Raw genomic sequence first — 56256 nt, 5'->3', positions numbered from 1 at the left:
TTCAGAAGCGCATCATAGTCCTCGTTCTGTGCCTCGTTCTGGATGAGCGCGATATATGCGATCTGGCTTTGCAGATCGTCGCTTTCCATCTTGCGGGCGATCGGCAGGGCCTGGTCGAACTGCCCCAGTGCCATATGCGCGAAGGTGGCGTTCTCAAGGATCACCGGGTTCGAGGGATCGCCGGCCAGCGCCTTGGTGAAATACTCGGCTGCGGCGGCGAAATCGTTCTCGTAGCGCGCCTGACGGGCGGACAGATAGGCACCGATCGCCTCGTCGGCCGATACCGGCGGCGCTGTCAGGGGCAACATCGCGGCGGTGATCAAGGCGCAAAGGGTTTTTGAAGTCACGTCAGCCTGCCTCGGATCTTTATGGAATATGGGATGAACCTAGTATGACGCGCCCGCCAAGGCAATGCGGGGCGACCACCGGCCGCCCCGCTCGCGCGATTTTGCGCACCCCGTCACATATTGGGATAGTTCGGTCCGTCGCCGCCCTGTGGAGTGACCCAGTTGATGTTCTGGGTCGGGTCCTTGATATCGCAGGTCTTGCAGTGGACGCAGTTCTGGAAGTTGATCACGAAGCGGGGCTCCTGCCCTTCTTCGCGGACCACCTCGTAAACCCCCGCCGGGCAATAGCGCTGCGCCGGTTCGTCATATTTCGGCAGGTTCACATCGATCGGCACGCTGGGATCCTTCAGCGTCAGGTGGCAGGGCTGGTTTTCCTCGTGATTGGTCATCGAGAAGCTGACATTGGTCAGACGATCGAAGCTCAGCTTGCCGTCGGGCCTTGGATAGGCGATCTCCTTGTGCTTGTCGGCAGGCTCGGTCGCTGCGGCGTCGGTCTTGCCGTGGCCAAGCGTGCCAAGCAGAGAGAAGCCAAGCGTGTTGGTCCACATGTCGAACCCGCCGATCGCCAGCGATGCCCCCAAGCCGAACTTCGACCAGAGCGGCTTGACGTTGCGCACCTTCTTGAGGTCCTTGCCGATGGCGCCGCTGCGCACTTCGGTTTCGTAATCGCTGAGTTCGTCGCTGGCGCGGCCCGCCTCGATGGCGGCATGGGCGGCCTCGGCGGCGGCCTTGCCCGACAGCATGGCGTTATGGTTGCCCTTGATGCGCGGCACGTTGACCATCCCCACCGAACAGCCCAGCAACGCCACGCCGGGCGCGACCATCTTCGGCATCGACTGATAGCCGCCCTCGGAAATGGCGCGCGCACCGTAAGCCACGCGCTTGCCGCCTTTCAGAAGCTCGGCCACCATCGGGTGATGCTTGAAGCGCTGGAACTCCATGTAGGGGTAAAGATGCGGGTTCTTGTAGTTCAGGTGAACCACGAAGCCGACATAGACCTGATTGTTTTCGAGGTGATAGATGAACGACCCGCCGCCCGCGTTCTTGCCAAGCGGCCAGCCCATCGTGTGCGTGACTTCGCCCTCGTTGTGCTTGTCAGGATCGATTTCCCAGATTTCCTTCATCCCGAGGCCGAATTTCTGCGGCTCTTTCCCGGCACTGAGATCGTATTTGGCGATCACTTCCTTGGCGAGGCTGCCGCGCACGCCTTCGGAGAGGAAGACATATTTGCCATGCAGTTCCATGCCCGGTTCATAGGAGGGGCCGGGCGTGCCGTCGGGGTTCTTGCCGAACTCGCCGGCCACGACGCCCTTGACCTCGCCATTCTCGCCATAGATCACTTCGGAACAGGCCATGCCGGGGAACACTTCGACCCCCAGTTCCTCGGCCTGCTCGGCCATCCAGCGGCAGACATTGCCCATCGAGACGATGTAATTGCCGTGGTTGTTCATCAGCGGCGGCATAGGGAAGTTCGGCACGCGGATCTTGCCGCCCTCACCCAGCATGTAGAAATTGTCCTGCCTGACCGGGGTGTTCAGCGGTGCGCCCTTGTCCTTCCAGTCGGGGATCAGCGCATCGAGGCCGCAGGGGTCCAGCACCGCGCCCGACAGGATATGCGCCCCGACTTCCGAACCCTTCTCCAGCACGACAACCTCGCGCGAGGGGTCAAGCTGCTTCAGGCGGATCGCGGCGCTCAGGCCTGCTGGCCCGGCCCCAACGATCACGACATCGTATTCCATGGCTTCGCGTGTCACTTCGGACATGAGGTGCATCCTTTCCCAAGGCGTAGCTGGCAGGTAACAAAGTTGCGCATGTGGTTAGCGCGCCGCTGCGCCGAAGGTCAATTGAAACACGACGTAATCACGTGGTGAAAGCGGCAAAAGACCCATTTAGGCGATCCGATCGTCACTGGCGGGGCATCGCCTATTGCAATGTCCCGCCGGGTCGGGGCAATCTGCCCCGAACTCGAAAAAATACCTGACGGGGCCATATGTTCGGCTTCGCAACGACCGTGGACTGTTGAAATGGAAAAGATCCCGATGACCCGCAGGGGCCACTCCGCCCTTGAGGCCGAGCTCAAGCATCTCAAATCCGAGGAACGCCCGGCCATTATCCGCGCGATTTCCGAGGCGCGCGAGCATGGCGATCTGTCCGAGAATGCCGAGTACCATTCCGCCAAGGAAAAGCAGTCCTTCATCGAGGGGCGGATCAAGGAACTCGAAGGCGTGATCAGCCTCGCGGAGGTGATCGACCCCACCAAGCTGAAAGGCCCGATCAAGTTCGGCGCGACCGTCACGCTGGTGGATGAAGACACCGACGAGGAAAAGACCTGGCAAATCGTCGGCGAATACGAGGCCGATATCGAACAGGGCCTTCTGAACATGAAATCGCCCATCGCACGCGCCCTGATCGGCAAGGAAGAGGGCGACAGCGTTGAAGTGCGCACACCCGGTGGCGAGCGATCTTACGAAGTGCTAAAGATCGCGTATATCTGACAGGCACCTAACATCATGGCCGAGCGCAAGGATTCGCCCGCAACCCCGCTGGGGGTCTATGACCGAACCATCAAGGAGCGAATCACCGGGATCGAGGTGATCGCCCTCGCGTTGTCGCTCGTCTGGCTGTTGGGCGCCGCGGTCTTTTTCATCGTTCTCGATACCGGCCCGGATGCCGCCTCGCCCGGCGGAATCCTGCGGTTCATCATGATCATGCTGGCGATCTTCATGCCGGTGGCGATGATCTGGGTGGCGGCCACGGCGGCACGGGCGTCCCGCGTGATGCGCGAGGAAAGCCAGCGCCTGCAGGCCGCGATCGACGCGATCCGCCAAGCCTATGTGGCGCAGAACCAGGGGCGCAATACGGTCAGCGAACCCTCGGTCACGCGCAAGCTGGACGAGATCGCCGCCGCGCAGCGCAAGGCCGAGACCGCGCTGGCGATGTTCACCTCGACGCGGCAGGGCGAGGCAGCGCCGGCGCCGACGCCTGCGCCGGTTCCGACGGAGGCGGGCGAGGACGATCAGGTGTCGCTGCCGCTGGGCACGACCGCCGAGGACATGCAGCCTCCGCTGGGGCGCGCGGATTTCATCCGGGCGCTGAACTTTCCCGAAACGCCCGACGATCGAGACGGATTTGCCGCCCTGCGCAAGGCCCTGAAGGACCGCCAGACCGCGCAATTGATCCAGGCGGCGCAGGACGTTCTGACATTGCTGTCGCATGACGGGATCTACATGGACGACCTCAGCCCCGACATGGCCCGCCCAGAGCTGTGGCGCCGTTTTGGCGCGGGCGAGAGGGGGCGTGCGGTTGCGGCGCTGGGCGGGGTGCGGGACCGCTCGTCGCTGGCGCTGACGGCGGCGCGGATGAAGCAGGATTCGATCTTCCGCGACGCCGCGCATCATTTCCTGCGCCTGTTCGACCGGATGTTCACCCAGTTCGCCGAAACCGCCACGGATGCGGAAATCTCGGAGCTCTCGGATACGCGCACCGCCCGGGCCTTCATGCTTCTGGGCCGAGTCGCGGGGACGTTCCACTGAATTTGTTGTTGTTTGCCAGTCGCTTACATCCGCTCTATTGCCCCGCGCGTAAATCGCGCTCATGATGCCGCCCAAGGAGAAATGACACATGCGCAAGTTTCTGGTTGTTCTGGACGATAGCCGTGAGTGCCTCAACGCGATGCGGTTCGCGGCGATGCGGGCGGCGAATACGAAAGCCGGGGTCGAGGTGCTGGCGGTGATCCCGCCCGAGGAATTCAACCACTGGATCGGGGTCGGCGACATCATGCGCGAGGAGGCGCGTGAGAGGATCCACGCCCATTTCGAGGTCTTCGCCAAATGGATGCGCGACAAGCAAGGCATTGATCCTGAACTGGTAATTCGCGAAGGCGAGCCGGTCAGCGAGATCATCGCGCAGGTCCAGGACGACCCGGAAATCGGTGTGCTGGTGCTGGGTGCGGGGACGGGAAAAGGAGGACCGGGGCCGCTGGTGACGCAGCTCACGAAGAACTCGGGCACCCTGCCGATCCCGGTCACGATCGTGCCCGGCGACCTGAGCAAGGAGCGTCTGGAGACGATCACCTGAGCCGCCGCGCAGCGTACAAAACGTCCGGTTTGTACGGCGGTTTCGTACGCAATCCGACCCCTGTGGCGCAGCTTTCGTACAGAACTCCGCCGCGCCCCCGGCGTGACGCTGCATTCACCCGCCCTTAACCCTTTTGCGCGACGCTGCCCGGTATCCCCCGTCCCCGGCGGGGTGTTCGGGCCAGAGCGGCCATCCGCATTCCGTGCTGACCCATTTCGAGTATCTTCAATTCGGCGCGACGACGGCGCCACAGGAGCCATGTAGTGTTGTTTGAAAATCGGTGCTCACTTACAGGAACGGCTCATGGCGTTCAGAAGGCCGTTCCAGATGAAACAGCAGATTGCATTTACCAGATTGCCGGACATCGATCCGGCCGAGATCATTGCGCATATGTCCGACCCCCGGGTTGCGGAGCATATGCCGCTTCTGACATCCGGATGGGATGAAACGACCGTGGCCGATTTCGTCGCTGCCAAAGAGGCGTGCTGGAGCCGCGATGGGCTTGGCCATTGGGCCATTCTGTCAGACAACACATACGTCGGTTGGGGTGGCTTTCAAAGAGAGGGAGACGAGTGGGATTTCGGTCTTGTTCTGAAACCGGAGTCTTTTGGATTGGGTGCTCGCATCTTGAGAAAAGCGATCGATTTCGCGATCGAGAACGAGCGTATCCCGTTCATCACCTTTCTGCTGCCGCCGTCACGGAGAAACCTGGGGGCGCTGAAACGGCTTGGGGCCGAGTTCATCGGTGAGATTGACTACGATGGAGCGACGTTTCTCAAGTACCGGTTGAATACCGCATGATCGCTTCGGTTCGGATACCGGCCATCAGCACCATTTGCAGCGAATGGGTGCAATGAGCCCTTTGTGGCGCGGCGGCCTGCGGCCTTGATTCCGCGCAGGCGGCCTGCAACCAACGACGGCAAAGTCCCGCATTGCGGTCCTCGGCGCCGCTTGCAGCGAATGACCGGAACGAGCCCAAATTGACATACTTCAGAAATGCTGCTCCTCTGGAATGGAAGCAATTCTTGTTCAAATGGACTGCAGAGATGCGCAACGGTTCTGCGTGCAAAGTAAATCCTGATAGCGCATCAATTCCCGACATCCTGACACTCGTTCAACAGGCGTTTGCTTCTATGGAGGCGCGTATCGACCCACCTTCGTCGATGCATCGGCTTACGGTCAGCAGTATCAGAGACGCATGCGCGGCAGGCGAGGTCTGGACGATTGGCGACAAACCTGATGCCTGCATATTCACAAAGAGAAAGGGGGATTACTTATATATCGGCAAGCTGTCTGTGCGGGAGGACATGAGAGGGCGAGGATTGGCGCGCGCATTGGTCGAGCTGGCTGAAACGCGAGCGAAGATGATGGGACTGTCTGGCCTGGAGCTGGAGACAAGGATAGAGCTGACCGAAAACCATGAAACGTTCCGGCGGCTGGGGTTCGTCAAATCCGGAGAAGGGGCGCATAAGGGCTTTGAACGTTCGACCTATATAATCATGCGAAAGAACATAGCTGCGGATTGAAGGCCGCTTTGTCCGCACCGAAGGCTTCAATGCACATCCGCAGCGAACGCCCGCAACCCGCCCGCGTCTGCGCCCCACCCAGGCGGGAAACGTTTTCCATCTCTATACAAACCCCGCGTTAAGCGATATTGCGCGAGACTTCCGCCCAGGGCGAAGCGCCGGGCGGGTCATGTTCCCCAGGAAAAGAACCAGACCCTTGAAAAAAACGATTGCAGATGCGCTGGCCCGCAAGGGTTATGATGTCTTGACCCCTGTTCAGATGGCGGTCAGCCGGGCGGAGCTGGCCGGGCGGGACCTTCTGGTCTCGGCGCAGACCGGGTCGGGCAAGACCATCGGCTTCGGGCTGGCGATTGCGCCGACCCTGCTGGGCGAGGGTGATGCGTTCGGCCCGGCGGGCGCGCCGCTGGCCTTGATCATCGCGCCGACCCGCGAACTGGCGATGCAGGTCAAGCGCGAGCTTGGCTGGCTTTACGCCGATGCGGGTGCGGTTCTGGCCTCTTGTGTCGGGGGCATGGACATGCGCGACGAGCGCCGTGCGCTGGCGCGGGGCGCGCATATCGTTGTCGCGACGCCGGGGCGGCTGCGGGATCATATCATGCGCGGGTCCATCGACCTTGGGTCTGTGCGCGCGGTGGTACTGGACGAGGCGGACGAGATGCTCGACCTCGGGTTTCGCGAGGACCTGGAGTTCATCCTCGACGAGACGCCGAAGGAGCGCCAGACGCTGCTGTTTTCGGCCACGGTGCCCAATGCCATCGCCAAGCTGGCGCAAAGCTATCAGCGCGATGCGGAGCGGATCTCGACCGTGGGCGAGCAGAAGCAGCATGCGGATATCGAATACCGCGCCATGATGGTGGCGGCGCGCGACAGTGAAAACGCCGTGATCAACGTGCTGCGCTATTACGAGGCGCCCAATGCGATCGTGTTCTGCAATACGCGCGCGATGGTGGCACGCCTGACGACGCGCCTGTCGAACCGGGGGTTTTCGGTTGTCGCCCTGTCCGGGGAACTGACGCAGAGCGAGCGCTCGAACGCGTTGCAGTCGATGCGGGACGGGCGCGCGCGGGTCTGTGTGGCGACGGATGTGGCGGCGCGGGGCATCGACCTGCCCAACCTCGATCTGGTGGTTCACGCCGAGTTGCCCGGCAGTCATGAGACGCTGTTGCACCGATCCGGGCGAACGGGACGCGCGGGGCGCAAGGGGGTCAGTGCGCTGGTCGTGGTGCCTGCGTCGCGCAAGAAGGCGGAGCGAATCCTGAAATTCGCCAAGCTGACGGCCGCGTGGGGCGAGGCGCCCTCGGCGGCGGATGTCGATGCGCGCGACCGGGTGCGGATGCTGGAAGGCGACGATTGGCAGGCGGGGGTGAGCGAGAGCGAGCGCGAGTCGGTCGATCAGCTGGTCGCGATGTTCACGCCCGAGCAGATCGCCGTCGCCTATCTGCGCCAGTATCAGCTGCGCCATGCCGCCCCGGAGGAGCTGAGCGCGGTCAATGCCGCCGCGCCCAAGCCGCGTGCGGCCTTCGGGCCGAGCGTGTGGTTCTCGCTGTCGGAGGGGCGAAACCAGGCCGCGTCACCGCGTCATGTATTGCCGATGATCTGCAAGGCGGGGGACCTGACCAAGGACGATATCGGGGCGATCCGGATTGCCGACGATCTGTCCTATATCGAGATCCGCGAGGCCAGCGTGCCCGGTTTCCTGGCTGCGATCGGACCTGACATGAAGATCGAGGGCGACAAGCGGATCGTGCGTCTGGAAGGCGCGCCGGATGTACCCGCCTTCCGGCCTGGGCGGCCGGAACGGGCGCCGGGGGCGGATGCGGGGCCGCGCAAAGGCGGCGCAAAGCCGATTGACTGGAACGATGCGCCCGAGCCGCGCCGGCGCAAACCCAAGCCCGAACATCGCGGTGACGCGAAGCCGCCGAAGCGAAAGCCGAAGGCAGAGGCCCCCGATCCCGCGGTCCATGCGCCGCTTGGCGTCAAGAAACGCGGGGCGCCGGGGGGCGCCGGACCCGCGTCCAAGGACCATGCACGCCCTGCGCCCAGGAAGGCTGCGGGCGATGCGCCGCGCAAGGACGAGGGCAAGCCGCGCCGCGATGGCCCCAAAGGCCCGCCGCCCCCGAAAGGGAAGCCCAACAGCAAGAAGAACCGCGCCCGCGCGGCGGCGAACAAGGCCGCCGCCAAGGCCGCGGGCAAGGGCGGGCATTCGGCTCCGAAGCGGCGGTAAGGTCGGGGGCGCGGGCGCAACAGCCCGGCCACACACCCGCCAGTCGGCGCATCACGCGGTCAGGGGGCCTGAGACCGGCTTGATCGCCTTAGGCTGTTCGCGGTTGGCGAGGAAGGCGGGGCGCGGCGCGGGGGCCGCGAAGGGCGTTCCGACGGCGTTCGACATGGCATTGTATACGAAGAACGCGTTGGCGCGGGGGTCGGGGGTGATGTTGCCGTTCGAGCCGTGCAGCGTGTTGCACTCGAAGAAGATCACCGTGCCGGTCCCGCCTTCGGCGGATGCGATCCCGGCCCTGTCTGCCAGCCGGGCGATGGTTTCGGGTTGCGGCACGCCCACCTTCTGCTGTTTGAGCGAGGTTTCGTGGTTTGCCTCGGGGGTTTCGCCGACACAGCTGATGAACAGGTTCTGAGAGCCCGGCACCAGCAGGAGCGGTCCGTTATGCGGCCCGTTCGGGGTGAGCAGCACCGACGCCGACACCGCCCGCATCCGGGGCATCCCGTCTTCGGCGTGCCAGGTCTCGAAATCCGAGTGCCAGTAGAATTCCTTGCCGGCAAAGCCCGGTTTGTAGTTGAGCCGCGACTGGTGAAGATAGACCTGATCGCCCAGAAGGAACTCGGCCACGCCGGCCAGGCGGGAATCGCAGGCCAGCCGGCGGAATGCCCTGGAATGGCGATCGAGACGGAACACGGTGCGCACCGCGTCACTGTCGGGTTCGCGGATCACGTCCTCGTCGGGAAAGTCGGTGCCGCCGTTGCGCAGGGCATCGGCGGTTTCTGTCAGCATCCGCAGTTCATCCGGCGAAAAGAGATCGCGGCGGATGAGATAGCCGTTCTCGGCGTAGAAGTCGGCTTCGGCCTTCGAGATCGGTGCATCCACGGACCAGTCGGACCATAGCACCGGGTCCTTGCGGTCTGAAAGCCGCTCTTGCCCCGGAACCCGCGTGGGGTAGGCGTCTTGGGCGGCTTTCAGATTGGGTCGTGACTGCATGTTCATGGCGTGCCTCCTTTCTGTCTTGCCTATGGGCAACAACCGGCCGGTTGCGGTCCGGTTCCAGAAAGTTTCCGCCCGAAGCGGTGCGGGTCAGCGCGGTTTGACGGGCTTTTCGCCGATCGGGCCGCCGGCCTGTTTCCAGCCGCTGAAACCGTCCGAGACATGCGAGACATTGGCGAGGCCCATCTCATGAGCGGTGCGCGCCGAGAGGGCCGAGCGCCAGCCAGAGGCACAGTAAAAGACGAAGCGGTCGCCGCTTTGAAACTGCGGCTTGGCATAGGGGCTTTCGGGGTCGATCCAGAATTCCAGCATGCCGCGCGGGCAATGGAAGGCGCCGGGGATCATGCCTTCGCGTTCGAGTTCGCGCGGGTCGCGCAGATCGACGAAGGTCACGCCCTCCTGTCCGTGCAGGGCGAGCATCTCGCTGGCGGGGGCGTGGTCGATCACGGCATTGGCTTCTGCCACCATGTCGCTGGCTTTCTTCATGGGTCCTGGTCCTCCTGTTCGCTGGGCGGACCCTAGAACTTTGCGGGGCGCATGAAAAGGTGGGCCGGATGCTTGACTTCGCGCAAGCGCTGGCGCAGGGCAAAGGCAAGGAAAAGGACCCTGGAAATGAACGACAAGCCCATGAAACCCCGCAGCCGCCAACAGGTCTATACGCTGCTGGTCGAGATCGGCCGCAAGGAGGGCGACGGGCTGCCCGCCAAGGCGACCGGCGCGGCGCTGATGGTCTATGCCTCGGGCGTGTCCGAGGAAGAGGCGGTGCGCGAGACGGTTGCGGTGCTGAAGCAGGCCGATACCGCGCCGCTTGACGTGTCGGGCTATGGCACCCTGGAAGAGCGCGAGGCCGAGGGGCATGATATCAGCGACGAGGAGCGCGCGTTGATGCAGCGCGCGCTGGACGAGAACGCGGTGATCGTTGCGCAGGTCACGCCGTTCTACGACTAGGCGGCGCGTTCCATCGCGAGGGTGATTGCCTCGAAGGGTTTGAGCACCGGCCAGACGGGTCTGGGATGTTCGGGCAGGCGGGACCGGTCGGCCCCCGCCAGCACCGATTGCACCAGATGTTCGGATTTGCGCCGCAGCCGCCCGATATAAAGGCTTTCGATGGCGCATCCGGCGGCGAGGATCGCCTCGTGCCCCGGCAATAGCAGGTGGTGATAGGTCACAAGCTCCGGCCCCGACGCATAGAGCGCCGAGACCCCGTTGACGAGGTGGCGCGCGGGCACCAGCACCGCTTCGCGCCCGAACATGTATTCCACCTGGCTGCCGCCGATCACCAGGCGCTGCTGGGGGGCCACCACGATATCGCGTTGCAGCCCGAAATAGGGCGCCCGCAGGCGCACCGGGCGGAACGAGCCGCGCGCGGGCACGGTGCGCGACACCTTGCGCAGGATGGGCACGCAATCGCCGGTATCGGTCATCACCAGGTCGCCGCGGTGCAGGCGGGCGGTCTCGACCTGTCCGTTAGGCGTGGCGAGGGGCACGCGGCTGGTCAGTGCGGGCATCGGGCCGACGGGCTCGATCCGGGTCGAGATGGCGAGGAAGTCCACGTCATGCCCGATCCGGCGCAGGTCGGGCCGGGTGGCGAGCGACTGGGCATCCGACAGCAGCAGGGGATGCGGCGGTGCGATGGCGACGGAATGGATGATGTCGCTTTCGGGGCGCTCCAGCGTCAGGCGGCCCCAGCGGGCGGGCGCATCCCAGCTGTAGGTCAGGCGCACGATATCGGTGCGTCCGTCCGGGTCGTGGGGCAGGGTGGCGTGACGGATGTCGTCGCCCTGGGTTTCGACCAGGATGATGCCGCCGCCCGGCAATGCCCGCAACGTCAGGCTGGCGGGCCAGGGATGGTCGCGGTGAAAGGCCAGAAGCGTTTGCGGCCGCCCATCGGGCGAAAGCCGCGTTTCCAGAAGCAGCGTGCCGCGCGGCAGGATCTGATCGGCGCCGCCGTGCGGCGGACCGGCATCTTGACTGTCGGGATTTCCAAGGCCTTGCGGGCAGAAGCGCCCGCCATGTTGATCGGAGATCGCGATCCAGCTCATCAGCGTCAGGCCGCCCTCTGGTTGAACAACAGCTGCGCCTCGTAACGGCGCAGGATACGCCGCGCCGCGGGGCTGTAGCCGGTGCCGCTGGCGGGGTCGATCTCGGGGAAGATGGCCATGATCTCGGCGATGATCTCGGCCTCGAAGCAATGTTCGATCTGCGGGCCGGGCAGGAAGCTTTCGGTTTCCAGCCCCTGCGAATAGACCACCTGATGACGGTCGAACATGAGGTGGAAATATTCGACCATGCCGCCTTCGACGCGCAGGATGCTGTGATCGTTGACGAGGTCGCGCGCGGCGACCAGCACCTCGGGTTCGCCGAACAGGATCTCGGCGAGGCTGTCGCGGATCAACACCCGGTGCAGCGGCGACACCAGAAGGTCGCGATGCGCGCCCAATGTGTTGGCGCGGATATGGATGGGGGCGAAATCGCCCGTCGCGGCGACTTCGCGCCGTCCGATCCAGCGCAATGGCTGCGGGCCGTCATCCTTGGTCAGGACCATGTCGCCGGGCGTCAGGCATTCGACCGGCACTTCGCCCCGTGGGGTGGACAAGAGGGTGCCCGCAGTGAAGCAGGGCACGGAATCGACATTGACGAAGCCGGTATCGGTCTGACCCGTGGAACTGGCGACCTCGTAGGTGAATGACATGGTTTCGATATCACCATCGCCCACCAGCGTGACCGTGCCATTGGCATTGACCTGCACCTGCTGGCCGGTGGCCAGGGTGACGGTATCGCCCGCGCTGACCGCCTGCCCGTTGATATGGGTGATCGAGAGCGTGCCGCCGGTATTGTTCTCGTCATTGCCCAGCAGGTCCAGCGTCTTGGAGCCGTCCGGGTAGAGCGTGACGTTGTCGTCCATCGCCACCAGCGTCGTCTGGACACTGTCGGCGGCGATCAGGAGGCTGGAATCATAGGAACTGTCGACCACGTCGGCGATGCCGATCCGGATCGAGTTCAGCTCGCCGGAATTGACCGGGATCGTCAGCGTCATGGTGACGGTGAAGCCGTCCATCTCGGTGTTGAACTGGCTTGAGCTGTTGTCGTTGTAGAGGTTGGCGTTGTTGGTGGCGTTGAGGTTGTTGGGGTCGGTATCGCCATCGCCCACTGAAAGCGGAATCTGCTGACCGTTGACCCAGACGCCGACGAAATCCTGGTAGATGCCGGTCTCGTATTCGGGGAATTCCTCGGAGGCGAAGACGAATTTCATCGTCAGCGTATCGCCGTCGGGCGTGAAATCCACATCGAGGAACGAAGCATCGTAGGTGTTGGTCCCCGCCGCCGCGTTGAACATCGCGTCGTTGTCGATGCCGCTCGTGTCGGTCGAGGTGTTGGTGTTCTGGTTCGCCTGGGGATTGTTCCACCATTGCCAGCTGGGCGCGCCCGAATTGGTGAAGTCGCTGGCGCGACCGGTCGAGAAGATCACGCCGGTATCGGCGGGCGCGACGCCGGGAGAGATCGTGTCGGCGTTGCTGTAGATGCCCGACGAACTGGCGGCGCCTGAGTAAGACGCGCTTTGGATCGAAACACCGTCGCCGAATATCAATTGCGCCATATCCAGCGCCGACGCCGATGTGTTGATCGGAAGTTTGCTTGCCGCAACCATATGTCTTGCCCCAATCGTCCGGGACAGCGCAAAATACAGCCGGGCGGGTTGATCCCGCCACTATGGTTCGGACTTGAATTCTGTCCGCTCGATCGCGGGCCTATTGCGGCCCTGCTGAATTTTACCCTGCCTCGGGTCGTTATTATTGTTTTCTTTCTAGCAGATCGCTTACGTCTTGTTAACCAAATTCGGACCAATACCTGCGCGTGCGACATTTGCGCTTTGACGCGAAGCGCGCTAGGCGATGGAAAACCCCCGAACAGGACTTTGTGAGACGCCATGAAAAAGCCGATTGTCGATCCCGTCCAGCTGACCGCCGACCTGGTGCGCTGCCCTTCGGTCACGCCGCGCGAGGGCGGCGCGATCACGCTTCTCGAAACGCTGCTGAGCGACGCGGGCTTCGCCTGCACCCGCATCGAGAGGGGCGGGGTCTCCAACCTGTTCGCGCGCTGGGGCAACAAGGGCGCCGCCCGGAGCTTTGGCTTCAACGGCCATACCGATGTGGTGCCGGTCGGTGACGAGGCGGCCTGGAGCCTGCCGCCCTTCGGCGCCGAAGAGAAGGATGGCAAGCTCTGGGGGCGCGGCGCGACCGACATGAAGTCGGGGGTCGCGGCCTTCGTCGCGGCGGCGATCGATCATGTGACCCATACGCCGCCCGAGGACGGCGCGGTGATCGTGACCATCACCGGCGACGAGGAGGGCGATGCCGAGGACGGCACCAGCGCGATCCTCGACTGGATGGCCGAAGAAGGCGAGCGCATGGATGTCTGCGTGGTCGGCGAGCCGACCTGCCCCGAGACCCTGGGCGACATGATCAAGATCGGGCGGCGCGGGTCGATGACGGCGTGGTTCACCATCACCGGCAAGCAGGGCCATTCCGCCTATCCGCATCGCGCCTGCAACCCGATGCCCGCGATGGCACGGCTGATGGACCGCCTGTCGAGCCGCCAGCTGGACGAGGGCACCGAGCATTTCGACCCTTCGACGCTGGCCGTGGTGACCATCGACACCGGCAACGCGGCGAGCAACGTCATTCCCGCGCAGACCCGCGCGGCGGTGAATATCCGCTTCAACGACGCCCATGACAGCGACAGCCTGATCCGCTGGATGCAGGAAGAGCTGGACCGGGTCGCCGGGGAGTTCGGCATCAGCGGCGACATGAAGGTCAAGGTTTCGGGCGAGAGTTTCCTGACGCCGCCGGGGCCGCTTTCGGAGCTGGTCGCCAGCGCGGTCGAGGCCGAGACCGGCGTGATGCCGGTGCTGTCGACCACGGGCGGCACCTCGGATGCGCGCTTCGTCAAGGATCACTGCCCGGTGGTGGAATTCGGGCTGGTGGGCAAGACCATGCACCAGGTCGACGAGCATGTCGAACTGGCGCTGATCCCGCGCCTGCGCGATATCTATGGCCGCATCCTGAGAGATTATTTCGCGTGACGGACGGGGCGGCGGCGCAGGGCGGCGGAAGGCTCGAGATCGGCCCGACCGGCGATCTGGAGACCTGCCTTGCGCTGCGCCGCCGCGTCTTTATCGAGGAGCAGGGCGTCAGCGAGGCCGACGAGCAGGACGGGCGCGACGGCGCGGCGCAGCATCTTCTGGCAAGGCTGGATGGCCGCCCGGTGGGCTGCGCGCGCATCCTGCTCAGGGGCGAGAGCGCCAAGATCGGCCGGGTCTGCGTGCTGCCGGGCGCGCGCGGCGCGGGGCTTGGCGCGGCGCTGATCGGCGCCTGCCTCGATCACCTGCGGGGTCAGGCGGGGGTGACGCGCGCGGTGCTGGGCGCGCAGACCCATGCGCTGGGCTTTTACGAGCGCCTGGGCTTTGTCGCCTTCGGGGAACCCTATATGGATGCGGGCATCCCCCATCGTGACATGGAGCGGCATCTGTGATCCGCCGCCGGCTGGTCGTCATGCTCAAGGAGCCGCGACCGGGGCGGGTCAAGACGCGGCTGGGGCGCGAGATCGGGATGGTGCCTGCCGCCTGGTGGTTTCGCCACCAGGTCGCCGCCCTTCTGCGCCGCGTCGAGGATCCGCGCTGGCAGGTGGTGCTGGCCGTGTCGCCCGACCGTGCCGGGCTGCAAAGCCGGGTCTGGCCCGCGCATCTGGCGCGCGTGGCGCAGGGCGGCGGCAACCTTGGCGACCGGATGGGGCGCATCCTGCGCCAACTGCCGCCCGGCCCGGTCTGTATCGTCGGCGCGGATATTCCCGGCATCCGGCGGGCGCATGTGGCGCGCGCCTTTGGTTGTCTTGGCGCGCATGACGCGGTCTTTGGTCCGGCGCCCGACGGAGGATTCTGGCTGGTGGGGATGAAGCGCGTCGCACCGCCGCCGCCGGGTCTGTTCGAGGGGGTGCGCTGGTCAGGCGAACATGCGCTGAGCGACAGTATTGCAAGCCTTGGCGGGCGGGCGCGGGTGGCGATGTGCGATGCCTTGGCCGATGTGGATCGCGCCGCGGACCTCAGGTGATGGGGGCGCTGCCCCCGTCGCCGCAGGCGGCGACTCCCCCGAGGTATTTCCGGCCAGATGAAGCTGTGGGGAAAGCCGCCAGCAGGGGGCGGGCGGGCCTATTCCTGCGTGGCAAGCCGCCGGCATTCGTGCTAGGCGGAGATCATGAGCCAGATGCCCAGCAAAGATGAGATCCTTCAGTGGATTTCCGACAACCCCACCCTGACCTCGAAGCGCGATATCGCCAAGGCTTTCGGGATCAAGGGGGCAGCGCGAATCGATCTCAAGCGGATCCTGAAGGAGCTTGAGGAAGAGGGGCATCTGGAGAAGCGCAAGAAGACCTATCGCGATCCCGAAAAGCTGCCGCCCGTAAGCGTGTTGCAGGTGTCAGGGCAGACCTCGGATGGCGAATTGCTGGCGCGGCCGCTGGAATGGCAGGGCGAGGGCGTGGAGCCGGTGGTTCTGCTCTTGCCGCGCGCCAGCGATCCGGCGCTGGGCGAGGGCGATCGCATCCTGGCGCGTCTTCAGGAAGTGAAGGGCGAGGCGCATCACTACGAGGCGCGGCTGATCCGGCGGATCGGCGCCAATCCCCGCAAGGTGCTGGGGATCTTCCGCAAGCGCGAGGAGGGCGGACGGATCGTGCCGATCGACAAGGGCGACGGCAAGGAATGGCATGTGCCACCCGACGCCACGGGCGGTGCCAGGGATGGCGAGCTGGTCGAGGCCGAGCAATCCGGCCCCAAGGGCCGCATGGGCCTGCCGCGCGCCCGTATCCTGGACCGGCTGGGCGACCCTTCGGCGCCCAAGGCGGTGTCGCTGATCGCGATTCACCAGCATGGCATTCCGGACGATTTCCCCGATCCGGTGATCGCCGAGGCCGACAGCATGAAGCCCGCGGGCCTGAAGGGGCGCGAGGACATGCGCGAGCTGCCGCTGGTCACCATCGATCCCTCTGATGCGCGCGACCATGACGATGCGGTCTGGGCGCATGAGGATGACGATCCGCGCAACGAGGGCGGGCACGTGATCTGGGTGGCGATTGCCGATGTCGCCCATTACGTCACGCCCGGCAGCGCGCTGGACGGCGAGGCGCGCAAGCGCGGCAATTCCAGCTATTTCCCCGACCGGGTCGTGCCGATGCTGCCCGACCGGCTGTCGGGCGACCTGTGCAGCCTGCATGAGGGTGTTCCGCGCGCCTGTATCGCCGTGCGTATGCAGATCGACGCGCATGGCGAGAAGATCGCCCATCGTTTCGTGCGCGGGCTGATGCGGTCGGCGGCATCGCTGAATTACCAGCAGGTGCAGGCGGCGATGGACGGCGCGCCCGACGACGCCTGCGGCCCGCTGATGGACGAGGTGATCCGCCCGCTTTACGCCGCCTACGCGGCGCTTGAGGCGGCGCGCAAGCGGCGCCAGCCGCTGAACCTGGACCTGCCCGAGCGCAAGGTGGTGCTGAGCGACGAGGGCAAGGTCCTGTCGGTCAATTTCACCGAGCGTCTGGATGCCCACAAGCTGATCGAGGAATTCATGGTGCTGGCCAATGTGGCCGCCGCCGAGACCCTGATCGCCAAGAAATCGCCGCTGCTTTTCCGCGTCCATGAGGAGCCGTCGCCCGAGAAGCTGGAAACGCTGCGCGACGTGGCGGAAACCGCCGGGCTGAAGCTGGCCAAGGGGCAGGTCCTGAAGACGGCGCATCTCAATGCGCTGCTCAATGCGGCGCAGGATACGGATCATTCCGAAGTCATCAACATGTCGACCCTGCGGGCCATGACGCAGGCCTATTATGCGCCCAGCAATTTCGGGCATTTCGGGCTGGCGCTTCAGGCTTATGCGCATTTCACCTCGCCGATCCGGCGCTATGCGGACCTGGTGGTGCATCGCGCGCTGATCTCGGCGCATGGCTGGGGCGATGACGGGCTGAAGCCGGCCGAGATCGAGCGGCTGGAGGGCACGGCGCAGCATATCTCGGAGACCGAGCGGCGTTCGATGACCGCCGAGCGCGACACGAATGACCGCTATCTTGCCGCGTTCCTGTCGGAGCGCGTGGGCGAGGAATTCACCGGTCGCATCAGCGGTGTCGCGAAGTTCGGCGCTTTCGTGCGGCTGGACGAGACCGGGGCGGACGGGTTGATCCCGGTGCGCAGCCTGGGGCGCGAGTTTTTCCATTTCGACCGCGACGCGGGCACTTTGATGGGCTCGGACACGGGGCTGACCATCGCGCTGGGCCAGCAGGTCACGGTGAAGATTTCCGAGGTGGTGCCGGTCAGTGGCGGGATCGCGCTGGAACTGGTCAGCATCGAGGGCGAGAGCCTGCCGCGCGGTCCGTCACGCGGGCGCGGGCGCGGCCAGCCGCCAAGGCGCAAGCAGGTCAAGGCCAAGCGCAAGGCCGACAAGATCAAGCGCAAGGTGAAGCGCAGCCGGAGCTGAACCGCAACCGGCGGCTGCGGCGGGACATCGGCGAATCCTTGCGGCGGGCATGCAAGTTTCTTTCGATTCAGCCGCAATCGCGCTATCATTACGGAAAATAATGACCGGACAACAAACACGGGGTCGAGCAATGCGTATCCATGTCCTAGTGGCTGCCCTGGCAGGTGCCGTGATCGGCCTGCCTGCAGGCGCATCGCCGCTTGAAACCTCACTCAGACCGCAACCGCGACCGGGGGGGCAGGCAGAGCTTGTTTCGGTGGCGGCCACCGCCGCGATTGCGCGTGACGGGCTGGCGCGCAGCCTGCGGCCAGTGCTGCGGCCCGACGATCTGTCATCGGGGGGCGAGGCGGTGCGTGTGGCTGCCTCCAACAGCGGGTTTGACCGCTGGATCCAGGGCTTTCGCGGCAGGGCGCTGGCGCAGGGGATCAGCCCGCGGGTGTTCGACGCCGCCTTTCAGGGCGCGCGCTACAATAGCGGTGTGATCGAGAAGGATCGCAACCAGTCGGAATTCACGCGCCAGATCTGGGATTACCTCGACAGCGCGGCGAGCCCGGTGCGGGTGAGCAACGGACAGGCGGCGTTGCGCCGTCACGGGCGGACGCTGGAGCGGATCGAGCGTCATTACGGTGTCGAAAAGGAGGTCGTTGCGGCGATCTGGGGGCTGGAAAGCGCCTATGGCGAGCGGCGCGGGGACATTCCGCTGATCGAGGCGCTGGCGACGCTGTCATTCGACGGGCGGCGCGGCGCGTTCTTTGAAAAGCAGTTGATCGCGGCGCTCAAGATCATCCAGTCGGGCGATGTCACCCCGCGCGACATGAAGGGGTCCTGGGCCGGGGCGATGGGGCACACCCAGTTCATTCCCACGTCCTACCTGGCGTATGCGGTGGATTTCACCGGCGACGGCAAGCGCGACATCTGGTCGGAGGACCCGACCGACGCGCTGGCCTCGACGGCGGCCTATCTCAAGCGGTTCGGCTGGACCAAGGGGCAGCCCTGGGGCGTCGAAGTGCGCCTGCCGCGCGGGTTTCCCCATGCTGTGGCGCGGCGCGACAACCGCAAGATGCCGTCGCAATGGGCGGCGGAGGGCGTGCGCGACATGAATGGCAAGCCGGTGCCCGATTACGGTCGCGCCTCGATCCTGCTGCCGGCGGGAGCCGAGGGCGCTGCCTTCATGATCTTCGACAATTTCGCGGTGATCGAACGGTATAATCAGGCCGATGCCTATGTGATCGGCGTCGGGCATCTTTCGGATCGGCTCAGGGGTGGTCCCGAGATTCAGGCCAGCTGGCCACGCGGTTACAAGCCCCTGTCCTTCAAGGAAAAACAGGAGATGCAGCGGCATCTGGTCCGGGCCGGTTTCCCGCTCGAGAAGATCGACGGGATCATCGGGCCGAACACGATCGACGCGATCAGGGGGTTTCAGAATGCCATCGGGGTGACGCCCGACGGCTTCCCGTCACAGACCCTGCTGGCGCATTTGCGCAAACGCTGAAACGCATTTTTGAAACCTGCTCGACATTCCCTCGGGCGGGGACTTAAATGCGCGCATGGAGACATATTCGGCTCGCCCCGGTTGGGGGATTTTCTGGATGGTCGTGACCGGTATCTGTTTTGTCTCGGTCACCGCCCTTGTAAAACTTCTCGGCACTCGAATCCCCGCCACCGAGGCGGCCTTCTTGCGCTATCTGCTGGGGCTCGTGTTCCTGGCTCCGTTCATCCTGCAACTGTTCCGCACCCGGTTCGACCGGCGCGCGTGGGCGCTGTTCGCAGGGCGCGGTATCGCCCATTCGGTGGCGGTGGTGCTGTGGTTCTTCGCGATGGCGCGCATTCCCATCGCGGATGTGACGGCGATGAACTACCTCTCGCCGGTCTATGTGACCCTGGGCGCGGCGCTGTTCCTGGGCGAGCGGCTTGCATTGCGCCGGGTGGCGGCGGTGATCGCGGCGCTGGTGGGCGCGCTGATCATCCTGCGACCGGGTTTCCGCGAGGTCGGCGCGGGACATATCGCGATGCTGGTGGCGGCGGTGTTTTTCGGGGCGTCCTATCTTCTGGCCAAGCGGGCCTCGGCGATGACCAGCCCCGGTATCGTGGTGGCGATGTTGTCTCTGTCGGTCACGCTGGGCCTGGCGCCGCTGGCGGCGCGGGTCTGGGTGACGCCGACGCTGTATGAGCTGGCGATCCTGTCGGCGGTGGCGCTGGTCGCCACTGGGGCGCATTACGCGATGACGCTGGCGTTCCGCGCCGCCCCGCTGACGGTGACGCAGCCGGTCACGTTCCTGCAACTGGTCTGGGCGGTCCTTCTGGGCGCGGTCTTCTTTGATGAGGGGGTGGATGTGTTCGTGGTGCTGGGTGGTATGGTCATCGTCTGCGCGATCAGCTTCATCAGCTGGCGCGAGGCGGTGGTGCGCCGCCGCGCGGTAACACCGCCGGTGTCAGCAACGAAGTTCTGAGCCACCGGCCTTTCGCCGCCGCCCCGCGCCGGATCAGCAGCGCGGGTCGAGGATTTTCGCCAGGATCCGATTGCGGGTGATCTGACCCAGAAGCTTGCCATCCGCGACCACGCCGACCGGGGCGTCATGGCCCTGGCTGGCCTCCATCACCTCGCGGATGGTGGCATCGGGGCCGACGGTGCGGTCCGGGGTGCCTTCGGCGGGTTCGACGATGTCGCGCGCGCACAGCACCCCGAGCGGGTTCATATGGGCGACGAATTCGGCGACGTAATCGGTGGCCGGATTGGTGAAGATGTCCTGCGGGGTGCCGCATTGCACGATCCGCCCGCCTTCCATGATCGCGATCCGGTCGCCCAGCTTGAACGCCTCGTCAAGGTCGTGGCTGACGAAGATGATCGTGCGGTTCAAGGTCTTCTGAAGGTCCAGAAGCGCATCCTGAAGATGCGTGCGGATCAGCGGATCGAGCGCCGAGAAGGGTTCGTCCATCAGCAGGATCGGGGCTTCGGTCGCGAAGGCGCGGGCCAGCCCCACGCGCTGCTGCATCCCGCCCGAAAGCTCGCCCACCAGCGCGTCGGCGCGATCCGAGAGGCCGACAAGATCGAGCTGCTGATCGACCCGTGCGCTGCGTTCGGCGCGGCCCATCCCGTCAAGTTCGAGGCCCAGCCCGACATTGCCCCGCACGCTGCGCCAGGGCAGCAGGCCGAATTGCTGGAACACCATCGCGATCTTCTTGCGCCGCAGGTGGCGCAGGGTGGCGGCATTGGCATGGGTCGCCGACACCATGCTTTCGCCGTCATCGACGCGCACCTCGCCGCGGATCACCGGGTTGAGCCCGTTCACCGCGCGCAAAAGTGTGGATTTGCCCGAGCCCGACAGGCCCATCAGCACCAGGATTTCGCCATGCTCGACGGTGAGCGAGCAGTCATGCACACCCAGCACCTGGCCGGTGCGGCTCTGGATTTCGGCCCGCTCGAGGCCCTCGTCCATCAGCGGCAGGGCCTGTTTGGGTGCATCGCCGAAGACGATGGAGACATTGTCGAATTCAACCGCGCTCATTTCCGGTCCACCCTCAGCAGGCGGTCAAGGATGATCGCGACGATCACGATCACCAGCCCGCTTTCGAATCCCTTGGCCGTATCGACCGTGTTGAGCGCGCGCACCACCGGCACGCCCAGACCGTCGGCGCCCACAAGCGCCGCGATCACCACCATCGAGAGCGACAGCATGATCGTCTGGTTGAGGCCGGTCATGATCTGGGGCAGGGCCGATGGCAGTTCGACCTTCCAGAGTTTCTGTCGCGGCGTGGCGCCGAAGGCGTCGGCGGCCTCGAGCAGCGATTGGGGCGTCGAGACGATGCCGAGCTGCGTGAGGCGGATCGGGGCGGGTATGACGAAGATCACCGTCGCCACCAGCCCCGGCACCATGCCGATGCCGAAGAACACGATCGCCGGGATAAGGTAGACGAAGGTCGGCAGCGTCTGCATGAGGTCCAGCACCGGGCGCATCCAGGCATAGAGCCGCGGACGATGCGCGGCGGCGATGCCGACCGGCACGCCGATGGCCATGCACACGACACAGGCCGAGAGCACGAGGCTCAGGCTTTCGGCGGTTTCCTCCCAATAGCCCTGATCGAGTACGAACAGGAAGCCGACCGCGACCAGCGCCGCAATGCCCAGCTTGCGGTGCAGCGCATAGGCCAGCGCGGTCACCAGCGCGACGATCACGAAAGGATGGGTGGTCTCGTTCCAGGCGCCGAAATAGGGCTCGAACCCGCGCCCCTGCAACCAGTTCACACCGGGCGGGCGCATCATCAGCGCCAGCAGCAGGTCGATGAAGGCCTCGGTCCAGTCCGAGAAGCCGTCAAGAAAGGTGTCCGCCCCGTCGCGGATATAGTCGAAACCGCGGCTGGCGGTCTGGCCGACGGGCAGTTTCTCGTCGCTCCAGCCCAACAGCCGCGCCGGCAGCCAGGTGACGAAGAACCAGAGCGCCGGTCCAAGCCACAGCACGAAATCAAGCAGCGCCGTCAGGCACCACAGGATCGCGGCACCGATGGCCAGCACCGCATCGAGAAGACCTTGGATGAATCCCATCACCGGTACCGTCGCGCCGGGCGGTGGCGGCAGCAGCGCATCAATCGCGCTGCCGTCAGCGCCCTGGCGTGCGCCTCAGAGCCCGAGCGCGGATTTGACCGCCTCGGCCGCGTCGCCACCGTCGCGGGTGGTCACGCCATCGAGCCAGCCCATCACCACGTCGGGGTTCTTGGCCATCCATGCGCGCGCGGCGTCGTCGGGCTCTTGCCCGTCATCGAGGATCGCGCCCATGATCTCGTTTTCCATCGCCAGGGTGAATTCGAGATTGTTGAGGAAGGCACCGAGGTTCGGGCAGCTTTCGGCAAAGCCCGCGCTCGTGTTGGTATGCACGGTTGCGCCGCCAAGATTGGGGCCGAACCAGTCGTCGCCGCCCTCAAGATAGGTAAGGTCGAAATTGGCGTTCATCGGGTGGGGTTCCCAGCCGAGGAAAACGATCGGCTCGTCGCGGTCCGATGCGCGCCCGACCTGGGCCAGCATCCCGGCTTCCGAGCTTTCGACCACCTCGAAATCCGCATCGCCAAGGCCGAAGGCATTGTCGGCGATCATGTCCATGATCAGGCGGTTGCCATCGTTGCCCGGCTCGATCCCGTAGATCTTGCCGTCCAGCGCCTCGGCATGGCCGGCGATGTCGGCGAAATTGCCGATCCCCAGACCGGCGCCGGCTGCATTGGTGGCCAGCGTGTATTTCGCGCCTTCAAGGTTGACGCGCAGCGAGTCGACACTGCCGTCCTCGCGATAGGGCGCGATATCGGCCTCCATCGTGGGCATCCAGTTGCCCAGGAACACATCCACATCGCCATTGGCCAGCGAGGTGTAGGTGACGGGCACCGACAGCACCTTGATGTCGGTCTCATAGCCCAGCGCCTCGAGCACGGTTGTCGTGGCGGCGGTGGTGGCGGTGATGTCGGTCCAGCCCACGTCCGAGAACACGACGGTGTCGCAATCGGCAAGGGCCGGGGCGGCCGCAGCGGTCAGCGCGGCGGCAGTCAGGGTCATCTTGAGTTTCATGGCATCTCTCCCCTTTTCAGGTCGTTTCGTGTTTGGCGAAAGCCAGCGCCGGTGCGATCATGTCCGCACCGGCGCCGGTTGTTCACGTCAGGCAGGTTTCACGCGAAACCCGGTGGCGGCTCAGGCGAACCACCAGCGCTCCATCCAGCGCTCGCCGTCCATCTCCCAGTTCGACGCCATCTCGCCATGGACGACCTTGTCGGACTTCGCCGAGACGTAGTTGGCGAACATCGGAATGATCACGCCGCCCTGGTTGCCGACGAGATCCTGCATTTCGTAATACATCTCGCGGCGCTTGTCTTCGTCGAGTTCGGCGCGGGCCTTGACCAGCAGTTCGTCGAAACGGTCGTTGCACCAGAAGCTGTCGTTCCAGGACGCACCGCACTGATAGGCGGTGGCGAACATCTGGTCTTCGACGGGGCGTCCGCCCCAATAGACCGCGGTGAAGGGTTCCTTCATCCAGACATCCGACCAGTAGCCGTCCTTGGGCGCGCGGTTGACCTTGAGGTCGATCCCGGCCTCCTTGGCCGAGTTCTGGAACAGCACGCCGGCATCGACCGCGCCCGAGAAGGCCGCATCCGAGGTATGCAGCGTCACCGACAGGCTGTCGAGACCGGCTTCCTTCAGGTACCACTTGGCCTTGTCCGGGTCATAGGCCTTCTGTTCCATTTCGCCGTTATGGAAGCGCTGCCCTTCGCCGATGGGATGGTCATTGCCGACCGAACCGTAACCGAACAGGATCTTTTCGACCATTTCCTCGCGGTTGATCGCGTATTTCAGGGCCTGGCGGACGTTGTTGTCGGTGAAGGGGTCCTTGTTGGTGGACATCGCGAATGTGTAGTGCTGCGTGCCTGCCACGGATTCGACCTCGACGCCGGGCTTGCGGCCCAGAAGGCCCGCGGCCTTGAGATCGACCCGGTCGATGGCATGGACATCGCCGGAAACCAGCGCCGTGGTGCGGGCGTTCTGATCGACGATGCACAGCAACTCGCAGCTGTCGAACCAGGCCACGTCATCGCGCCAATGGTTCGGATTACGCTCGAACGACGAGATCACGCCGGGCTGGAAATCCTTGAGCAGGTAGCTGCCGCAGCCATTGCCCGACTTCCAGTCGATCCCGTCATCCGAGGCGGGGCAGATCACCAGGTGATAGTCGCTGAGGATGAAGGGGAAGTCGGCGTTGCCGCCCGACAGTTTGAACACGACCGTGTCGTCGCCCTCGATCGACATATCATCGATCGGTGCCACGATCGGCCCTGCGGCGGATGTGGAATCCTCGCCGCGGTGATGGTTGATCGAGGCGACCACATCCTCGGGGGTGAGGCTCTTGCCGTCGTGGAAGGTCACACCCTTGCGCAGCTTGAAGCGCCATTCGCTGGCGTCTTCCGAGGCTTCCCAGCTTTCGGCCAGCTCGGGCACGAGCGAGCCGTCGGTGGCGACCTCGGTCAGGCGGCCATGCACGGCGAAACCAAGCGCCAGCATGTAGCCGTTTTCCCACTGGCCCGGGTTCAGCGTATCGGTGGTCTGGCCGTGGCCCTTGGCCACGCGCAGGTGCCCGCCGCGCTTGGGTGCGGCCCAGGCCCCGCCGAGCGGCAGTGTCGCGGCGACCGCGCCCGCTGCCGTGGTCTTCAGAAATCCGCGGCGATCAAGCATTCCGCCTTTGATAAGTGACATCGTGGTTCTCTCCCTGTGTCGTTTCGATTCGTGCTTCCCTGCAGGTCCCCGGCGTCGCGCCACGCGTTGGTGGGCGCGCCATGCCCTGCCGGAAAGAGACGCCTTTGCCCGACCGTGTTCTGCACGGTTCCGGAAGCGACATTTCCCATACGTTTCCGACGTTAGTATGTCGGTGACATGAAGCGCAACGTGATTGTTGGGTGTTCGGGGTCTTGGGGGAATTCCTTCGTGGTTTTTATTGATTGACGAGTCAATTAAACACGAATAGGCCAGTCTGACAACAGCCAAGGATGAAGACGTTGCCCAAGGTCGGAATGGAACCGATACGCCGCTCGGCGCTGGTCGAGGCGACCATCCACGAGATCGGCGCCTGCGGCTCTCTGGATGTGACGGTCAGCCAGATCGCGCGCCGCGCCGGCATGTCGAGCGCCCTGGCGCATCACTATTTTGGCTCCAAGGAACAAATTTTCGCCGCCGCGATGCGCCATATCCTGACGATCTACGGTGCCGAAGTGCGCGGCGCCCTGGTCATGGCAGCAAGTCCGCGCGCCCGGATCGAGGCCGTGATCCGCGCCAGTTTCGGCCCCGCGCAGTTCCGCACCGAGATGGTCTCGGCCTGGCTCAATTTCTACGTCCAGGCGCAGAAATCCGACGAGGCGCGCCGCCTGCTGCATATCTACCAGCGCCGGTTGCGCTCGAATCTGCACCACGCGATTCGCCAGATCGCGCCGCGTCAGGCTGCGGTGCTGACGCGCGGTCTCGCGGCGATGATCGACGGGCTCTACATCCGCCAGGCCCTGCGCGCCGAACCGCTGGAACCCGAGCGCGCGATCGACGTGCTGCTGCATTACCTTGACACCACACTGGAGGCCGAGACGCGATGACCAAGACGCCCAACATCCTGATCCTGATGGTCGACCAGCTCAACGGCACGCTGTTTCCCGACGGTCCGGCCGAATGGCTTCATGCGCCCAACCTGCGCGCGCTGGCGCAGCGCTCGACCCGCTTTGCCAATGCCTATACCGCCAGCCCGCTTTGCGCGCCGGGGCGGGCCAGCTACATGTCGGGGCTGCTGCCCTCGCGCAGCCGGGTTTATGACAATGCCGCCGAGTTCAGCGCCGATATTCCCACCTATGCGCATCACCTGCGCCGCGCCGGTTATCAGACCTGCCTGTCGGGCAAGATGCATTTCGTCGGCCCCGACCAGATGCACGGGTTCGAGGAACGCCTGACCACCGATATCTACCCCGCCGATTTCGGCTGGACGCCGGATTACCGCAAGCCGGGCGAGCGGATCGACTGGTGGTATCACAACCTCGGCTCGGTGACGGGTGCCGGGGTGGCCGAGATTTCCAACCAGATGGAATATGACGACGAGGTCGCCTATCACGCCACCCGCAAGATCTATGACCTGGGGCGCGGCCATGACGCGCGGCCCTGGTGCCTGACGGTCAGCTTCACCCATCCCCACGACCCCTATGTGGCGCGGCGCAAATACTGGGATCTCTACGAGGATTGCGCGCATCTCGAACCCGAGGTGCCGGCGATGGCCTACGAGGATCACGATCCCCACTCGAAGCGCATCTTCGATGCCAATGACTGGCGCTCTTTCGACATCACCCGCGAGGACATCCGCCGCGCGCGGCGCGCCTATTTCGCCAATATCTCCTATCTCGACGACAAGATCGGCCAGATCATGGAGGCGCTCGAGGGCACCCGTCAGCACGAGGACACGATCGTGCTGTTCGTGTCGGATCATGGCGACATGCTGGGCGAGCGGGGGTTGTGGTTCAAGATGTCCTTCTACGAGGGCTCGTCGCGGGTGCCGCTGATGATCTCCGCGCCGGGGATGGCGCCGGGGCGGATCGCCGACCCGGTCAGCAATATCGATGTGTGCCCCACCCTTTGCGATCTGGCGGGCGTCTCGATGGACGAGGTCGCGCCCTGGACCGAGGGCCAGTCGCTTGTTCCCCTCGGACAGGGGGTCGCGCGCAGCGCGCCGGTCGCGATGGAATACGCCGCGGAGGCCTCTTACGCGCCGCTCGTCTGCCTGCGCGAAGGGCGCTGGAAATTCACCCGCTGCGCGCTCGATCCCGACCAGTTGTTCGATCTCGAGGCCGACCCGCATGAGCTGAACGATCTGGCGGCGGACCCGGCCCATGCCGATACGCTGGCGCATTTCGACGCGATGGCGCGGGCGCGCTGGGATCTCGCGGCCTTCGACGCCCAGGTGCGCGAAAGTCAGGCGCGCCGATGGGTGGTCTACGAGGCGCTGCGCAAGGGTGGCTATTACCCCTGGGATTACCAGCCGCTGCAGAAGGCCAGTGAACGCTACATGCGCAATCACATGGATCTCAACATGGTCGAGGAAAACCAGCGGTTCCCGCGCGGGGAATAGCCGCTTCATCTTGCCCGAAATACTCCCGCCGGAGGCGTCATGACCTATCCGACCCAACCCGAGGCCAGCCATTTCGTGAATGGCCGCTACCTTGAAGATACCGCCGGTGCGGCGATGGAGGTGATCTATCCCGCCACCGGCGAGGTGATCGCAACCCTGCATGAAGCCACGCCCGACGTGATCGAACAGGCGCTGACAGGGGCGCAGGCGGCGCAGGCGGAATGGGCGCGCCTTTCGGGGATGGAACGCGGCCGGGTGCTGCGCCGCGCGGCCGATATCATGCGCGCGCGCAACCGCGAACTCTCGGTCCTGGAAACCCGCGACACCGGCAAGCCCCTGCAGGAAACGCTGGTCGCCGACGCCACCAGCGGCGCCGATGCGCTGGAGTATTTCGGCGGGCTGGCGGGCAGCCTGACCGGCGAGCACGTGATGCTGCCGGGTGGCGACTGGGGCTATGCGATCCGCGAGCCCCTGGGCGTCTGCGTCGGGCTGGGGGCCTGGAACTATCCCACGCAGATCGCCTGCTGGAAGGCGGCACCGGCGCTGGCCTGCGGCAATGCGATGGTGTTCAAACCCTCCGAGACCACGCCGCTTTCGGCGCTGAAACTGGCCGAGATCCTGCTTGAGGCGGGCGCGCCTGCGGGCCTTTTCAACGTGGTGCAGGGCGCGGGCGATGTCGGCGGGCCGCTGGTTACGGATGCGCGCGTCGCCAAGGTGTCGCTGACGGGTTCGGCGGCGACCGGGCGCAAGGTCTATGCCGCCGCGGCGGCGGGGATGAAGCACGTCACGATGGAACTGGGCGGGAAGTCACCACTGATCGTGTTCGACGACGCCAGCATCGAGGATGCGGTCTCGGGCGCGATCCTGGGCAATTTCTATTCCTCGGGCCAGGTCTGTTCCAACGGCACGCGGGTCTTCGTGCATCGCAGCGTTGCCCCGAAGTTCCTCGAACGCCTGAGTGCGCGCGTCGCCAACGCGGTGATCGGCGATCCGCTGGACGAGGCCACCAATTTCGGTCCGATGGTCAGCGAGGCGCAGTTGCGTATCGTCCTTGGCTATATCGAAAAGGGTGTGGCCGACGGCGCGCGGCTGGTTTGCGGCGGCAGGCGGATCGACCGCCCCGGCGCCTGGATCGAACCCACCGTCTTTGCCGATGTGCGCGACGACATGACCATCGCGCGCGAAGAGATCTTCGGCCCGGTGCTGAGCGTGCTGGAATTCGACGACGAGGACGAGGTGATCGCGCGCGCCAATGCCAGCGAATACGGCCTGTCGGCAGGAGTCTATACGCGCGATTTGCAACGTGGCCACCGGGTGATTGGGCGGTTGCGCGCAGGCAGTTGTTTCATCAACTCCTACAATGACGCGCCGGTCGAACTGCCCTTTGGCGGGGTCAAGGCCTCGGGCGTGGGGCGCGAGAATTCCAAGGCCGCCATCGCGCATTATTCACAGCTCAAATCCGTCTATGTCCGCATGGGCGAAACCGAAGCACCGTTCTGAACCGGTGCGCCGGAAAGGAAATAGAAATGGAAGCGGATTACGTCATCGTCGGAGCGGGCAGCGCGGGTTGCGCGATGGCCTATCGCCTGGCCGAGGCGGGGCGGTCGGTGCTGGTCATCGAACATGGCGGGACCGATGCGGGGCCGTTCATCCAGATGCCGGGTGCGCTTTCCTATCCGATGAACATGCGCCGCTATGACTGGGGCTATCGCACCGAACCCGAGCCGCATCTGGGTGGTCGGCGGCTGGCCTGTCCGCGCGGCAAGGTGATCGGCGGCTCGAGCAGCATCAACGGCATGGTCTATGTGCGCGGCCATGCCCGCGATTTCGACCATTGGCGCGACCAGGGCGCCGAGGGCTGGGGCTATGGCGATGTGCTGCCCTATTTCAAGCGCATGGAAAACTGGCACGACGGCGGCCATGGCGGCGATCCTGAATGGCGCGGCCATGACGGGCCGCTGCATGTGTCGCGCGGAAAGATGGCGAATCCGCTGACGCGCGCCTTTGTCGCCGCGGGCGGGCAGGCGGGCTACCAGCTGACGGATGATTACAACGGCGAGCAGCAAGAAGGCTTCGGCCCCTTCGAGATGACCGTCTGGCAGGGGCGGCGCTGGTCGGCGGCAAGCGCCTATCTGCGCCCGGCGCTCAAGCACGCGCATTGCGACCTGCTGCGCGCGCTGGTGCAGAAGGTGGTGATCGAGGAGGGCCGCGCCGTTGGCGTCGAGATCCTGCGCAAGGGGCAGCGCGTGGTCGTGCGCGCACGTGCCGAGGTGATCCTTGCGGCCTCGTCTATCAATTCGCCCAAGCTGTTGATGCTGTCGGGCATTGGCCCGGCGGCCCATCTGGCCGAGCATGGCATCGACGTGCTGGCCGACCGCCCCGGCGTGGGCGCGAACCTTCAGGACCATCTGGAGCTTTACATCCAGATGGCCGCCAGCCAGCCGGTCAGCCTCTACAAATACTGGAATCTCTGGGGCAAGGCCTGGGTCGGGGCGAACTGGCTGTTTCGCCGCCAGGGGCCGGGCACGTCGAACCAGTTTGAGAGCTGCGGTTTCGTGCGCTCGGCGCCGGGGGTGGACTATCCCGATGTCCAGTTCCATTTCCTGCCCATCGCCGTGCGTTATGACGGGCAGGCCGCGGCCGAGGGGCATGGTTTCCAGGCGCATGTCGGCCCGATGCGCAGCGAGTCGCGCGGCACGATCACCCTGCGCAGCGCCGATCCCGGCGACGATCCGGTGATCCGGTTCAACTACATGAGCGAAGACAGCGACTGGCGCGATTTTCGCACCTGCATCCGCCTCACCCGCGAGATTTTCGCGCAGGACGCCTTCAAGCCGTTTTCGCGCCACGAGATCCAGCCCGGCGCGGCGGTGCAAAGCGATGCCGAGCTCGACGATTTCATCCGCGAACATGCGGAAAGCGCCTATCACCCCTGCGGCACCTGCCGGATGGGGCGGGCCGACGACCCCGGCGCGGTGGTCGACAGCGAGGCGCGGGTGATCGGGGTCGAGGGGTTGCGCGTTGCCGACAGCAGCATTTTCCCGCGCATCACCAATGGCAATCTCAATGCCCCCTCGATCATGGTGGGTGAAAAGGTGGCGGATCATGTCCTTGGGGCGACGCCGCTGCCGACCGAGAACGTCCAGCCCTGGATGCATCCCGACTGGCAACAGGCGCAACGGTGACAACGGGGTCAGTAAACAGCGCAGAGACGCGCGCGGCTTGATCCGTGTCAAGGCCGGCGCGCGGTGCGGCCCTTAGCGTAGCTTGGCACCATTGAAGGAGGAAACCGCACCAATGTCACACACGCCCCATGAACTGCACGAGGAATTCCCTGACAAGGCCGAGGAAATCTCGCGCCTCAAGAAGAGCGATGCCCATTTCGCCCGTCTCGCCGAGGAGTATCACGAGCTGAACCGCAAGGTTCACCGCACCGAAACCAATGTCGAGCCGGTCGAGGACCTGATCGCGGTCGAGATGCGCAAGCAGCGCGCCGTGCTCAAGGACGAAATCTACAAGATCCTGTCGTCCTGAGAGGCCGGAAAGGCGAATGACAAAGCAGGGGCGTGCGGGCCGACCGCGCGCCCCTGTCCGATTCTGGCGTCAGCCGGTCAGCCGACCCTGTAGGGCAGGACGTCGCGCTCGTCGGGTGTGACCTGCAGGCGCCGTTCCAGCGGCGGCACCGAGCGCTGGTGACAGGCGGTGCGCTCGCAGATCCGGCAGGAGATGCCGATCGGCTCGAAGGCGCGGCTGTTGGTCAGGTCCAGATCGTCCGCATAGACCAGCGCGTCGGCATGTTTCACCTCGCAGCCAAGCGCGATGGCAAAGCGGCGCACCGGGGCGCCGAAACTGCCGCCCGCCTTGCTGACATCGCGCGCCAGGCTGATATAGCGCACGCCGTCCGGGGTTTCGGCCAGCTGGCGCAGGAACCGCCCCGGCGTCTCGAAGGCGCGATGCACGTTCCACAGCGGGCAGGCCCCGCCGAACCGTGCGAATTGCAGCCGCGTGGCGGAGTGGCGCTTGGTGATGGTCCCGGCCTGATCGACCCGCACGAAAAAGAACGGAATCCCCTTCGCACCGGGACGTTGCAGGGTCGACAGCCGGTGGCAGACCTGCTCGATCGAGGCCCCGAACCGGTTGGCGAGGATTTCCAGATCGTGGCGGGTCTCCTGCGCGGCCGCAAGGAAGGCGCCATAGGGCATCAGCGCTGCGCCCGCGAAATAATTCGCCAGCCCGATCTTGGCGATGGCGCGCGCCGCGTCGGACTGAAACCGCGCCAGATCGAGCGTCGCCTCCAGCAACTGATCCTGCGTCAGCAGCGCCAGTTGCAGCAGCATCTGGAAGGTCCGCGTTTCGGGTTCCGAACGCGACGATAGCGTCAGGACCCGGTTATCGCGGTCGAAATGGCGCAGCTTGCCATTGTCCGCATGTGCCACGCTGACCCCGAGACTGGCCAGCTTGTCGAGCGCGATCTCGCGTGCACCGCGCGCCGCACCCTCGCCCGTGGGGCGGGCGAAACGCTCGGCGGCGTGATCGACCGCGTCGATATAGTTGTCGCAGTAATGAAAGAAGTCGCGCACTTCGTCCCAGGGGCTGGGCTGGGTGCGGGAATCCTCGCGCCCCAGGGCCTCGTCAAGGCTGGCCAGCCGCTCGTGGGTCTGGCGATAGGCGCTGTGCAGTTCCAAGAAGGCACGCGCCAGCGCCGGGGCGTTCGAGGCGGTCAGCCGCAGGTCCGCCAGCGGCGGCGCATCGTCGCCGAACACCGGATCGGCCAGCGCCTCGCGCATGTCGCTGACCATGCGTTCGGCATCCCCGGTGCTGAGCTCGGTCACGTCAAAGCCGAATTCCTGCGCCAGAGCCAGAACGACCGTGGTGCTGACCGGACGGTTGTTGTTCTCCATCTGGTTCAGATAGGGCAGCGAGATCCCCAGCTTGATCGCGAAATCCTTCTGGGTCAGGCCGAGCCGCTGGCGCGTCTCGCGCAGCTTGGCTCCGGCATAGAGCTTTTGCGTCGGCATGGGCGGAATCCCGGCTTTGCAGGTTTGCGTTCCGGGAAGATTATGTTTGCAAACCCGGTTGCGCAAGCGCGCTCTGACCGCACGCGCCGCCGTCTCTGTTCAGCGCAAGGGCGCAGGGTCGCACGGCCCGCCGTCAAAGCATTCCTGCACCCGTTCCAGCGTTTCGGGCGACGGCTCGGGAAAGCCGAAACCGCCGCAGGGGTTGATCGTCAGCCGATAGCCATCCGCGCGCCGCTCGAGAAACGCCAGATATTCGGTCCCCGGCACCGCACCGGCGCACCAGGGGCCAAAACACTGGGCGTTGAGCGTGATCGCGCGGTCGAAATCCATGACGAACCCGTCATGCGACAGCGCCTTGCCCGTCATCCTTGCCGGGATCAGCGTATCGGGCGGCACCTCGTGCTGGCGGCTCATGTCGACCTTGGGCAGGGCGGAGGCGTCGAATTCGAGAACCCCATGCACCACGATATACGCTTCCTCTGCGCGCGCGGCCTCGTCATAGCTGCGCGCGATGTCGTGGGGCAGGCAGCTCAGCGCGAAGGTAGGCGCGCCAAGCCCCGCCAGCAGCGCAAGAACCAGCGCGCGGATCACAGCTTGTCCCCGAATTCGGCCAGCACCTGCTCATAGACGGCGCGTTTGAAGGGCACGATATTGGCCACCAGATCGGCCGGGTCCATCCAGCGCCATTCCGAGAATTCGGGATGTTCGGTGGCGATGTTCACATCCGTGTCGCGCCCCAGAAAGCGCATGAGGAACCATTTCTGTTCCTGCCCGCGAAACCGGCCCTTCCAGATGCGCGGCACAAGGTCATGGGGCAGCTCGTAAGGCACCCATTCGCTTGTCTCGGCCTCGATGCGGACAAGATCGGGGGTGAGGCCCGTTTCCTCCCGGAGTTCGCGCAGCGCCGCCTCGCGCGGGGCTTCGCCCGCGTCGATACCGCCCTGCGGCATCTGCCATGCGCTTGTGTCGCGGTCGATCCTTTGGCCGACGAAAACATGCCCGTCCGGATTGGCCAGCATCACGCCGACACAGGGGCGATAGGGCAGTCGGGCGATCTCGTCGGGGGTCATCGGCGCGGCCTTTGCGGGCTGGAAACAGGTTGGCGACAGTCTTGCGGCGGCGCCGGGCGAAGGTCAACCGGCTGCGCCCGCCAAGCGGTGCCGGGGGCAAAAGAAAACCGCCCGCCGGAATATGGCGGACGGTTTCGATCCGGTGGCCGCACCGCCCGCGCAAGGCGGGGCGGCGGGGCGGTTACTTCTGCAGCGGCGCGCCGCTCAGCGTGGTAAAGCCCTTGAGGATGTCGATCGCATAGGCGAGCTGGTAGTCCTCCTCGCGCAGCTTGGCCGCGGCTTCGGCGCGGGCGCGCTCCTCTTCGATCTGGCGCACCTCGTCCTCGGACAGGCTGTCATTGTCCAGCCGTCCGCGCAGATCCGCCTCGAAGCGCGCGCGCGGTGTCTGCTCTTCGCTTTCCTCGGTCTCGGGCGCGCGGCGCGGTTGCGTGACCACGATGTCGGGAGACACGCCCAGCGCCTGGATCGAGCGGCCCGACGGCGTGTAATACCGCGCCGTGGTCAGGCGCATCGCGCCATCCCCGCGCAGCGGCATCACGGTCTGGACAGACCCCTTGCCGAAGCTCTTGGTGCCCACCACGATGGCGCGGTGATGATCCTGCAACGCGCCCGCGACGATCTCGGATGCCGAGGCCGAGCCGCCATTGATCAGCACCACGATCGGCTTGCCGCCGGTCAGGTCGCCGGGCGTGGCGTTGAAACGCTCGCCCTCTTCGGGGTTGCGGCCACGGGTGCTGACGATCTCGCCCTTGTCGAGGAAGGCATCCGAGACCTTGATCGCCTGGGTCAGAAGGCCGCCGGGATTGTTGCGCAGGTCCAGAACGATCCCGTCGACATTCTCAAGTCCGCCCGCGGCCTCGGCCTGTTCCTCGAGGCCGCTCTTGAGGTTCTTCGAGGTCTGGTCGTTGAAGGTCGTGACCCTGAGCACGATGGCGTTCTGTTCGGTGCGCGCGCGCACCGCAGTAAGCTTGATCGTGTCGCGGATGATGGAGACGTCAAAGGGTTCGGCTTCGCCCTCGCGCACGACGGTGATGAGGATCTCGCTGCCCACCGGGCCGCGCATCAGGTCGACCGCCTCGTCGAGGGTCAGGCCCAGAACGCTTTCGCCGTCGACATGGGTGATGAAATCGCCCGCCTCGATCCCGGCATTGTCGGCCGGCGTGCCGTCGATCGGCGAGACCACCTTGACGAAGCCCTCTTCCTGCGTGACCTCGATGCCCAAGCCGCCGAATTCACCGCGGGTCTGGACCCGCATGTCGGCGGCATCGTCGGGCGACATGTAGCTGGAATGCGGATCCAGCGATGTCAGCATGCCGTTGATCGCGGCCTTGATCAGTTCGGATTCGTCGACATCCTCGACATATTGCGAGCGGATCCTCTCGAAGATGTCGCCGAACAGGTCAAGCTGCTCATAGACGTTCGAGGGGCGTGATTCCTGCGCCAGAAGCGGGGCGGCCACCTGTGTGGTCACGATGATTCCGGTCAGGGTTCCGGCGGCTGCTGCCATCAGGAATTTCTTCATCGGTCAGTCATCCTTGTCTGTCCTGAACCACTCCAGAGGGTCCACCGGAGTGTTGTTTTCTCTCAGCTCCATATAGAGCGTTTCGGTCTGCCTCGCACCCGACTCCTGGTCGGCGGCGTTCAGCACCACGTCTTCGGTGCCATCCGCGCCGCCCATCAGGCCGACCGGACTGCCGCCCGGAAGTACCTGACCTGTTTCACCATAAACCACGTCGAGCCCCGCCAGCACCAGCAAAAATCCGGACTGCGGTTCGAGGATCATCACGTTTCCGTAATCCAGAAGCGGCCCGCGATAGCGCACGGTGGCGGCGGTCGGGGTGGTCACCAGCGCGCGCGGGCGGGTCACCAGCACCACGCCGGGGCGGCTGATACCGGCGGCATCGGCCTCGCCCGGGCGGCGCAGGATGCGCCCATCCACCGGCAAAGCCAGCGTTCCCTTGCGGTCCTCGATCCCCGGCAAGCTGCCGGGCGCCTCGTTCTCGGCGATCTCGGAGAGCCCGCTGGCAAAGCCCTCGAGCGTGTCGGTCGAGGCAAGGAGCAGCGCGGTCTTGACCGAATCCTCGGTAAAGCGGCGCGGCAGGTCGGTGCGGTCCGCGATCGCCTGGCTGAGGGCGGTGCGCGCCTCCTGCACGCCTTCCAGCCCCTCGTGCAGCTTGTCGGCGGCACTTTGCTGAAGCATCCGCAACATGCCCACCTCTTCCAGCTTGACGCGCAGCGTGTCGGCGCGCGCATTGAGCGCTGGCGCGACATCGGCCACGATCATCCCCGAACGCGCCGTGCCCACCGGCCCGGCGGGATGCAGCATCAGGACCGGCGCGGGGCTCTCGCCCATCGCCATCAGCACGCCCAGCAGTCGCGCCACCTCGTCCTCGCGCGCGTCCAGCTCGCGGCTCAGCGTCTGTTCGCGGATCGCGGCGCGGCGCAGCCCCTCGCGCATGGCCTGCAAGCCGTCCTCGTAGGCGCGGATCGTCTCCGACAGCGCCTTGACGCGGTTGCCCGCGCCCTCGGTCGCCTCGAGCAAAGCGCCCGCCCGCGCCAGGCGGTCGGCAGCGGCAAGCGCATCGCTGGCCGGGTCGCCGCTTGGCTGCGCGACGGCGCCAGAGGCCATCATGAGGCCGATGAGGAACGCGCCCAGCCTCATGTCCGCAACAGGCTTTGCCCGGTCATTTCGCCGGGGGTCGGCAGGCCCATCAGCTCCAGCACCGTCGGCGCCAGGTCCGCCAGCCGGCCGGAACGCAGCCTTGCGCCCTCCGGGCCGCCGACCAGGATCACCGGCACCGGGTTCAGGGTATGCGCGGTATGCGGCCCGCCGGTTTCGGGATCGACCATCATTTCGCAATTGCCGTGATCGGCGGTCACGATCATCGCCCCGCCCTTGCGCTCCAGCGCCTCCAGCACCCGGCCAAGGCCACGGTCCACCGCCGCGCAGGCGGCCATCGCGGCCTTGAGATCGCCGGTATGGCCGACCATGTCCGGGTTGGCGTAGTTCACCACGATCAGGTCGAACCCGTCCTCGATCGCGCCCACAAGGTGATCGGTCACCTCTGCGGCGCTCATCTCGGGTTGCAGATCGTAGGTCGCGACCTTGGGCGAGGGCGCCATGTAGCGTTCCTCGCCCGGTTCCGCGTCTTCCTTGCCGCCATTGAGGAAGAAGGTCACATGCGGGTATTTCTCGGTTTCGGCCAGGTGGAACTGCCGCTTGCCCTGCTTGGCGACCCATTCGCCCAGCGTGTTGACGATTTCGCGCGCCGGAAAGACCGTGCGCATATATCGGTTGTGGCCATCGGAATATTCCACCATCCCCAGCATCGCCGCCCAATCCGGTCGCGGTGCGGCATCGAAGGCGTCGAAATCCGGGTCGCCCACGGCGCTCAGGATCTCTCGGGCGCGGTCGGCGCGGAAATTGAGGCAGAAGAACCCGTCGCCATCGCGCGCCCCGGCATAATCGCCGATCACTGTGGGGCTGACGAATTCATCGGTTTCCGAGCGCGCATAGGCATTGGTCACGGCGATGCGCGCGGTGCCGGCGCGCGGCCCCCTGGCGTGGATCATCGCCTGATAGGCTTCTTCCACCCGCTCCCAGCGGTTGTCGCGATCCATTGCGAAATAGCGCCCGATCACCGTGGCGATGGTGACGCCCTCGCCCAGCCGGGGCTCCAGCCGCTCCAGATAGCTGCGGGTCGATTTGGGCAGCACATCGCGCCCGTCGGTCAGCGCGTGCAGGACAACCGGCACCCCTTCATCCGCCAGCGCGCGGGCGGCGGCGACGATGTGGTCGATATGTCCATGCACCCCGCCATCCGACACCAGCCCCATCAGATGCGCGGTGCCGCCGGTTTCCTTCATCCGGGCGATGAAATCCTGCAAGGCGGCATTGCGGCGAAAGCTGCCATCCTCGATCGCAAGGTCGATCTGTCCCAGGTCCATCGCCACCACGCGCCCCGCGCCGATATTGGTATGCCCGACCTCGGAATTGCCCATCTGCCCGGTCGGCAGGCCCACATCCGGCCCGTGGGTAATCAGCGTGGCATGGGGGCAGGTGGCCATCAGGCGGTCGAAATGCGGGGTATCGGCCAGCACCGGCGCGTTGGCCTCTTGGCGTTCCGACAGGCCCCAGCCGTCGAGAATGCACAGGACAACGGGTTTGGTGCTGCTCATGATCTGCTCCTGCCTGGATGCGGGCGTTCTAACGCGTCGCGGCGCCGGGGTGAAGCGCAGAAAATCGCGGCGCCGGATTCGGCCTGGGACAGAAGCAGTGGAAAACGGCGCGGATGCCGCCGGGCCGCGCTGCGGCCCCCGTGCGCCTAGGCCCGGTGATAAGGGCTGCCAGCCAGAATCGATGCGGCGCGGTAAAGCTGCTCGGTCAGCATCACGCGCGCCAGAAGATGCGGCCAGACCATCGCGCCGAAAGACAGGCTGAAATCGGCCCTTGCGCGCAGATCGGGGGCGATCCCGTCGGCACCACCGATGATGAAGGCCAGATCGCCCCGCCCCTCGTCGCGCCAGCCTGCCAGCCGCCTTGCGAAATCGGGCGAGGACATCACCGTGCCGCGCTCGTCCAGCGCGGCGATCAGCGCACCATCGGGCAGGCTGCGCTCGAGCAGCGCCGCTTCGCCCGCGCGCCCGCCGCCCTTGCGGTCCTCGACCTCATGCATTGAAAGCGGGCCAAGCCCAAGGGCCCGGCCCGTCCGGTCAAAGCGGGTCATGTAATCGTCGATCAAGTCGCGCTCGGGGCCGGTCTTGACCCGGCCCACCGCGCAGATATGGACGCGCATTCAGCTTTCGGCGGTCGCGGTGGCCCGTGCGGGCTGCCACATCTTCTCGAGCTGATAGAAGTCACGCACTTCGGGGCGGAACACATGGACGATCACGTCGCCCGTGTCGATCAGCACCCAGTCGCCCGTCTCCTTGCCCTCGATCTTGCTCAGGATGCCGAATTCCTGCTTCAGCCGGTCGGCCAGTTTCTCGGAAATCGAGGAAACCTGGCGCGAGGACCGGCCCGAGCAGATCACCATGTAGTCTGCCATCGCGGATTTGCCGCGAAGGTCGACCTGCACGATCTCTTCGGCCTTGTCTTCGTCAAGTGAGGTCAGGATGCGGTCAAGCTGTGCTTCGCTTGTCACGTCCATCACGGGCGCCATGACGGCAGCCCCCTGTTCAGCGGCCCCGGCCGCATCGGTCGTAAAAGACAGGACATAGTCCTCCTTCGTTGCACACCGCTCATCGCCCCGGTGCCGGGCCTGTTCCCAAGGTAGCAAGTGATGCGTGTCTTTTCAATGAATCGAAATGCATTGCGGCCATATCGTGCCAAGGGGCGTTGCCGATCTGCCGCCGGGATCGGCACGCGCCTCAGGTCTCGTCCAGCATCCGCACCTCGCGCTGCGGGAACGGGATCGAGATGCCGTGCTCCTGGAATGCATCCCACAGAGCCAGATAGACATTGCCGCGGATATTGGTCAGCCCGCCGGTCGGGTCCTTGATCCAGAAGCGCAAAAGGTAATTCACGCTGCTGTCGCCAAAGCCCACGATATGACAGACCGGCGCCTTGAATTCGAGAACCCGGTCGACGCCCTTGGCGGCCTCGATGGCGATCCGGCGCACCTTGTGGGGGTCGTCCGAATAGGCGGTGCCGAATTCGATGTCGAGCCGCACGTAATCGTTGGAATGGGACCAGTTCACCACCTGCCCGGTAATCAGGTCTTCGTTGGGAATGAGATATTCGCGCCCGTCGCGCGTGGTGATCGACACGTAGCGCGCGCCGAGGCTGTTGATCCAGCCGAAGGTCTCGCCCAGCGAGATCACGTCGCCCGGCTTGATCGAGCGATCAAGCAGCAGGATCACCCCCGAGACGAGGTTCGACACCACCTTCTGCAGGCCGAAACCAAGCCCGACACCGATCGCGCCCGACAGCACCGCAAGGCCCGTCAGGTCCACGCCCACCGCCCTCAGCCCGATGAAGAAGGCCGCGCCGTATAGCAGAACCTGGAGGATCTTTTCCGCCAGCACCTGCATCGAGGGCGAGATTTCCTGGTTGCGCCGGATCTGTGCCGCGCTGCTGCGCGACAGGAAGCGCGCGCCGAACATCAGCACCGCCAGCACCGTGACCGCCTGCAACACCAGCCAGACGGACAGGCGCATGTCGCCAAGGTCGATGGCGATCCGGTCCAGCAGATCGCGGGTTTCGTCGGTCAGGCCCAGGATGCTGAGCGTCACCCATGTCCAGGCCGCATAGCGCACGACGCTGCGCAGGAACCCGTTGACGATCAGCCGTGTCGCCAGCGCGATCAGCAGCCATGCCAGCGCCAGGCTGGCAAATATCTCCAGCAGGTATGAGCGGCTGGGCCATGTCGTCGCCTGCATGATCCAGACCGTCGGCCAGATCATCAGCACGAACAGGATCAGCCGCAGCCGCCGGTGCAGCATCACCAGAATCCGCAGCCGCCACTTGGGCCAGCCCTCGCGCCCCCGGATCCAGCCATGCAGCCGCGGGCCAAGCACCCGCGACAGCAGATGCGCGGCCACGAACAGCGCGGCGGCAATGATGATCTGGTAGATGTTCCAGGTCCGCATCAACTGATCCGCAAGGATCTGCGCCTTCAGCCACAATCCGGTGGCGATCTCTTGTGAGGCTTCGAATGCGTTCTCTTCCATCAACCCGCAGAATTGCACGCGCTGGGCGGGTCAACAAGCCCGCTCTGGACAAACCCGGGCCGAGACGTTCATTTACGCCTCAAACCAGTGGAGGCCATGATGACGACAGCGATGATCACCCATTCCGACTGCCTTTCGCATGTCACCCCGACGGGGCATCCCGAACAGGTGGCGCGGCTTGAACGGGTGCTGGCGGCGTTGCAGGGGCGCGCGCTCGAACAGGTCGAAGCGCCGCTCGGCCGGATCGAGGACCTTCGCCTCTGTCACCCGCAGGCCCATATCGACCATATCCGCGCTGCCGAACCCGACGAGGGCACCGTTCAGATCGATCCCGATACATGGATGTCGCCCGGTTCGGTGGATGCGGCGCTGCGTGGGGTTGGCGGCGCGCTCGCCGCGGTCGACATGGTGCTGGCGGGCAAGGCCGCCAATGCCTTTGTCGCCACCCGCCCGCCGGGGCATCACGCCGAAACCGAAAAGACGATGGGTTTCTGCCTTTTCGGCACCGTCGCCATCGCCGCGCGCCACGCGATGGAGCGCCACGGGCTCAGCCGCGTCGCGGTGGTGGATTTCGACGTGCATCATGGCAATGGCACGCAGGATCTTCTGTGGTCCGAGGCGCGCAGCCTCTTCATCTCGTCGCATCAATACCCGCTCTGGCCAGGCACCGGCCCGGTCAGCGACACCGGCGCGCATGGCAACGTGATCAACCTGCCGCTCGATCCGGGCACCAACGGCGAGGCCTTCCGCGCCGCCTACGAGGAAACGGTTTTCCCCGCGCTCGACGCCTTCGCGCCCGAACTGCTGCTGATCTCGGCGGGGTTCGATGCCCATCACGACGATCCGCTGGCGGGCCTGCGCCTGACCGAGGATGATTTCGCCTGGGTCACCGGGCGGCTGTGCGATCTCGCCGACACGCATTGCAGCGGGCGCGTCGTGTCGTGCCTCGAAGGCGGCTATGACCTCGACGCGCTGGCCTCAAGCGCGGCAGCGCATGTGGACGTGTTGATCGCGCGCGGCGCCTGACCGGGGCAGGCGGGGTGCGCGCCAATCAGCGCGCACCTTATTCGCTCCAGTCATGGACATGCACGTCGCGCCCGGAATGGCCCTTCAGGATCCTGACGGCCAGGTCCTCGTGCTCCTTGTCGCGGGTGCGCACCCACATCAGGATGCCGCCATGCTTGATCTGCTCGGCGTAGTAATCCTTGTGATGGCGGCCTGCGCGGCGCGCCAGCAGCGTGCCCAGAACCGCCCCCGGAGAGCCGCCGATGGCGATCGCCGCAATGGATGCCGCCAGCGTGCTGGCCGGGGTCAGAAGCGCCGCCATCGCGATATATGAGCCGACGAAAAAGAACCCGCCCGCAATCGCGCCCTCCAGTTCGCCCATCGCCTCTTCCGAGACGAAATGCGCGCGCGGTGCCCTCGGGTCGTCCTCGAGGTCGCGCGATTCCCACCAGGCCTTGCCCAGCTTTTCCTCCAGCGCCTTGCGGCTGCCCAGCAGGCTGATATCGCCGTGGTGAAAACCCACCGCGCGCAGGTCGTAGAACGCCGCCTGTTGCGCCTCGAAACTGTCGAACACGCCGACCGCCTCGGGCACCCGGATCACGCTGGTCCTGTCCTGCCTGTCTTCCTTGCCACCCATGCCTCACTCCTTTCGCGCTGTTGATACCCCTCAGTCTAACGCACTGACCCGCGCCGTGCAGTGACCCGCATCAATGGTCGCCCACCAAGGCGCCGGGGTCTTGCCAAGGCGCGGCCAAAGTGCCACCCATGCGCATTCCTCATCCACAAGGGAGCAACGGATGCGTGCCGGTCTGGTCTTGCTGTGCCTCGCCTATGTCCTGAGCCAGTTCTTTCGTGCCTTTCTGGCCGTCCTCGCGCCCCTGCTCGAGCGCGATATCGGCACAAGCCCGGATGTTCTGGCGGTGGCGTCGGGGCTGTGGTTCCTGTCCTTCGCGATCATGCAGCTGCCGGTCGGCTGGGCGCTGGACCGGATCGGGCCACGGCGCACGGCCTCGGTGCTGCTGCTTCTGGGCGGCGGGGGCGGCGCGCTGGTCTTCGCGCTGGCGCAGGGCGCGCTGCATGTGCATCTGGCGATGCTGCTGATCGGGGTGGGCTGCTCGCCGGTGCTGATGGCCTCCTATTACATCTTCGCGCGCCAGTTCGCGCCCGCGCGCTTTGCTACGCTTGCGGCGCTGATGCTGGGGGTGGGGTCGCTTGGCAATCTCGTGGCCTCTTATCCGATGGCGCTGGCGGCCGAACTGATGGGCTGGCGCGCGGCGCTGGTCGGGCTGGCGGTGATATCCGGCGCGGTGGCGCTGGGAATCGCGGCGCTGGTGCGCGATCCCGAACCGGCGGCGGGCGACGCGCGCGGCTCGGTCCTGGATCTGCTGCGGATGCCCGCGCTCTGGGCGATCTTCCCGCTGATGTTCGTGGCCTATGCGCCCTCGGCGGCGGTGCGGGGGCTGTGGATCGGGCCTTACATGGGCGATGTCTTCGCGCTCGACACCGGGCAGATCGGGCAGGTGACGCTGGTCATGGGCGTCGCGATGATCTGCGGCACGCTGTGCTATGGCCCGCTCGACCGGATCTTCCGCACCCATAAATGGGTGATCTTCACCGGTAACCTTCTGGCCGCGCTGGCGGCGCTGGCGCTGGCGGCGACGGTGGGGCAGGGGGTCGTGCTCTCGGTGGTGCTGGCGGCGGCGCTCGGGTTCTTCGGCGCATCCTTCCCCGTGATCATCGCCCATGCCCGCAGCTTTTTCCCGGCCCATCTGGCGGGGCGGGGGGTGACCCTCCTGAACCTCTTCGGGATCGCCGGCGCGGGCGTGGCGCAGTTCGTCTCGGGGCCGGTCCATGCGGCGGGGCTGGCGGCGGGCGGAGTCAACGGCGCCTATGTCGCGCTCTTCGCGTTTTTCGGCATCGTCCATCTTGGCGGCGTGCTGGTTTACCTTGCCAGCCGCGACAGCACCCTCTGACGCGGCCCCTTTCATCCGGGCGCGCAACGGTATATGACGCCGCTTCCGAAACCTCTCATGATCTGGAGATTGAAAAATGGGGTACAAGGTCGTCGTCGTGGGCGCCACGGGCAATGTGGGCCGCGAAATGCTGAACATCCTGGCCGAGCGCCAGTTCCCGGTGGACGAGATCGCCGCGCTGGCGTCGCGCCGCTCGCTGGGGACCGAGGTGAGCTTTGGCGACAAGACCCTCAAGACCCAGGATCTGGACACGTTCGATTTCACCGGCTGGGATATCGCGCTGTTCGCGATCGGTTCGGATGCCACCAAGACCTATGCGCCCAAGGCCGCCGCCACGGGCTGCGTGGTGATCGACAACTCGTCTCTCTATCGCTACGACGCCGACGTGCCGCTGGTCGTCCCCGAGGTGAACCCCGAGGCCGTCGACGGCTATGCCAAGAAGAACATCATCGCCAACCCCAACTGCTCGACTGCGCAGATGGTGGTGGCGCTCAAGCCCCTGCATGACCGCGCCCGCATCAAGCGGGTGGTCGTCAGCACCTACCAGTCCGTCTCGGGCTCGGGGAAAGATGGCATCGACGAGCTGTGGGACCAGACCAAGTCGGTCTACAACCCCACCCAGGAAGTCCCGCCCAAGGTCTATCCCAAGCAGATCGCCTTCAACGTCATTCCCCATATCGACGTCTTCCTCGAGGACGGCTCGACCAAGGAAGAATGGAAGATGGTCGCCGAGACCAAGAAGATCGTCGATACCGCGATCAAGGTCAGCGCGACCTGTGTGCGGGTGCCGGTCTTCGTCGGCCACGCCGAATCGATCAACATCGAGTTCGAGGAATTCCTCGACGAGGACGAGGCCCGCGACATCCTGCGCGAGGCACCCGGCATCATGGTGATCGACAAGCGCGAGGATGGCGGCTACGTGACGCCGGTCGAATGCGTCGGCGATTTTGCCACCTTCATCAGCCGCATCCGCCAGGACAGCACCATCGAGAACGGCCTGAACCTGTGGTGTGTCAGCGACAACCTGCGCAAGGGCGCGGCCCTCAACGCGGTGCAGATCGCCGAAACCCTGGGCAACCGGGTGCTGAAAAAGGGCTGATCCGGCCCTCAACGCTTCGATCAACGCGATTTCGGGCGTCCCTTCGGGGGCGCCCTTTTCGATCGGCCATGCCGTGACCGGCTCGCCGCCATGTGATGCAAGGCGTGAATCCGCGCGGGCAGGCAAACCGGTCTTGCCTTTCGCGCCGCCACGGGGGGATAGTCCCCCCGACCCCTGCAAAGGAGATGCCCCGATGCGCGCCCTCGCCTGTCTTCTGATCCTCACCCCCGCCGCCCTCTGGGCCGAGGATATCCCAATCAACAGCCAGGTCGCCGCCGTGACCCTTTATCCGCAAGGTGGCAGCATCGTCCGCGAGGCCCGGTTCAGCGCGCCCGCCGGTCAGCACCGGCTGATCCTGGCCGACCTACCCGAATCCACGCCTCTGGCCTCGGTGCGCGTCTCGGTTGATGGCGCGACGATGGGCGGGGTGGCGCTGCGCAACGATTACGTCCCGCCGCGCGACGACGAAACCGATGCCGCGCTCGATGCCGCCCGCGCACAGGTGGAGCAGCTTGAAGAGGCCCTGCGGACCGGCGAGGCCGGGGTTGCCCGGATCGAACTCGAACAACAGGCGGCGCAGTCGCGCGTTGCGTTCCTTGAACAGCTTGGACAGGGCGAATCCGTCGCCGGGATGGACGCTGCCGCGCTGCGCGATCTTGCCGCGATGATCGGCGAGGAAACCCTTGCCGCGCGACAGGCCGCCCTCGATGCCGGTCTGCGCGCCGATGCCGCCGACCGCGCATTGAAGGATCTGCGCGACGATTTGGCCAAGGCCCGCGAAGCCCTGCGCGCGTTGGTGCCCCAGGACACGCCGCGCGCCATGCTGGCGGTCTCGGTCGATGCCGAAGCCGCCACCGAAGGCCGCGTCACGGTCAGCTACACGATCGACAAGGCGGGCTGGCAGCCGGTCTATGATCTCAAACTCGCCCGCGCCGACGGGGCGCTGAGCATCCAGCGCGGCGCCTTCATCCACCAGTCCACCGGCGAAAACTGGAGCGATGTTGCGCTTTCCCTCTCCACGCTGCGCCCCTCGGAACAGACCACCCCCGGCGAGATCTGGCCCTGGCTGCGCCGCATCTACGATCCCGAGGCGATCCGGCCCAAGACCTTGATGCGCGGGGCTGCCGACGGAATGGTGGAATTCGACGCCCCGATGGCCGAGGCTGCGCCGATGGTGCAAGAGGCCCAGGCGCGTTTCGATGGCCTTTCCGTCAGCTATGACACTCCCGGCACGGTGTCCGTCGCCTCTGGCGCGGACCGGCTGCGCATCGCGCTTGGCACGCTCGACATCGAGGCTGAAACCGTGGCGCGCGCGGTGCCGCTGATGGATGACCGCGCCTTCCTGATGGCGGCTTTCACCAATGAAAGCGACGAGGTGATCCTGCCCACCGGCGAGGCGCGCTTCTACCTCGACGGGCGCTACACCGGCCAGCGCGCGATCGAGCTGATCCCGGCGGGCGGCGAGGCCGAGCTGTCCTTCGGCCCGATCGACGGACTGCGCCTCAGCCGGGTCGTCGAGCAACGTTCCGAGGGCGAGCGCGGCGTTATCACCCGCTCGAACGGGCAACAGGAACGCGTGCGCATCGAGGTGGAGAACCTGACCGGCGAAACCTGGCCGCTTCGCCTGCTCGACCGCGTGCCCTATTCCGAACAGGACGCGCTTGAGATCGACTGGAGTGCCGACCCCGCTCCCGACACCACCGATGCCGAGGACAAGCGCGGCGTGCTGGCCTGGTCCTTCGATCTCGCTGCCGGACAAAGCCGCGCCATCACGCTCGATTATTCGCTGCAATGGCCCAAGGACCAGATCCTGCAGTAGCGGGCGCGCCAGCGGCGCACCCCGCCACAATCCGCGTCAGATCGGCACGAACCGTTCGGTCGCCGGGTCGAACTGCTCGACACCGCCTTCGCCGATATCGTGCCAAAGACCATGCAGGCTCAGGGTGCCCGCCTCGATCGCCTCGGTCACGAAAGGGAAGGTCATGAGGTTCTCGAGCGACACCATCACCGCCTGCCGTTCCAGCGCGCCACGGCGCTCGTCGTCATCGGCGATGTCCTTGACCCGCTCGTAACCGGGACGCAGGATATCCATCCAGCGGCCCACGAAACTGGACTTTTCCTCCAGCGCGGGCGCATTGCCCGAACACATGTCCATGCAGCCCATCACGCCGCCGCAGTTGGAATGGCCGATCACGATCACATGCGCCACTTTCAGCGCCGTCACCGCGTATTCGACTGCCGCCGACGTGCCGTGCTGGTTGCCATCCGGCTCATGGGGCGGCACCAGGTTGGCGATGTTGCGGTGAATGAAGAACTCGCCCTGATCGGCACCGAAGATCGAGGTCACGTGGACGCGGCTGTCGCAACAAGAGATCATCATCGCGCGCGGATGCTGGCCTTCCTGCGCAAGACGGCGATACCAGGCCTGATTGTCGGAATAGGCGGTGGCTTTCCAGCCGTGATAGCGGTGCACCAGATAGGTCGGCAGCGGGCGAGCATGTTTCATTGTTTTCCCTTGTCGATCTCTTTGTCAGCAGCCTCTGATAGAGGGAATTCGCGTCGAATTCGAGAGAGAATATCACCCAACGGAAAGCATTTGGGAACCTTCTTCAGCGACACTTCGCGCATTGCGTGTGGGGCTTGCGAAGACCGGGGTGAGAACGTGGAACAGGTGACATTGCTCAGACAGACGGAATCCGTGCGCGTGGATGGCGCGCGGCTCGATGATCTCGTGGCGCAGCTTGGCCCCTCGGGCGCCGAGAACGTGGTGTGCCGCGCACTCGAGGAAGTGGCCGTGCGCCTCTCGCATGCCGAACGCTGCCATCGCGAGGGACGGTCTGACGACATGCGCCGCGCGGTGCGCAGCCTGATCGCGATCTCGGGCCAGATCGGGATGCACGCGCTGGCGCGGGTCGCGGCAGACGTGGTCGCCTGCGTCGACAATGACGACCGCATCGCCACGGCGGCAACGCTGGCGCGGCTCTTGCGTGTGGGCGAGGCCTGTCTCGGCGAATTATGCGACACGGGCAGCGTCACGATCTGAGAGCCCGGTGATTTGACCGCTTGCAGGCGCCGTCAGGGCGGCTAGGCTGGGCGCGTGAAACCCCAATCCAAGGGAGCGCGCCTCATGGACCTGACCTTCGCCACCGCCGATGCGGCGGCCATTCCGCTGCATGTCGTCGCGCAGGACGCGCTTGATGCCTTTTGTGATGCCCAGCCCGACAAGGTGGCCCGCTGGCTGCGCGCCACCGGCTTTACGGGCGCCCTGGGCAGCGTGGCGCTGGTGCCCGACGACGCGGGCGGGATCGCGATGGCGCTGGCCGGTGACGGCACGCCCGAAACCCGTGCGCGCGGGCGCTTTCACCTCGCGGGCGCGGCGGCGCTTCTGCCCGAAGGCACCTATGCGCTGCATGGCCTCGCGCCCGAACGCGCCACGACCGAATCGCTCGGCTGGCTGTTGTCGCAATACAGCTTCGACCATTACCGCGAGCAGAAACACACCACGGCGCGGCTCGTCGCCCCCGAGGGCGTCGATGCGGCGCGGATCGAAGCCATCGCCGCGGGCGAGGCGCTGACCCGCGACCTCATCAATGTTCCGGCCTCGGATATGGGGCCAGCGGACCTTGAAGGCGCCTGCGCCACGCTTGCCACCCGCCACGGCGCGTCGATCGAGGTGATCCGCGGCGAGGCCCTTCTGGAACAGAACTTTCCGATGATCCACACGGTCGGGCGCGCGTCTGCGCAGGCCCCGCGCCTCATCGACATGCGCTGGGGCGAAAGCGGCCCGACCCTGACGCTGGTGGGCAAGGGGGTGTGTTTCGACACCGGCGGCCTCAATCTCAAACCCGCGACCGGCATGGGGTTGATGAAAAAGGACATGGGCGGCGCGGCCACGGTGCTGGGACTGGCGCAGATGATCATGGCGCTCGGGCTGCCCTTGCGGCTGCGCGTGCTGGTTCCGGCGGTCGAGAATTCCGTGGCCGGCAACGCCTTTCGCCCCGGCGATATCCTGACCGCGCGCAACGGGCTCAGCGTCGAGATCAACAACACCGATGCCGAGGGACGGCTTGTGCTGGCCGATGCGCTGGCTTTCGCGGCCGAGGAAGATCCCGACCTGATGGTGTCGATGGCCACGCTGACCGGCGCGGCGCGGGTCGCCGTGGGGCCGGATCTTTCGCCCTATTACACCGATGACGCGGCGCTGGCCGGGCTGCTCGATGCGGCGGCGGAGCAGGCCGCCGATCCGGTCTGGCGGATGCCTTTTCACACGCCCTACGAGTCGATGATCGAACCGGGGATCGCTGATCTCGACAACGCGCCCAAGGGCGGCTTTGCCGGGTCGATCACGGCGGCGCTGTTCCTGCGCCGCTTCGCGGGGCAGGGGCGCTATGCCCATTTCGACATCTATGGCTGGAATCCCGCCGCCGCCCCCGCGCGGCCCAAGGGCGGCACCGGCATGGGCGCGCGTGCCCTGCTCGAGGCGCTGCCGGGGGCGCTTGCGTTATGAGCGACCGTCGCCTGACTCCCGCCAACGCACGCGTCGCGCATGTCTCGCTGCGCGGCGATGTCGACGCACCGCGCCATGTCGAAGGCGAGGCGCGGCTGATCGGCGTGCCCGTCGCCGACCTGATGGACGCCCCCGGCGGACGGCGCGCGCGTCAGATGCAGATGGGCGAAAGCGTCAACCTCCTGGAATCCCACGAAGGCTGGTCCTTCGTGCAGGCCACGCGCGACGATTACGTCGGCTACCTGCGCGACGAGCAGGTGACCGAGGGCGCCGCCCCCACCCACAAGGTCGCCGCGCGCGCCACCCATGTCTATTCCGAACCCGATTTCAAATCGCCCGAGCGCGCCTTTCTCGGCCACGGCGCGCGCCTGCATGTGCTGGACGTGGCGGGCCGCTTCGCGCGCACCCCGCAGGGTTTCGTGCCCGTGGCGCATCTTGCGCCCCTTGCGGAACTGGCGGGCGATCCCGTCGATGTGGCGGCGCTCTATCTCGGCACGCCCTATCTCTGGGGCGGCAATTCGATGCTTGGCATCGACTGTTCGGGGCTGGTGCAGGCCGCCTGCCTTGCCTGCGGCATCGACTGCCCCGGCGACAGCGACATGCAGGCCGATCGGCTCGGGGTGACGCTGCCCGCCGGCACGCCGCCGCGGCGCGGCGATCTCATGTTCTGGAAAGGCCACGTGGCCTGGCTCAGCGCGCCCGACACGCTGCTGCACGCCAATGTGCATCACATGGCCGTCGCGCAGGAGCCGCTCGCGGCCGCCATCGCCCGGATCGAACAGCAGGGCGACGGGCCGGTGACGGCGCATAAACGACTGGAGGGATAGACGATGTCCGATAGCTTCTTTCACCCGGTTTCGGGGTTCGATCTGCCGCGCTTTGCGGGCGTCCCCACCTTCATGCGCCTGCCCCATGTGCCCCCGTCCCATGAACGGTTCAAGGACGTGGATATCGGCCTGATCGGCGTGCCCTGGGACAGCGGCACCACCAACCGCCCCGGCCCTCGTCACGGCCCGCGCCAGCTGCGCGACGCCTCGACCATGATCCGCGCTCAGCACCAGGCCAGCGGCATCCGCCCCTTCGAGGCGCTCAAGTGCGCCGATCTGGGGGATGTCGGGCCGAACCCCGCCGACATCATCGATTCCATGACCCGGATCACCGAGTTCTACGACACAGTGAAAGCCGCCGGGATCACCCCGATGACTGCCGGGGGCGACCATCTGACGACCCTGCCGGTGCTGCGCGCGCTGGCCCGCGAGGCGCCGCTCGGCATGGTCCATTTCGACAGCCATACCGACCTGTTCCATTCCTATTTCGGCGGCACGATGTATACCCACGGCACCCCCTTCCGGCGCGCCGTCGAAGAGGGGCTGCTGGACCCCAAACGGGTCGTTCAGATCGGCATTCGCGGCACGATGTATGACTCCGAGGATCGCGATTTCGCCCGCGCCGAGGGTATCCGCCTGATCGAGATCGAGGAATTCCACGCCCGTGGCGTCAGCGACGTGATGCAGGAAGCGCGCGCCATCGCGGGCGAGGGCGCCACCTATGTGAGCTATGACATCGACTTCGTCGACCCCACCTTCGCCCCCGGCACCGGCACCCCCGAGGTCGGCGGGCCAAACAGCTGGCAGGCGCTTCAGGTCTGCCGCGAACTGGCCGGGCTCGATATCGTCGGCGCCGACATGGTCGAGGTCTCGCCCCCCTTCGATCCGTCGGGCGGCACCGCCTTTCTGGGCGTGTCGATCATGTTCGAGCTTCTCTGCGTGATGGCCGAAAGCGCCGCGAAACGCTGAGCGCGAATGTTCCGGGGCGAGAGCCGGGGGGCCAGCCCCCCGGACCCCCCGAGGTATTTCTGGCCAGATGAAGGGGCGGGCGGGCGCGTCAGTCGACGGCGCGGATGAGCTTGCGCTCCAGAACGCGCAGCACGGTCTTGAGGTCATGGCCGCGTTTCAGGACCTGCCCGTCAATCCCGATCACCGCATATTGCCCCTGCTTGTTGCGCAGGCGGGGGCGTTTCTCGATGCGGTAGAGCGGGTGCTCGGCGGTGCGCCGGAAAACCGAGAAAACGGCCACGTCGCGCAGGCAGGAGATTCCGTAATCGCGCCATTCCCCGGCGGCGACCATGCGGCCATAGAGCGACAGGATGACGTTCAGTTCCGTGCGGTGAAAGGCGACCTGCTCGGGGCCGCCGCGCACCGGAAACGGGGTGGGCGATTGAAATGTCATGCCGACAGAGTTGCCCCGTTCATCGCGCAAATCAAGATTTTTCGCGCCCCGCGCGGTCCTATCCGCACCAGATCCGGGTGATGCTGCCGTCTTCGCCGAGTTCGACATTGAGCCGCTCGCGGCGATAATCCATCGTCATCGCCGATCCCGGCGGCAACACCCGCACCGGGCCATCCACGCTGCTTTCGTCAAAGGCGGCGCGGTCCTGGCCGATCAGGTGCTGGCGCGCCTCCGCACCGCATTGATCGGCGTCGGATGGGGGCGGGGTCGGCGTTTCGCTGGCCATGCATCCGGCCATCACCAGCCCGCAAAGGGCCGCGGATCCATATCGCATCACGTGGTCTCCTGTTTTGCCCCAGCTTGCCAGCCCGGTCGGACCCGGTCCATCCCCTGTCGCACATGATATTGAATCTCCGCGCTGTTTCGCTCAATGTCGGGCCAAACGTGAACCGGAGGATCCCAGCAATGCGCACCACAGCCGCCGTCGCCTTGGAGGCGGGCAAGCCGCTTGAAATCATGGACGTCAACCTGGACGGCCCCAAGGCGGGCGAGGTCCTGGTCGAGATCAAGGCCACCGGCCTTTGCCACACCGATGATTTCACCCTGTCGGGCGCCGATCCCGAAGGCCTTTTTCCCGCCATCCTCGGCCATGAAGGCGCGGGCGTCGTGCTCGAGGTGGGGCCGGGCGTCACCTCGCTCGAACCGGGCGATCATGTCATTCCGCTCTACACGCCGGAATGCCGCGAATGCGAATACTGCCTCAATCCGAAAACCAACCTCTGCCAGTCGATCCGCTCGACACAGGGGCAGGGCGTCATGCCTGACGGCACCTCGCGCTTTTCCATGCTCGATGGCACGCCGATCCTGCATTACATGGGCTGTTCGACCTTTTCCAACCACACCGTCCTGCCCGAAATCGCGCTGGCCAAGGTGCGCAAGGACGCGCCCTTCGACAAGATCTGCTATATCGGCTGCGGCGTCACCACCGGCATCGGCGCGGTGATCAACACCGCCAAGGTCGAGATCGGATCGACCGCGATCGTCTTCGGCCTCGGCGGCATCGGGCTCAACGTCATCCAGGGCCTGCGGCTGGCGGGCGCCGACCAGATCGTCGGCGTCGATCTCAACCCCGGCAAGGTCGAGATGGCGACCCGCTTCGGGATGACCGATTTCGTTAACCCCACCGAGGTCGAAGGCGACCTGGTGGCGCATCTGGTCGAACTGACGGGCGGCGGCGGCGATTACACCTTCGATGCGACCGGCAATGTGCAGGTCATGCGCACGGCGCTGGAATCGGCGCACAAGGGATGGGGCGAAAGCGTCATCATCGGGGTCGCGCCCGCAGGGGCCGAAATCTCGACCCGTCCTTTCCAGCTGGTCACCGGCCGGGTCTGGCGCGGCACCGCGTTCGGCGGCGCGCGCGGGCGCAGCGACGTGCCCCGGATCGTCGACTGGTACATGGATGGCAAGATCGAGATCGATCCGATGATCACCCACACGCTGAAGCTCGACGAGATCAACAAGGGCTTCGAGATGATGCATGCCGGGGAATCGATCCGCTCGGTGGTGGTCTACTGACACGCTGCCGCCGCGCCGGCCCATGCACCGCCGCACATGGCTCTGTGCAGGCGGTGCTCTTGTCGTGGCGGTGAAACTGCATACCCTCCGGGGCAACATTTCCGACAGCGCGAAAGGACCGACCCCATGAGCAAGGACAACATCTACACCCCTCCCGAGGTCTGGACCTGGGAAGGCGAATCCGGCGGACGCTTCGCCTCGATCAACCGGCCCATCGCCGGACCCACCCACGACAAGGAGCTGCCCGTCGGCAAGCACCCGTTTCAGCTCTATTCGATGGGCACGCCAAACGGCGTCAAGGTGACGGTGATGTTCGAGGAGCTTCTGGAGGCGGGCCATGACGCCGAATACGACGCCTGGCTGATCCGCATCACCGAGGGCGACCAGTTCTCCAGCGGCTTCGTTGATGCCAACCCCAATTCCAAGATCCCCGCCATGATCGACCATAGCGGCGACGAACCCCTGCGGGTGTTCGAATCCGGCTCGATCCTGCTGCATCTGGCCGAAAAGTTCGGCACCTTCCTGCCCGCCTCGGGCGCCGCGCGCACCGAGACCCTGAACTGGCTGTTCTGGCAGATGGGCAGCGCGCCATATCTGGGCGGCGGTTTCGGGCATTTCTATCATTACGCGCCCGAAAAATGGCAATATCCGATCGACCGTTTCACGATGGAGGTGAAACGCCAGCTCGACGTGCTGGACCGTCAGCTTGCGACGCGGCCATTCATCGCGGGCGATGACTATTCCATTGCCGACATGGCGATCTGGCCGTGGTATGGAAACCTTGTGCTGGGCCGCCAATATGGCGACGCGGCGCGGTTTCTGGATGCCGAAAGCTATGAGAACGTCATGGCCTGGGCGAAGAAGCTGGATGCCCGCCCCGCGGTGCGGCGCGGCCGGATGGTGAACCGCACCAGCGGCGAGCCCCATGAGCAGCTTCTCGAGCGCCACGACGCCGGCGATTTCGAGACCCGCACCGAGGACAAGATCGGCGGGCAGGGCGATTGACCGCCCGCCCGGCCCGTAACGAAAGGAAAAAGGACGCCATGCCCGAACGCACCCCCCTGATGGCGGTCCTGATCGACGCCGACAACACCTCGCCGAAATGGACCCGCGCGATCTTCGAGGAGATCGCCGCCATCGGCGAGGCCAGCGTGCGCCGCTGCTATGGCGATTTCTCCTCGCAGCAGATGAGCGGCTGGAACCGCGTGCAGGCCGAATTCGGTCTTGTGCCGCATCACCAGCCGGCAAATACCGTGGGCAAGAACGCCAGCGATATCGCGCTGGTGATCGACGCGATGGACCTGATGCATTCGGGCCGTTTCGACGGTTTCGTGCTGGTCAGCTCCGACAGCGATTTCACCCGCCTCGCCAGTCGCATCCGCGAACAGGGGCTCGAGGTCTACGGCATCGGCGCGCGCAAGACGCCCGAGGCCTTCCGCAAGGCGTGCAAGCGCTTCATCTATCTCGAGAACCTTGGCGCCGAGGGCGCGGAAACCCCGGTGACGCCAGATGGCAAATCCCTCAACGAGGCGCGCGATCTGCTGTTCAAGGCGATGGACAGCCTCGATCAGGACAGCGACTGGTATACGCTCGGGCGTCTGGGGCAGCAGGTGACGGCGGCCAATCCCGATTTCGACACCCGCAGCTATGGTCACCGCAAACTCAGCGATCTGGTGGCCGCGATCAAGGTTCTGGAAACCCGGCGCGAGGGCAATCACCTTTATGTGCGCCGCGTCGACTGAGGGCTGATCGGCTCAGTCCGCAGCCACCAGTCCGCGCCCGCGCAGCAGCGCATCGACCCCCGGCATCCGCCCGCGAAACGCGGTATAGAGCGCCTCGGGCTCGGCCGCGCCGCCGCGTGACAGGATATGGCGCTCAAGCGCTGCGGCGCGCTCGGGGTCGAACGGCCCTGCGCCCTCCTCGAAGGCGGCAAAGGCGTCTGCATCCATGACCTCGGACCATATGTAGCTGTAATAACCGCTGGCATAGCCATCGCCCGAGAACACATGCGCGAATTGCGGCGTCGCGTGGCGCATGGTGATCGCCTGCGGCATCCCGATCGCCTTCAGTACCTGCGCCTGCTCGGCCATCGGATCATCCGGCGCATCCGTCCTGTGAAACGCCAGGTCCACCAGCGCCGATGCCAGGTATTCGACCGTCTGGAACCCCTGGTCGAAATGCGCCGCGCCCAGCAGCTTGTCGCGCAATTCATGCGGCATCGGCGCGCCGGTGCGATAATGGCGCGCATGGGCCTCCAGCACCTCGGGCACGTCCAGCCAATGCTCGAACAGCTGGCTTGGCAGTTCGACGAAATCGCGCGCCACCGAGGTGCCCGCGATGCTCTCATAGCGCACATCCGACAACAGGTGATGCAGCGCATGTCCGAACTCGTGAAACAGCGTGCGCGCATCGTCAAAGCCCAGAAGCGCCGGGTCGCCCTTGGCGAAATTGCACACGTTGATCACCACCGGCCCCTGCGCCTGCGGCACCTTGGCCTGCGCGCGCATCGCCGAACACCACGCGCCCGACCGCTTGGAGCCGCGCGCGAAATAATCGCCGATGAACACGCCCACATGATGCCCGTCGCGCGTCACCTCCCAGGCTCTGCAGTCGGGGTGGTAAAGCGGGATGTCCAGCGGCTCGAATTCCAGCCCGAACAGCCGGTTCGCAACACCGAACGCCGCCTCGATCATGCCCTCGAGCGAAAGGTAAGGCTTCACCGCCGCCTCATCGAGGTCATGCTCGGCCTGCCTGCGCCGCTCCGCGTAATAGCGCCAGTCCCAGGGGCGCAAGTCGTCGTTCACGCCATCGTCCTGCATCATCCGCGTCAGGATCTCGGCATCCGCCTCGGCCTGCGCGCGCGCCGGCGCCCAGACCTCCATCAGCAGCGCCTCGACCCGCTCGGGCGTGCCCGCCATCTCGGTTTCCAGCTTGAACGCCGCGAAACTCTCATAGCCCAGCAGCCCCGCGCGTTCCTCGCGCAGTTTCAGGATCTCACCGGCGATGGCGCGGTTGTCGCTTGCGCCACCATTCGCGCCGCGCGCCGCCCAGGCGTGAAACGCCCGCTCGCGCAGATCGCGCCTTGGCGAGAATTGCAGGAACGGCACGATCAACGAGCGCGACAGCGTGATCACCGGGCGCGCGCGGCCCATCTCCTGCCCGGCCTCGCGTGCCGCCGCGATCAGGAAATCCGGCAACCCTGCCTGCGCATCTTCGTCCAGCTCCATGACCCACCCGGCCTCGTCCGCCAGCAGGTTCTGCGTGAACGCCGTGCCCAGCTCCGCCAGCCGCGACATGATCGCGCCCATCCGCTCCCTGGCGTCGCCCTCCAATGCCGCGCCCGCCCGCAGGAACCGCCGCCGCGTCAGCATCAGAAGCCGCATCTCCTCGTCATCAAGGCCCAGCTCGTCACGCTCCGCCCACAAGGCCTCGATGCGCCGCATCAATGCCTTGTTGCCCGTCACTTCCAGCGAATAGGCCGCCAGCCGCGGCCCGAAATCGCGCTGCAATGCCTGGCGCGCCGGGTTGCTGTCAGCGCCCGCCACACTGAAGAACGCCGCCAGCACCCTGGTCAGCGCCGCCCCGCTCGCCTCCAGCGCCTCGATCGTGTTGTCGAACCGCGGCGGCTCCGGGTTTCCGGCGATCTCGTGCAGTTCGGCGCGCGCCATCTCCAGCGCTTCGTCGAAGGCCGGGGCGAAATGCGCATCCTCGATCCTCTCGAAGGGCGCGATTCCGAACGGTCCGTCCCAATCTTCCAGCAGCGGGTTACTCATGCTTTGGCGTCCTTGTCCTGCAACGGCCCGCAAAC

At 65.7% G+C, this 56256-nt stretch carries 54 protein-coding genes (2 of these 54 running past the window's edge); 29 read left to right on the top strand and 25 right to left on the bottom strand.

What is annotated here, in order from left to right; genetic code table 11:
* Positions 1–308: the start of a tetratricopeptide repeat protein gene (locus tag ROH8110_RS08595; protein WP_170156496.1), read on the bottom strand. Its footprint begins 1369 nt before the window's first position; 308 of the gene's 1677 nt are visible here — the first part of the coding sequence; its start codon is at positions 306–308; its stop codon lies off the left edge, out of view.
* A 152-nt stretch (positions 309–460) separates the two neighbouring features.
* Positions 461–2110 carry an electron transfer flavoprotein-ubiquinone oxidoreductase gene (locus tag ROH8110_RS08590; RefSeq protein ID WP_085817814.1) on the bottom strand — a complete coding sequence of 550 codons (1650 nt, stop codon included), beginning with the start codon at positions 2108–2110 and terminating at the stop codon, positions 461–463.
* Between the two features lie 261 nt (positions 2111–2371).
* On the opposite strand from ROH8110_RS08590, the gene greA reads away from it, so the two are divergent.
* From greA to ROH8110_RS08560, 6 genes are all read left to right on the top strand, one after another.
* Positions 2372–2842: a transcription elongation factor GreA gene (greA, locus tag ROH8110_RS08585; RefSeq protein WP_085817349.1), complete on the top strand. Its 471-nt coding sequence runs from the start codon at positions 2372–2374 to the stop codon at positions 2840–2842.
* A gap of 15 nt (positions 2843–2857) precedes the next feature.
* Positions 2858–3880, top strand: a complete 1023-nt coding sequence (locus tag ROH8110_RS08580; protein ID WP_085817348.1) for a hypothetical protein — start codon at positions 2858–2860, stop codon at positions 3878–3880.
* An 88-nt stretch (positions 3881–3968) separates the two neighbouring features.
* Complete coding sequence (locus ROH8110_RS08575) at positions 3969–4424, top strand: universal stress protein (RefSeq protein ID WP_085817347.1); 456 nt, start codon at positions 3969–3971, stop codon at positions 4422–4424.
* Positions 4425–4751: 327 nt separating this feature from the next.
* Positions 4752–5225: a GNAT family N-acetyltransferase gene (locus ROH8110_RS08570; RefSeq protein WP_085817813.1), complete on the top strand. Its 474-nt coding sequence runs from the start codon at positions 4752–4754 to the stop codon at positions 5223–5225.
* A 179-nt stretch (positions 5226–5404) separates the two neighbouring features.
* Entirely contained in the window at positions 5405–5950 is a 546-nt protein-coding gene (locus tag ROH8110_RS08565; RefSeq protein WP_254903768.1) for a GNAT family N-acetyltransferase, read from the top strand.
* A gap of 169 nt (positions 5951–6119) precedes the next feature.
* On the top strand, positions 6120–8174 hold the full coding sequence (locus ROH8110_RS08560; RefSeq protein ID WP_245962813.1) for a DEAD/DEAH box helicase: 2055 nt from the start codon (positions 6120–6122) through the stop codon (positions 8172–8174).
* 51 nt (positions 8175–8225) lie between these two features.
* Here ROH8110_RS08560 and thpD read toward each other — a convergent pair whose 3' ends face one another.
* Together thpD and ROH8110_RS08550 are read right to left on the bottom strand one after the other, a co-directional pair.
* Positions 8226–9167 carry an ectoine hydroxylase gene (thpD, locus tag ROH8110_RS08555; RefSeq protein ID WP_085817344.1) on the bottom strand — a complete coding sequence of 314 codons (942 nt, stop codon included), beginning with the start codon at positions 9165–9167 and terminating at the stop codon, positions 8226–8228.
* A gap of 87 nt (positions 9168–9254) precedes the next feature.
* A complete protein-coding gene (locus ROH8110_RS08550; protein ID WP_085817343.1) occupies positions 9255–9650 on the bottom strand; it encodes a rhodanese-like domain-containing protein in 396 nt (131 codons plus the stop codon).
* A 126-nt stretch (positions 9651–9776) separates the two neighbouring features.
* Here ROH8110_RS08550 and ROH8110_RS08545 point away from each other — a divergent pair, with 126 nt between their 5' ends.
* Positions 9777–10112, top strand: a complete 336-nt coding sequence (locus ROH8110_RS08545; protein WP_085817342.1) for a DUF8846 family protein — start codon at positions 9777–9779, stop codon at positions 10110–10112.
* Here ROH8110_RS08545 and ROH8110_RS08540 read toward each other — a convergent pair.
* A complete protein-coding gene (locus ROH8110_RS08540; RefSeq protein ID WP_085817341.1) occupies positions 10109–11206 on the bottom strand; it encodes a Hint domain-containing protein in 1098 nt (365 codons plus the stop codon). The genes ROH8110_RS08545 and ROH8110_RS08540 overlap by 4 nt on opposite strands.
* 5 nt (positions 11207–11211) lie before the next feature.
* Complete coding sequence (locus tag ROH8110_RS08535; RefSeq protein WP_085817340.1) at positions 11212–12813, bottom strand: Hint domain-containing protein; 1602 nt, start codon at positions 12811–12813, stop codon at positions 11212–11214.
* 279 nt (positions 12814–13092) lie between these two features.
* On the opposite strand from ROH8110_RS08535, the gene dapE reads away from it, so the two are divergent.
* The 6 genes from dapE (at position 13093) to ROH8110_RS08505 (ending at position 20127) form a co-directional block, all read left to right on the top strand.
* Positions 13093–14247, top strand: coding sequence for a succinyl-diaminopimelate desuccinylase (gene dapE / locus ROH8110_RS08530; RefSeq protein ID WP_085817339.1), 1155 nt, complete (start codon positions 13093–13095; stop codon positions 14245–14247).
* Positions 14244–14696, top strand: a complete 453-nt coding sequence (locus ROH8110_RS08525; protein WP_085817338.1) for a GNAT family N-acetyltransferase — start codon at positions 14244–14246, stop codon at positions 14694–14696. The genes dapE and ROH8110_RS08525 overlap by 4 nt, the downstream gene beginning before the upstream one ends.
* Entirely contained in the window at positions 14696–15271 is a 576-nt protein-coding gene (locus tag ROH8110_RS08520; RefSeq protein WP_085817812.1) for a TIGR04282 family arsenosugar biosynthesis glycosyltransferase, read from the top strand. The genes ROH8110_RS08525 and ROH8110_RS08520 overlap by 1 nt, the downstream gene beginning before the upstream one ends.
* 144 nt (positions 15272–15415) lie before the next feature.
* A complete protein-coding gene (rnr, locus tag ROH8110_RS08515) occupies positions 15416–17677 on the top strand; it encodes a ribonuclease R (RefSeq protein ID WP_085817337.1) in 2262 nt (753 codons plus the stop codon).
* A gap of 130 nt (positions 17678–17807) precedes the next feature.
* Entirely contained in the window at positions 17808–19169 is a 1362-nt protein-coding gene (locus ROH8110_RS08510; protein WP_085817336.1) for a lytic murein transglycosylase, read from the top strand.
* Positions 19170–19224: 55 nt separating this feature from the next.
* Positions 19225–20127, top strand: coding sequence for a DMT family transporter (locus tag ROH8110_RS08505; RefSeq protein ID WP_085817335.1), 903 nt, complete (start codon positions 19225–19227; stop codon positions 20125–20127).
* A 33-nt stretch (positions 20128–20160) separates the two neighbouring features.
* Here ROH8110_RS08505 and choV read toward each other — a convergent pair whose 3' ends face one another.
* The 4 genes from choV to ROH8110_RS08485 form a co-directional block, all read right to left on the bottom strand.
* Entirely contained in the window at positions 20161–21183 is a 1023-nt protein-coding gene (gene choV, locus ROH8110_RS08500; protein ID WP_085817334.1) for a choline ABC transporter ATP-binding protein, read from the bottom strand.
* A complete protein-coding gene (gene choW, locus ROH8110_RS08495; protein WP_085817333.1) occupies positions 21180–22217 on the bottom strand; it encodes a choline ABC transporter permease subunit in 1038 nt (345 codons plus the stop codon). The genes choV and choW overlap by 4 nt, the downstream gene beginning before the upstream one ends.
* A 75-nt stretch (positions 22218–22292) precedes the next feature.
* Positions 22293–23225 carry a choline ABC transporter substrate-binding protein gene (gene choX / locus ROH8110_RS08490; RefSeq protein ID WP_085817332.1) on the bottom strand — a complete coding sequence of 311 codons (933 nt, stop codon included), beginning with the start codon at positions 23223–23225 and terminating at the stop codon, positions 22293–22295.
* Between the two features lie 120 nt (positions 23226–23345).
* Positions 23346–24899 (bottom strand): ABC transporter substrate-binding protein, encoded by a 1554-nt coding sequence (locus ROH8110_RS08485; protein ID WP_085817331.1) that lies wholly within the window; start codon positions 24897–24899, stop codon positions 23346–23348.
* Between the two features lie 314 nt (positions 24900–25213).
* On the opposite strand from ROH8110_RS08485, the gene betI reads away from it, so the two are divergent.
* The 5 genes from betI (at position 25214) to ROH8110_RS08460 (ending at position 30831) form a co-directional block, all read left to right on the top strand.
* Entirely contained in the window at positions 25214–25783 is a 570-nt protein-coding gene (gene betI / locus ROH8110_RS08480) for a transcriptional regulator BetI (RefSeq protein ID WP_085817811.1), read from the top strand.
* The gene (gene betC, locus ROH8110_RS08475; protein ID WP_085817330.1) at positions 25780–27297 is read left to right on the top strand and encodes a choline-sulfatase; all 1518 of its coding nucleotides are present in this window, start codon (positions 25780–25782) and stop codon (positions 27295–27297) included. The genes betI and betC overlap by 4 nt, the downstream gene beginning before the upstream one ends.
* Before the next feature lie 39 nt (positions 27298–27336).
* Positions 27337–28797: a betaine-aldehyde dehydrogenase gene (gene betB, locus ROH8110_RS08470; protein WP_085817329.1), complete on the top strand. Its 1461-nt coding sequence runs from the start codon at positions 27337–27339 to the stop codon at positions 28795–28797.
* A gap of 26 nt (positions 28798–28823) precedes the next feature.
* Positions 28824–30482: a choline dehydrogenase gene (betA, locus tag ROH8110_RS08465; RefSeq protein WP_085817328.1), complete on the top strand. Its 1659-nt coding sequence runs from the start codon at positions 28824–28826 to the stop codon at positions 30480–30482.
* 112 nt (positions 30483–30594) lie between these two features.
* Positions 30595–30831 (top strand): HP1242/YdcH family protein, encoded by a 237-nt coding sequence (locus ROH8110_RS08460; protein WP_085817327.1) that lies wholly within the window; start codon positions 30595–30597, stop codon positions 30829–30831.
* A 77-nt stretch (positions 30832–30908) separates the two neighbouring features.
* On the opposite strand, the gene ROH8110_RS08455 is transcribed toward ROH8110_RS08460, so the two are convergent.
* From ROH8110_RS08455 to ROH8110_RS08415, 9 genes are all read right to left on the bottom strand, one after another.
* Positions 30909–32315 (bottom strand): helix-turn-helix domain-containing protein, encoded by a 1407-nt coding sequence (locus ROH8110_RS08455; RefSeq protein ID WP_085817326.1) that lies wholly within the window; start codon positions 32313–32315, stop codon positions 30909–30911.
* Positions 32316–32414: 99 nt separating this feature from the next.
* Positions 32415–32906 (bottom strand): hypothetical protein, encoded by a 492-nt coding sequence (locus ROH8110_RS08450; RefSeq protein WP_085817325.1) that lies wholly within the window; start codon positions 32904–32906, stop codon positions 32415–32417.
* Entirely contained in the window at positions 32903–33385 is a 483-nt protein-coding gene (locus ROH8110_RS08445) for an RNA pyrophosphohydrolase (protein WP_085817324.1), read from the bottom strand. The genes ROH8110_RS08450 and ROH8110_RS08445 overlap by 4 nt, the downstream gene beginning before the upstream one ends.
* Positions 33386–33566: 181 nt before the next feature.
* The gene (locus ROH8110_RS08440; RefSeq protein ID WP_085817323.1) at positions 33567–34907 is read right to left on the bottom strand and encodes a S41 family peptidase; all 1341 of its coding nucleotides are present in this window, start codon (positions 34905–34907) and stop codon (positions 33567–33569) included.
* 3 nt (positions 34908–34910) lie between these two features.
* Positions 34911–36047 carry a murein hydrolase activator EnvC family protein gene (locus tag ROH8110_RS08435; protein ID WP_085817322.1) on the bottom strand — a complete coding sequence of 379 codons (1137 nt, stop codon included), beginning with the start codon at positions 36045–36047 and terminating at the stop codon, positions 34911–34913.
* Positions 36044–37564: a 2,3-bisphosphoglycerate-independent phosphoglycerate mutase gene (gene gpmI, locus ROH8110_RS08430; RefSeq protein ID WP_085817321.1), complete on the bottom strand. Its 1521-nt coding sequence runs from the start codon at positions 37562–37564 to the stop codon at positions 36044–36046. Before gpmI ends, ROH8110_RS08435 begins: the two co-directional genes overlap by 4 nt.
* Before the next feature lie 146 nt (positions 37565–37710).
* Positions 37711–38181, bottom strand: coding sequence for a 23S rRNA (pseudouridine(1915)-N(3))-methyltransferase RlmH (rlmH, locus tag ROH8110_RS08425; RefSeq protein ID WP_085817320.1), 471 nt, complete (start codon positions 38179–38181; stop codon positions 37711–37713).
* Positions 38182–38547 (bottom strand): ribosome silencing factor, encoded by a 366-nt coding sequence (gene rsfS, locus ROH8110_RS08420; protein ID WP_085817319.1) that lies wholly within the window; start codon positions 38545–38547, stop codon positions 38182–38184. It abuts the gene before it with no gap.
* A gap of 208 nt (positions 38548–38755) precedes the next feature.
* Complete coding sequence (locus ROH8110_RS08415) at positions 38756–40057, bottom strand: mechanosensitive ion channel family protein (protein ID WP_085817318.1); 1302 nt, start codon at positions 40055–40057, stop codon at positions 38756–38758.
* Positions 40058–40156: 99 nt separating this feature from the next.
* Here ROH8110_RS08415 and ROH8110_RS08410 point away from each other — a divergent pair, with 99 nt between their 5' ends.
* Positions 40157–41083 carry a histone deacetylase family protein gene (locus ROH8110_RS08410; RefSeq protein ID WP_085817810.1) on the top strand — a complete coding sequence of 309 codons (927 nt, stop codon included), beginning with the start codon at positions 40157–40159 and terminating at the stop codon, positions 41081–41083.
* A 37-nt stretch (positions 41084–41120) separates the two neighbouring features.
* Here the strand turns inward: ROH8110_RS08410 and ROH8110_RS08405 are convergent, their stop codons facing one another.
* Entirely contained in the window at positions 41121–41699 is a 579-nt protein-coding gene (locus ROH8110_RS08405; protein WP_085817317.1) for a hypothetical protein, read from the bottom strand.
* A gap of 160 nt (positions 41700–41859) precedes the next feature.
* Here ROH8110_RS08405 and ROH8110_RS08400 point away from each other — a divergent pair, with 160 nt between their 5' ends.
* From ROH8110_RS08400 to ROH8110_RS08390, 3 genes are all read left to right on the top strand, one after another.
* Complete coding sequence (locus ROH8110_RS08400) at positions 41860–43035, top strand: MFS transporter (RefSeq protein WP_085817316.1); 1176 nt, start codon at positions 41860–41862, stop codon at positions 43033–43035.
* 76 nt (positions 43036–43111) lie between these two features.
* Complete coding sequence (locus ROH8110_RS08395) at positions 43112–44134, top strand: aspartate-semialdehyde dehydrogenase (RefSeq protein WP_085817315.1); 1023 nt, start codon at positions 43112–43114, stop codon at positions 44132–44134.
* Between the two features lie 193 nt (positions 44135–44327).
* Positions 44328–45953 carry a DUF4139 domain-containing protein gene (locus ROH8110_RS08390; protein ID WP_085817314.1) on the top strand — a complete coding sequence of 542 codons (1626 nt, stop codon included), beginning with the start codon at positions 44328–44330 and terminating at the stop codon, positions 45951–45953.
* Between the two features lie 36 nt (positions 45954–45989).
* Here the strand turns inward: ROH8110_RS08390 and ROH8110_RS08385 are convergent, their stop codons facing one another.
* Entirely contained in the window at positions 45990–46640 is a 651-nt protein-coding gene (locus ROH8110_RS08385) for a carbonic anhydrase (protein WP_085817313.1), read from the bottom strand.
* A gap of 165 nt (positions 46641–46805) precedes the next feature.
* On the opposite strand from ROH8110_RS08385, the gene ROH8110_RS08380 reads away from it, so the two are divergent.
* From ROH8110_RS08380 to speB, 4 genes are all read left to right on the top strand, one after another.
* The gene (locus tag ROH8110_RS08380) at positions 46806–47177 is read left to right on the top strand and encodes a hypothetical protein (protein ID WP_306372205.1); all 372 of its coding nucleotides are present in this window, start codon (positions 46806–46808) and stop codon (positions 47175–47177) included.
* Positions 47178–47261: 84 nt separating this feature from the next.
* A complete protein-coding gene (locus tag ROH8110_RS08375) occupies positions 47262–48641 on the top strand; it encodes a leucyl aminopeptidase family protein (RefSeq protein WP_085817311.1) in 1380 nt (459 codons plus the stop codon).
* On the top strand, positions 48638–49468 hold the full coding sequence (locus tag ROH8110_RS08370; RefSeq protein ID WP_085817310.1) for a C40 family peptidase: 831 nt from the start codon (positions 48638–48640) through the stop codon (positions 49466–49468). The genes ROH8110_RS08375 and ROH8110_RS08370 overlap by 4 nt, the downstream gene beginning before the upstream one ends.
* Before the next feature lie 3 nt (positions 49469–49471).
* Entirely contained in the window at positions 49472–50437 is a 966-nt protein-coding gene (speB, locus tag ROH8110_RS08365; protein ID WP_085817309.1) for an agmatinase, read from the top strand.
* An 88-nt stretch (positions 50438–50525) separates the two neighbouring features.
* Here speB and ROH8110_RS08360 read toward each other — a convergent pair whose 3' ends face one another.
* Both ROH8110_RS08360 and ROH8110_RS08355 read right to left on the bottom strand, forming a co-directional pair.
* The gene (locus tag ROH8110_RS08360) at positions 50526–50870 is read right to left on the bottom strand and encodes a DUF2794 domain-containing protein (RefSeq protein WP_085817308.1); all 345 of its coding nucleotides are present in this window, start codon (positions 50868–50870) and stop codon (positions 50526–50528) included.
* 58 nt (positions 50871–50928) lie between these two features.
* Entirely contained in the window at positions 50929–51204 is a 276-nt protein-coding gene (locus ROH8110_RS08355) for an I78 family peptidase inhibitor (RefSeq protein ID WP_085817307.1), read from the bottom strand.
* 131 nt (positions 51205–51335) lie between these two features.
* On the opposite strand from ROH8110_RS08355, the gene ROH8110_RS08350 reads away from it, so the two are divergent.
* The 3 genes from ROH8110_RS08350 to ROH8110_RS08340 all read left to right on the top strand — a co-directional run bounded on the left by ROH8110_RS08350 (position 51336) and on the right by ROH8110_RS08340 (position 54190).
* Positions 51336–52448: an S-(hydroxymethyl)glutathione dehydrogenase/class III alcohol dehydrogenase gene (locus ROH8110_RS08350; protein WP_085817306.1), complete on the top strand. Its 1113-nt coding sequence runs from the start codon at positions 51336–51338 to the stop codon at positions 52446–52448.
* Between the two features lie 126 nt (positions 52449–52574).
* Positions 52575–53453: a glutathione-dependent disulfide-bond oxidoreductase gene (gene yghU / locus ROH8110_RS08345; RefSeq protein ID WP_085817305.1), complete on the top strand. Its 879-nt coding sequence runs from the start codon at positions 52575–52577 to the stop codon at positions 53451–53453.
* Positions 53454–53491: 38 nt separating this feature from the next.
* Complete coding sequence (locus ROH8110_RS08340; RefSeq protein ID WP_085817809.1) at positions 53492–54190, top strand: NYN domain-containing protein; 699 nt, start codon at positions 53492–53494, stop codon at positions 54188–54190.
* Between the two features lie 12 nt (positions 54191–54202).
* Here ROH8110_RS08340 and ROH8110_RS08335 read toward each other — a convergent pair whose 3' ends face one another.
* Positions 54203–56221: a M3 family metallopeptidase gene (locus ROH8110_RS08335; protein ID WP_085817304.1), complete on the bottom strand. Its 2019-nt coding sequence runs from the start codon at positions 56219–56221 to the stop codon at positions 54203–54205.
* A protein-coding gene (locus ROH8110_RS08330; protein ID WP_085817303.1) for a HesA/MoeB/ThiF family protein crosses the window boundary here: on the bottom strand, positions 56218–56256 show its final stretch. Its footprint extends 1035 nt past the window's final position; 39 of the gene's 1074 nt are visible here — the last part of the coding sequence; its start codon lies beyond the right edge, outside the window; it ends in the stop codon at positions 56218–56220. The genes ROH8110_RS08335 and ROH8110_RS08330 overlap by 4 nt, the downstream gene beginning before the upstream one ends.

Source organism: Roseovarius halotolerans, from assembly GCF_900172255.1.
GTDB classification, from domain to species: Bacteria; Pseudomonadota; Alphaproteobacteria; order Rhodobacterales; family Rhodobacteraceae; genus Roseovarius; species Roseovarius halotolerans.
This window is presented reverse-complemented; position numbering and strand designations above follow the sequence as displayed.

Excerpts from the sequence above, each read along its gene's own strand:
- ROH8110_RS08590 (WP_085817814.1), bottom strand. The coding sequence starts at position 2,110 with ATGTCCGAAGTGACACGCGAAGCCATGGAATACGATGTCGTGATCGTT.
- greA (WP_085817349.1), top strand. The coding sequence starts at position 2,372 with ATGGAAAAGATCCCGATGACCCGCAGGGGCCACTCCGCCCTTGAGGCC.
- ROH8110_RS08580 (WP_085817348.1), top strand. The coding sequence starts at position 2,858 with ATGGCCGAGCGCAAGGATTCGCCCGCAACCCCGCTGGGGGTCTATGAC.
- ROH8110_RS08575 (WP_085817347.1), top strand. The coding sequence starts at position 3,969 with ATGCGCAAGTTTCTGGTTGTTCTGGACGATAGCCGTGAGTGCCTCAAC.
- ROH8110_RS08570 (WP_085817813.1), top strand. The coding sequence starts at position 4,752 with ATGAAACAGCAGATTGCATTTACCAGATTGCCGGACATCGATCCGGCC.
- ROH8110_RS08560 (WP_245962813.1), top strand. The coding sequence starts at position 6,120 with ATGTTCCCCAGGAAAAGAACCAGACCCTTGAAAAAAACGATTGCAGAT.
- thpD (WP_085817344.1), bottom strand. The coding sequence starts at position 9,167 with ATGAACATGCAGTCACGACCCAATCTGAAAGCCGCCCAAGACGCCTAC.
- ROH8110_RS08550 (WP_085817343.1), bottom strand. The coding sequence starts at position 9,650 with ATGAAGAAAGCCAGCGACATGGTGGCAGAAGCCAATGCCGTGATCGAC.
- ROH8110_RS08545 (WP_085817342.1), top strand. The coding sequence starts at position 9,777 with ATGAACGACAAGCCCATGAAACCCCGCAGCCGCCAACAGGTCTATACG.
- ROH8110_RS08540 (WP_085817341.1), bottom strand. The coding sequence starts at position 11,206 with ATGAGCTGGATCGCGATCTCCGATCAACATGGCGGGCGCTTCTGCCCG.
- ROH8110_RS08535 (WP_085817340.1), bottom strand. The coding sequence starts at position 12,813 with ATGGTTGCGGCAAGCAAACTTCCGATCAACACATCGGCGTCGGCGCTG.
- dapE (WP_085817339.1), top strand. The coding sequence starts at position 13,093 with ATGAAAAAGCCGATTGTCGATCCCGTCCAGCTGACCGCCGACCTGGTG.
- rnr (WP_085817337.1), top strand. The coding sequence starts at position 15,416 with ATGAGCCAGATGCCCAGCAAAGATGAGATCCTTCAGTGGATTTCCGAC.
- ROH8110_RS08510 (WP_085817336.1), top strand. The coding sequence starts at position 17,808 with ATGCGTATCCATGTCCTAGTGGCTGCCCTGGCAGGTGCCGTGATCGGC.
- ROH8110_RS08505 (WP_085817335.1), top strand. The coding sequence starts at position 19,225 with ATGGAGACATATTCGGCTCGCCCCGGTTGGGGGATTTTCTGGATGGTC.
- choV (WP_085817334.1), bottom strand. The coding sequence starts at position 21,183 with ATGAGCGCGGTTGAATTCGACAATGTCTCCATCGTCTTCGGCGATGCA.
- choW (WP_085817333.1), bottom strand. The coding sequence starts at position 22,217 with ATGGGATTCATCCAAGGTCTTCTCGATGCGGTGCTGGCCATCGGTGCC.
- choX (WP_085817332.1), bottom strand. The coding sequence starts at position 23,225 with ATGAAACTCAAGATGACCCTGACTGCCGCCGCGCTGACCGCTGCGGCC.
- ROH8110_RS08485 (WP_085817331.1), bottom strand. The coding sequence starts at position 24,899 with ATGTCACTTATCAAAGGCGGAATGCTTGATCGCCGCGGATTTCTGAAG.
- betI (WP_085817811.1), top strand. The coding sequence starts at position 25,214 with ATGGAACCGATACGCCGCTCGGCGCTGGTCGAGGCGACCATCCACGAG.
- betC (WP_085817330.1), top strand. The coding sequence starts at position 25,780 with ATGACCAAGACGCCCAACATCCTGATCCTGATGGTCGACCAGCTCAAC.
- betB (WP_085817329.1), top strand. The coding sequence starts at position 27,337 with ATGACCTATCCGACCCAACCCGAGGCCAGCCATTTCGTGAATGGCCGC.
- betA (WP_085817328.1), top strand. The coding sequence starts at position 28,824 with ATGGAAGCGGATTACGTCATCGTCGGAGCGGGCAGCGCGGGTTGCGCG.
- ROH8110_RS08460 (WP_085817327.1), top strand. The coding sequence starts at position 30,595 with ATGTCACACACGCCCCATGAACTGCACGAGGAATTCCCTGACAAGGCC.
- ROH8110_RS08455 (WP_085817326.1), bottom strand. The coding sequence starts at position 32,315 with ATGCCGACGCAAAAGCTCTATGCCGGAGCCAAGCTGCGCGAGACGCGC.
- ROH8110_RS08445 (WP_085817324.1), bottom strand. The coding sequence starts at position 33,385 with ATGACCCCCGACGAGATCGCCCGACTGCCCTATCGCCCCTGTGTCGGC.
- ROH8110_RS08440 (WP_085817323.1), bottom strand. The coding sequence starts at position 34,907 with ATGAAGAAATTCCTGATGGCAGCAGCCGCCGGAACCCTGACCGGAATC.
- ROH8110_RS08435 (WP_085817322.1), bottom strand. The coding sequence starts at position 36,047 with ATGAGGCTGGGCGCGTTCCTCATCGGCCTCATGATGGCCTCTGGCGCC.
- gpmI (WP_085817321.1), bottom strand. The coding sequence starts at position 37,564 with ATGAGCAGCACCAAACCCGTTGTCCTGTGCATTCTCGACGGCTGGGGC.
- rlmH (WP_085817320.1), bottom strand. The coding sequence starts at position 38,181 with ATGCGCGTCCATATCTGCGCGGTGGGCCGGGTCAAGACCGGCCCCGAG.
- rsfS (WP_085817319.1), bottom strand. The coding sequence starts at position 38,547 with ATGGCGCCCGTGATGGACGTGACAAGCGAAGCACAGCTTGACCGCATC.
- ROH8110_RS08415 (WP_085817318.1), bottom strand. The coding sequence starts at position 40,057 with ATGGAAGAGAACGCATTCGAAGCCTCACAAGAGATCGCCACCGGATTG.
- ROH8110_RS08410 (WP_085817810.1), top strand. The coding sequence starts at position 40,157 with ATGACGACAGCGATGATCACCCATTCCGACTGCCTTTCGCATGTCACC.
- ROH8110_RS08405 (WP_085817317.1), bottom strand. The coding sequence starts at position 41,699 with ATGGGTGGCAAGGAAGACAGGCAGGACAGGACCAGCGTGATCCGGGTG.
- ROH8110_RS08400 (WP_085817316.1), top strand. The coding sequence starts at position 41,860 with ATGCGTGCCGGTCTGGTCTTGCTGTGCCTCGCCTATGTCCTGAGCCAG.
- ROH8110_RS08395 (WP_085817315.1), top strand. The coding sequence starts at position 43,112 with ATGGGGTACAAGGTCGTCGTCGTGGGCGCCACGGGCAATGTGGGCCGC.
- ROH8110_RS08390 (WP_085817314.1), top strand. The coding sequence starts at position 44,328 with ATGCGCGCCCTCGCCTGTCTTCTGATCCTCACCCCCGCCGCCCTCTGG.
- ROH8110_RS08385 (WP_085817313.1), bottom strand. The coding sequence starts at position 46,640 with ATGAAACATGCTCGCCCGCTGCCGACCTATCTGGTGCACCGCTATCAC.
- ROH8110_RS08375 (WP_085817311.1), top strand. The coding sequence starts at position 47,262 with ATGGACCTGACCTTCGCCACCGCCGATGCGGCGGCCATTCCGCTGCAT.
- ROH8110_RS08370 (WP_085817310.1), top strand. The coding sequence starts at position 48,638 with ATGAGCGACCGTCGCCTGACTCCCGCCAACGCACGCGTCGCGCATGTC.
- speB (WP_085817309.1), top strand. The coding sequence starts at position 49,472 with ATGTCCGATAGCTTCTTTCACCCGGTTTCGGGGTTCGATCTGCCGCGC.
- ROH8110_RS08360 (WP_085817308.1), bottom strand. The coding sequence starts at position 50,870 with ATGACATTTCAATCGCCCACCCCGTTTCCGGTGCGCGGCGGCCCCGAG.
- ROH8110_RS08355 (WP_085817307.1), bottom strand. The coding sequence starts at position 51,204 with ATGCGATATGGATCCGCGGCCCTTTGCGGGCTGGTGATGGCCGGATGC.
- ROH8110_RS08350 (WP_085817306.1), top strand. The coding sequence starts at position 51,336 with ATGCGCACCACAGCCGCCGTCGCCTTGGAGGCGGGCAAGCCGCTTGAA.
- yghU (WP_085817305.1), top strand. The coding sequence starts at position 52,575 with ATGAGCAAGGACAACATCTACACCCCTCCCGAGGTCTGGACCTGGGAA.
- ROH8110_RS08340 (WP_085817809.1), top strand. The coding sequence starts at position 53,492 with ATGCCCGAACGCACCCCCCTGATGGCGGTCCTGATCGACGCCGACAAC.
- ROH8110_RS08335 (WP_085817304.1), bottom strand. The coding sequence starts at position 56,221 with ATGAGTAACCCGCTGCTGGAAGATTGGGACGGACCGTTCGGAATCGCG.